Origin of the sequence: Enterobacter sp. V89_11, from assembly GCF_029967775.1 — a bacterium.
In the GTDB taxonomy this organism is placed as follows: domain Bacteria; phylum Pseudomonadota; class Gammaproteobacteria; order Enterobacterales; family Enterobacteriaceae; genus Enterobacter; species Enterobacter ludwigii.
The window spans coordinates 57672-112536 of record NZ_JASCAN010000011.1 but is presented as its reverse complement, the minus strand read 5'-3'; the positions used below and the strand labels follow the sequence as shown (position 1 = coordinate 112536).

Below are 54865 nucleotides of genomic sequence, written 5' to 3'. Positions count from 1 at the left end.
TATACACACTTTCCAGGCGTGCTCCTTCAGCCACTCGGACACCTCACCATATTGTCATCCCGTTGTTGCCGGGACGGGCGCTAATGTAAGGAAAAGCCGAACTGGCGTCAACTCACTTTTTCAGTAAATCAGTGCATTTAGACAAACTTCAGTCAACATGGCTTTTAAATGTGCTGAAAGCGCCTTTTTTATCAACAACGCGGTGGCGGGAAAAATTTGTTATGCTGGCAATCCAGTTGAAAATGAACACAAAACAGCGCAATAAAAGGCAGGAATGACTATGGATATAATCTTCTATCACCCCACTTTTGATACTGCTTACTGGATTAAGGCACTTTCGGCGGCATTGCCCGGGGCGCGCGTGCGTGAGTGGAAACGTGGTGATAACGAACATGCTGACTACGCGCTGGTCTGGCATCCGCCGGTAGAAATGCTCCAGGGCCGTAAACTGAAGGCCGTTTTTGCGCTGGGCGCCGGCGTGGATTCGATTCTGAGCAAACTGAAAGCACACCCTGAAATGCTGCCGGAAGAGATCCCTCTTTTCCGTCTGGAAGATACCGGCATGGGACAGCAAATGCAGGAGTATGCCGTCAGCCAGGTGCTGCACTGGTTCCGCCGCTTCGACGACTATCAGGCACTAAAACAGCAATCCCACTGGGAGCCGCTGCCGGATTATCAGCGCGAAGATTTTACCATTGGTATCCTCGGGGCTGGCGTGCTCGGCTCAAAAGTCGCTGAAGCACTTGCCCCGTGGGGCTTCCCACTGCGCAGCTGGAGCCGTAGCCGCAAGGATTATCCGGGCGTAGAAAGTTTTGCCGGCGCTGATGAGCTTCCTGCGTTCCTGAACGGTACGCGCGTGCTCATCAACCTGCTGCCAAATACGGCCGAAACGGTGGGGATTATTAATGGTGCACTGCTTAATCAACTGGCTGACCAGAGTTACGTAATGAACCTGGCGCGCGGGGTACACCTTGTTGAGTCCGATCTGCTGCAGGCGCTGAACAGCGGAAAACTGAAAGGGGCGATGCTGGATGTGTACAGCCGCGAGCCGTTACCGGCCGAAAGCCCGCTGTGGGCACATCCGCGTGTGGCGATGACGCCGCACATTGCAGCGGTCACGCGTCCGGCGGAAGCTGTGGCCTATATTACCCACACCATCAGTGAGATGGAGCAGGGCCATCCGGTAACCGGACAGGTCGACAGACAGCGCGGCTACTGAGTGAAACCCGGCGTTAGCCGGGTTTTTGCTAATATTCGCTGCAGATAACTGCTATCCTTTGGAAAAACCGCAGAGGAGAGAAAGATGTATCCCGTTGACCTGCATATGCACACCGTCGCCAGTACCCACGCGTATAGCAACCTCCATGATTATATCGCGCAAGCGAAACGCAAGGGCATTACGCTTTTTGCGATTACCGATCACGGCCCGGACATGGCAGATGCGCCGCACTACTGGCATTTTGTGAATATGCGGATCTGGCCACGTCTGGTGGACGGTATTGGGATACTGCGCGGTATCGAGGCAAACATTAAAAATACAGACGGTGAAATCGACTGTACCGGACCGATGCTGACCTCTCTGGATCTGATCCTTGCCGGTTTCCACGAGCCGGTTTTCGCGCCGCAGGATAAAGAGACGAACACCCGAGCGATGATTGCTGCTATAGCCAGCGGCAACGTGCACATTATTTCTCATCCGGGTAATCCTAAATACCCGATTGATATCGAGGCTGTTGCCCAGGCGGCAGCGAAACACCGCGTGGCGCTGGAGATCAATAACTCTTCTTTTGTTCACTCGCGCAAGGGCAGTGAAGCAAACTGTCGCGCCGTGGCAGCTGCAGTACGGGATGCCGGCGGCATGGTGGCGCTGGGTTCCGATTCCCATACCGCGTTTACGCTGGGTGATTTTAGTGAATGCCTGAAAATACTGAATGACGTGGATTTCCCGGAAGACAGGATCCTTAACGTTACCCCACGCCGCATGCTTGATTTCCTCGAGTCACGCGGAATGGATCCGATTGATGAATTTGCCGATCTTTAATTGTGTAATGGAATAAAAAAATGAATGAGTTTTCCATCCTTTGCCGCGTGCTGGGTACGCTGTTCTATCGTCAGCCGCAAGACCCGCTGCTGGTTCCACTCTTTACCCTGATTCGTGAAGGGAAACTGGCGCAAAACTGGCCACTGGAACAGGATGAGTTGCTGGAGCGTCTGCAAAAAAGTTGCGATATGCAGCAGATTTCAACGGATTACAACGCACTGTTTATTGGCGACGAATGCCGCGTTTCGCCGTACCGTTCAGCCTGGCAGGAAGGGGCGACGGAAGCGGAAGTGCGCGCCTTTCTCTCTGAACGCGGAATGCCGCTGACGGATACCCCTGCGGACCATATCGGAACGCTGTTGCTGGCTGCGTCCTGGATTGAAGATCACGCCGCTGATGATGAGAACGAGGCTATCGAAACGCTCTTCGAAGCGTATCTGCTGCCGTGGTGTGGTACTTTCCTCGGCAAAGTTGAAGCACATGCGACCTCACCGTTCTGGAGAACGCTGGCTCCGCTGACCCGCGACGCCATCGCGGCAATGTGGGATGAGCTGGAAGAAGAGGATGAAGAGTGATTTAGGTCACATAAATTCTGCAACCATACATTTCATCTTGCACGTAATGTGCATCTGATCTCATTTCCATGGCGCGCTTCTGCTAAGATGCGCGCCATGAACATATTACTGTGTATCGCATTCACGACAGGCATTCTTTCCGGACTATGGGGATGGGTGGCGGTCTCTCTCGGGTTGCTCAGCTGGGCCGGGTTTCTGGGCTGTACGGCCTACTTTGCCTGCCCGCAGGGCGGCGTAAAAGGGCTTTTTATCTCTGGCTGTACCCTGATGAGCGGTGTTATCTGGGCACTCGTGATTATGAAGGGCAGCGCGCTGGCCCCGCATCTGGAGATGCTGGGCTATATCATGACCGGCGTAGTCGCGTTTTTGATGTGTATCCAGGCAAAGCATATGCTGCTGTCGTTTGTACCCGGTACCTTTATGGGCGCATGCGCGACGTTTGCAGGGCAGGGGGACTGGGCGCTGGTGCTTCCCTCGCTAATGCTGGGGTTGGTGTTTGGCTATGCTATGAAGAACAGCGGCCTCTGGCTGGCCGCCAGACGGGATAAAGCGCAAAACATCAGTGCGGTAAGCGAATAAAAAAAGGCGAGATGATGATCTCGCCTTTTTTATGCGCTTCCTGTCAGGATTCCGGAGGCACCGACATATCGCGGTATTTAACCAGTATCGGGTTTTGCGCCTCTGCTTTGTTCTGCAGGTCCCACAATCCACGATCGATACCATCATTAATCAGGAAGATTACCCCGGTTTCTATGGCTGACATCAGACACATCATGACCGGTTCGTTAGAGGTATACCCGATTTCACCCTCCAGCAAACGCTGGTAATCGATGAAGCGGAAAACCCCGGCCTGCACTTCATAAGAAAGAATGGTTTTGCTGGTCGTTACCGAAGAGAGCACTTCGCCCGTGCTGACGTTGACCACACGCAGGTTTACGGCGATTTGGTCGAGCTGATATTGCGTATCAGCACCGATACCAAAGTAACGCGCGCCCACACCACCCGATTTAACGTTGCTTTCATAACCAATAATCGATCCCTCGATCATGACGTTCGCCGCGGCCAGTGATTCCAGCGGCATGCGGTTATTATTCGCGACGGTGCCATTTTCCTGCGCAGCGCGAATAATTTTCCGTTCATTTAACAGGTTCTGGAGACCCTGACGTTCCAGAGGAATAAACCAGTGCGAATCCTTCAGGGCGGTCACCAGCATGGCGGTGGCGCTCTGTGGCACTGCCGTAGAGAAGTTACTTGCCGGATAAGGTTTAAATTGTCCCGTTTCATCCTGAATGTTGTAAACCGAGACAAATATTTTACCGGTCGGCGCAGGTAAATGTGTTAAATCACGATAGCTTTGAGCCCGAGGCATTAATGTTGGTTTTGCAGCTTCTTTAGGTGGAGCAGTTAAACAACCGCTCAATAAGCACACTGCAACAAATATCAGGAAGCGCTGCATGATCGTTGTCCTTATTTCGTTGTTGTTTAAAAGTTCGTTGAATCACTTTGTAGACCGGAAACCTGAATGGTGGAGGTTTTCCCGGTTTTTCGATCGGTAACGTTCAACTGGAGTTGTCCGTCCTTGTTGGCGATGTCGACAATGAAGTCGTTGGTCACCATTCGGCCGGGTTTGCCGGTATTAATGTTGGTCAGCAACCCTCCCAAAATCTGCGACTGGATAGCCTGCGTGAAGTTGTCCAGTGCCGATGGGGTATCGACGCTAAAATCCTTAAAGCTGGGATCCTTATAGGAGTTTTGCGCCTGGGCTTCGTTCAACAGAAACGCCCCATTATTGGGATTACCGCCAAAGTTAGGGTTACGGAACTGGAACGTCATATTTCCGGCCCAGCTTATAGGGGTTATTAGCATTATCGAAACAACTGCATATGCAATACGCATGACAGCCTCCGGATATAGGTTCGCTAGAATTCGTCTTTTGCTAAATCGCTGGTGCTTAATAGCGCTTTATCAATTTGCAGGCGATTAATAGCATCTTCTGATTGAGCCAGTGCTAAGGCTACGTTTTTATCGAAGTCTATTTTCGTGGGGAATAAAAATGTTTGATAAATAACGTCCTGATTAGCCGTTATTGTTATCCAACTTCCCCATCGTGCACTGGGCCGCTCGTTGATTGTTATATTTCCAGTAAATGTACTGTCCCATTTGTCACTGAATGCACGATAAAAATTGTGCCCGACCGAGGAGACAGTGTGGTCTGTTAACAATCCGGGAACTTCGACCTCGACGGCCCGTACGTTCCCGGCAGCGAGCATGAAACTCGCTGCGGCGATCCAACTCAACGTGCGTTTCATTTGATTAACGCCTGAGGTTATCGTTTGCCCATGAAACAGCCTGAGTTCGGTTCTTAACAGCTATCTTCTTGAAAAGATTATAAAGGTGCGTCTTTACCGTATTTTCGCTGATAAATAACGAACGGGCGATTTCAATATTTGAAGCACCAATGCGCAATTTGTTCAGGATCTCTTTCTCACGGTGCGTTAGCAGCGCTGACTCTGAACTGTTATAGCGGTAATTTCCGGAGTGCGTGATGAGGTAGCTGGCAAGTTTTTGCGAAAAATAACACTCGCCACGCAATATACCCTGCAGACCTTCGACCAGCCGATCTTCTTCTTCCGTGATATAGAACACACCATTGATATGCGGCCAGCTTTCAATATCTCTGAAGGGATACTCATCAGGGGTATTCAATAATAACACGCGGATATTATTGTTTTTCCTGCTTAAATTATCTTGCCAGTAATGGATAAGCTTTTTATCCGCTTCCATCATATCAATCAGAATGATACTGCCAGGTGCAATATCATCAAAAGAACGTTGAATATTATGTAATTTCCCGTGCAGAGACAGCGATTGCTTTAAATGTTGTAATAAAGCGGTCGCTTGCAACGAAGGTTTTGTGATCAACAGTAACGTATGACCATGTAAACTTTGGACTTCATTATACATGATGAAACCCCACTTTTTTATGACACCTGACAGCGGTCCTCCAGATAAAAAAGAGGACCCCAGAAGTACTGACAGATGTTGCACTGCTGTGTGAAGAAAAAAACCATAACCTCCAGCAGGAGGTAAATATAAAACAAATTTCGTACATCTGATTTCAATCTAGCTATTACTAACTTTAAAGCAAGTGTTAAACGTGTAACAGGATGTAAAAATCAATATTAATTTGTGAAAATGGACTCTTTTAAATGTTGTGGAATGATAAGAAAGTTGTACATGTAAATAACCCTGCACAGATTTTAAAAATCATACAAATATTTATAATTGTTTGATTTTTATTAATATTAATTATTTATTTCTTCCCGTAAAGAGGTATGAGTGACAGAGATTTTCTAAGTCCTGGAATGAACGATGCTGCGTCTTAAGAAAACAGGTCTCGTGTCACGTGTTGTGTAAAATGTCCTCCTGGCGTTTCGTTTAGCGTCCGTTGCATGGGGGCTTTACCCCTCTCGTCCCGCTGCACAATCGATTATTAAGAAAGGCTTAATAGAAAAATAAGAACCCCGGTCTATAACGTTTTTTTGCATGGAATTACTACTTTGAGGTGACGTGATAAATAAAAATAAGCCACGCGGGTGAGATATTTAAAATGTTTCGGCAGACATACTCATCACCGTAACGACGCGTTAACAAATTACGAGTCGTTCTAACACGAAGTCACAGTAACAAGGTTATGGCGTTATCAAATAGCCAGGTCCAGGGTGACAACATGAAAAATACATCGTTATTTATGATGTTTACATTACTGGGTGCGCCTGGATTTGTAATCGCGGCTGATTCAGATTTGGCTAACGCTGAATATAACTTCACGGTTAATGAATTAAGTCGTTCATCATTAAATCAGGCAGCCATTATTGGTCAGCAGGGCATGTTAAATGATGCTCAGGTTCGCCAGGACGGATCAAAATTATTGTCCATTGTTTCTCAGGATGGAGCAGGCAACAGAGCGAGAGTTGATCAATCAGGGACTTATAATATTGCCTGGATCGATCAGAGCGGTAGCGCGAATGATGCAGGTATTACGCAAGATGGATATGGTAATAGTGCGAAAATTATCCAAAAAGGGTCGGGTAATAGAGCAAATATTACGCAGTACGGTACGCAGAAAACCGCAGTTGTAGTGCAGAGACAGTCGCAAATGGCGATTCGCGTTATTCAGCGTTAGTTATTTAGCGGCGACTTTAATCAATCCGATGGGGGTTTACCATGAAATTTATCAAAGTGGCAGCAATTGCAGCAATCGTAGTTTCTGGTAGTGCTATGGCCGGTAGTATTAATCAAGGCGGTTGGGGTAACGGGCATGGCCACGGTGGTCATGACAGTGGTCCAAATTCAACGCTGAGCATTTACCAGTACGGTGGCGGTAACTCGGCTCTCGCTTTGCAAACCAGTGCGAGAAATTCCACACTGACCATTAATCAGAGTGGCGGCGGTAACGGTGCTGACGTTGGCCAGGGCTCTGATGACAGCTCAATTAGTCTGACTCAGAATGGTTTCGGTAACAGCGCAACGCTTGACCAGTGGAATGGTAACCACTCGGTGATGAACGTTAGCCAGTACGGTGGTGGCAACGGTGCTGCTGTTGATCAAACCGCATCCGGATCCACTGTGACTGTTCAGCAGGTTGGTTTTGGCAACCACGCGACTGCACATCAGTATTAATTTCCAGTCTGTGCTACAAAAAACAGGGCATTTGCCCTGTTTTTTTCGGGAGTTCATCATGAATACCTTAATTCTCCTCGCGGCGCTTTCCAGTCAGATCACGTTTAAAACGTCGCAACAGGGAAATATGACCACCATTATTCCGCAGGTTATTCTGACGGAACCGTGTGAATGTCAGGTGCAGATTGTCTCTTTGCGACAGGGACAGGGGGGACAAAGTTCTTCACGGCAACAAAACACACTTTTTATTCCCGCTAATCAGACGATTGATTTAATGCGGCTGAGTTTAAATATAGATTCCGGAGACAAGGTGAACATTACTGTCACTGTCTCTGACGGGAAATCGCTTCATTTATCACAGCAATGGTCCCCGGCGGGAAGTGCGCTCTAATGATTATGAAATCAAGACGTTGTGGATATGGCGGGCGTGCGCGGTTGAGCTATGCTGTTATCAGGAACTGTGCAGTGCTGTTCCATAACGTGATGCTTCGTTTGCCCTAGCGGAGCGCGTTTACCCCTCAAGGACGACTTTCATTGAGGAGTACATATAGTGACCAAATATTTAGCCCGACGGGTTTATGGTTTAGGTTTGATCCTCTCTGCATTTATTACTCCCGCTTTTTCAGCCACGATTGTCGACGGTGGTGTGATTCATTTTCGCGGCGCTATTGTCGCAGACCCCTGCGTGGTCACACCGCATCATGACGCGTTTGCAATGACATGCCCGGATAATAATCGGATGCAAACGCGCAGAGTCAGCTATGAAGATGTACTTAACGGTCAGGTCAACGATTCCAGCCTCGCAACTCTCAGCATGAAGTACCTTAATCCCGAAAAAACGCTCGCGGTTGTTCAAATTCAGTATCGTTAATTCTCGCTCTTCCGCTCCCCGGCGGAAGAGGTTTTTCCCCGATAGTTTTTTATCCATACCTCCTCTGCGATACACTTAAGAAAAAGGCGGGTAGCAGAGGGTACGTATGAAACCGCAAATTGAAGTCATTCATGGCGATATTACGACGATGCACGTCGACGTGATCGTTAATGCGGCCAATCCATCACTGATGGGCGGGGGCGGTGTTGACGGCGCAATCCACCGGGCTGCAGGACCGCAGCTCCTTGAGGCCTGTAAAGCTGTGCGTCAGCAGCAGGGTGAATGTCCTCCGGGTCACGCGGTGATTACCCTCGCGGGAGATCTTCCTGCCAAAGCGGTGATTCACGCTGTGGGGCCTGTATGGCATGGCGGCGATCGGCATGAGGCGAGTATTCTGGAGGAGGCGTACCGCAACTGCCTGCGCCTGGCCGCGGATAACGGCTATAAGACGATGGCTTTTCCGGCTATCAGCACTGGGGTATACGGATATCCAAAACCTGCCGCTGCCACGATCGCGGTAGAGACCGTTTACCGATACCTCTCCCTCAAGCCGATGCCTGAGAAGGTGATTTTTGTCTGTTTCGACGAAGAAACCACGCACCTTTATCAGCGGCTTCTCACGCAGCGTGGACAGGACGTAGAGAGCTAAAACAAACGCGGCGCACTGAGTGCGCCGCGTTTGTTTATGAGGCTTTAGCCTGCGGTTTTCCTGAAAAGAGGAAACGCAGGAGCGGGATCCGCAGATGGATTTCATAGAGCACGATGGCAATCCCAATCACAAAGACCAGTCCGGTAAAGAAACCCAGCGTGTTGGATGCAATATGTGGCGTGATATAAGCGCCGAAGAACAGCGTCAGCGGGTGGTGCACCAGGTAAATAAACAGTGAAGCATTGACGAAGTAGGTCACGCGGCTGGACTTAAAGTTCAGCAAGCGGTGTCCCAGCGCGAAGACCACATTCACCATCCACAGGCCCAGCAGCATGGTGATCACGCTTTCTGTTTCATACATCCAGCCATCGCCGCTGCCATAGCGCTGATTTAACAGATAGGCCGCAAACGCGATAGCGGCACCCAGAGCGCACCATGGCGACGGGGTGGTAAACAGCGATTTAAGCTTGGGATGAATAAATGCCAGCGCACCGGCTAAAAAGAAGGGGATGTAAAACAGCGACTGCATCACGACGAAATTGAACAGTCCGTCACTCAGTATCGGCGGATACACGATAAACAGCGTGCGTCTCACGGCCGCATAGGCGATACCCAGCAGCAAAAAGAGCAGAGACAGTTTACCCAGCGTAATATTGGCGAAGAAGGTATCGGCCTGGGTACTCAGGCGATGGCGCAGGCGGCTGAAAATGACCAGGCTGACCGTGGTGAGCACCACCAGGACCAGCAGGAACCACAGGTGAGACACCAGTTCCCAGACCAGGGTATTGTACTTTTCATACAGCGTCAGATTTGGCCAGTTCTCCGCCTTGCCTTTGACGTACTGCAACATAATAAACTGCGGCAACGTCAGCAGGGGAATGGCAGTCAACATCGGAATGCCCACACGCTCCACGCGCACTTTCCACCAGCGTTTTACCGGGTAGCGTAAGAACAGCATGTAGGAGAAATAGCCGGATATGACAAAAAACACCTGCATACGGAAGGCATGGATAAAGTCATTAAACAGCGTGAGCCACCAGGAGGGCATCTGGCTATTCACATGCCAGGTGTGGCTGGAGTAAATCAGTGAAATGTGAAAGGGGATCCCCAACAGCATCAGCCATGCCCGGATCGAGTCGAGGAAATATTCACGTTCTACAGGTGTTGAGCTCATATAACTTTGTGCATTCTCAGACTTTTCGCCTTATCCCTAAGACTCATAATGGTTACATTCGAAGCCAACCCTACACCAAGACCGACACCCTGTCTCCAGGATAAGCACGCAAAGTGAAAAGCGGGTTCTTTCATTTGCTTAATCCATGAGCCAGCGAGCTGAACAAAGCAGTGATAATGTTGTCGGATTGCCTGAGTTTCCATTAAAATGGATCGGATCGATATAAGCACACAAAGGGGGAAGTGCTTACTTATTATGAAACATAAACCACAGATGATGAAAATGCGTTGGTTGGGTGCTGCAGTGGTGTTATCTCTGTATACCTCATCGGCACTGGCCTTTAACATCGACGATGTCGCAAAACAGGCAAAATCGATGGCAGGCAAGAGCTACGAAGCGCCAAAAAGTAACTTGCCCTCCGTTTTCCGCGACATGAAGTATGCGGACTATCAGCAGATCCAGTTCAACCATGACAAAGCGTACTGGAACAACATTAAAACCCCGTTCAAGCTTGAGTTTTATCATCAGGGAATGTACTTCGACACGCCTGTTGCCATTAATGAAGTGACGGCGACCGCGGTACGTAAAATCAAGTACAGCCCGGATTACTTCAATTTTGGCAATGTTCAGCACGATAAAGATACGGTTAAAGACCTGGGCTTCGCTGGCTTCAAGGTGCTTTACCCGATCAACAGCAAAGATAAAAACGACGAAATCGTCAGCATGCTCGGTGCCAGCTACTTCCGCGTGATCGGGGCAGGGCAGGTGTACGGGCTTTCTGCGCGTGGCCTCGCCATTGATACCGCGCTGCCATCAGGTGAAGAGTTCCCGCGTTTCCGCGAGTTCTGGATTGAACGTCCAAAACCAACCGACAAACGCCTGACTATTTATGCACTGCTGGATTCCCCGCGTGCGACCGGTGCTTATCGCTTTGTGATTATGCCTGGCCGTGACACGGTCGTTGACGTGCAGTCCAAAGTTTACCTGCGCGATAAAGTCGGCAAACTGGGCGTTGCACCGCTGACCAGTATGTTCCTGTTTGGGCCGAATCAGCCGTCACCGGCGACGAACTTCCGCCCGGAACTGCACGATTCCAACGGTCTTTCTATTCATGCAGGTAATGGTGAGTGGATCTGGCGTCCGCTGAATAACCCGAAACATCTGGCTGTTAGCAGTTTTGCGATGGAAAACCCGCAAGGTTTCGGCCTCCTGCAGCGTGGCCGTCAGTTCTCCCGATTTGAAGATCTGGATGACCGCTATGACCTGCGCCCAAGCGCCTGGGTCACGCCGAAAGGTGACTGGGGTAAAGGTAAGGTTGAGCTGGTTGAAATTCCAACCAATGACGAAACCAACGATAACATCGTTGCTTACTGGACGCCGGATCAGCTGCCGGAAGCCGGTAAAGAGATGAACTTCAAATACACCATTACCTTTAGCCGCGACGAAGACAAACTGCATGCGCCGGATAACGCGTACGTCATGCAGACTCGCCGTTCTACGGGGGATGTGAAGCAGTCTAACCTGATCCGTCAGCCTGATGGCACCGTGGCCTTTGTTGTGGACTTCGCGGGCCAGGATATGAAAAAACTGTCCCCGGATACTGCCGTTGCGGCTCAGGCCAGCATCGGTGATAACGGTGAAATCGTTGAGAACACCGTACGCTATAACCCGGTAACGAAAGGCTGGCGTCTGACGCTGCGCGTGAAAGTGAAAGATCCGAAACAGACCACTGAAATGCGTGCTGCGCTGGTCAGTAACGATCTGCCGCTGAGTGAAACCTGGAGCTATCAGCTACCTGCCAATGAATAATACATCTGAATATATTGATGCCATGCCGCTGACGGACATTGAAAAAGCGGCGCTGCCTAAAAGCGACATCCGCGCGGTGCATACCGCGCTGGATGGCGAACACCGTCCGTTTTCCCGTGACGATGATACGCCGCTGGGGTCAGTAAAGGCGCGTCTGGCGCAGGCATGGCCAGACTCGCTGGCAGAAGGGCAGTTGATTAAAGACGACGAAGGACGCGATCAGCTTCAGGCAATGCCGAAAGCCACGCGTTCTTCAATGTTCCCTGACCCGTGGCGCACCAACCCGGTTGGACGCTTCTGGGATCGCCTGCGTGGGCGTGATGTTACGCCGCGCTATCTGTCGCGCCTGACGAAAGAAGAGCAGGCCTCCGAACAGAAATGGCGTACCGTGGGGACCATTCGTCGCTACATTCTGCTGTTACTGACGCTGGCGCAGACCGTGGTCGCTACCTGGTACATGAAAACCATTCTGCCTTACCAGGGCTGGGCGCTTATCAACCCTGCAGACATGATGGGCCAGGATATCTGGGTCTCCTTCATGCAGCTGCTGCCGTATATCCTGCAGAGCGGCATTCTTCTGCTGTTTGCCGTTCTCTTCTGCTGGGTGTCAGCCGGTTTCTGGACCGCGCTGATGGGCTTCCTGCAGCTGCTGATGGGGCGGGACAAATACAGCATTTCAGCCTCAACGGTCGGGGATGAACCCCTTAATCCTGAGCACCGTACGGCGCTGATCATGCCTATCTGTAACGAAGACGTTGACCGCGTATTTGCGGGTCTGCGTGCGACCTGGGAGTCCGTAAAGGCAACCGGTAACGCGGCGCATTTTGACGTCTATATTCTGAGTGACAGCTACAACCCGGACATTTGCGTTGCCGAGCAAAAAGCCTGGATGGAACTGATCGCGGAAGTGCAGGGTGAAGGCCAGATCTTCTACCGCCGTCGTCGTCGTCGCGTGAAGCGTAAAAGCGGAAACATCGATGACTTCTGCCGTCGCTGGGGGAATCAGTACAGTTACATGGTGGTGCTCGATGCTGACTCCGTAATGAGCGGCGACTGCCTGAGCGGTCTGGTGCGTCTGATGGAAGCCAACCCGAACGCGGGGATCATCCAGTCTTCGCCAAAAGCGTCCGGTATGGACACGCTTTATGCGCGCTGCCAGCAGTTTGCAACCCGCGTCTATGGGCCGCTCTTTACTGCCGGTCTGCACTTCTGGCAACTGGGTGAGTCTCACTACTGGGGTCACAACGCCATTATCCGTGTGAAGCCTTTCATTGAGCACTGTGCGCTGGCTCCGCTGCCGGGTGAAGGTTCGTTTGCGGGGTCTATTCTGTCGCACGACTTCGTGGAAGCGGCGTTGATGCGTCGTGCTGGCTGGGGCGTCTGGATTGCCTACGACCTGCCGGGATCTTACGAAGAGCTGCCGCCGAACCTGCTGGATGAGCTCAAGCGTGACCGCCGCTGGTGTCACGGTAACCTGATGAACTTCCGCCTGTTCCTCGTAAAAGGGATGCACCCGGTTCACCGTGCTGTGTTCCTGACTGGCGTAATGTCTTATCTCTCCGCACCGCTGTGGTTTATGTTCCTTGCGCTCTCTACTGCGCTACAGGTGGTGCATGCTCTGACGGAACCGCAATACTTCCTGCAACCGCGCCAGTTGTTCCCGGTGTGGCCGCAGTGGCGTCCGGAGCTGGCGATTGCGCTGTTTGCCTCCACCATGGTACTGCTGTTCCTGCCTAAGCTGCTCAGTATCATTCTGATCTGGTGCAAAGGCTCGAAAGAGTACGGTGGTTTCTGCCGCGTGACGCTCTCGCTTCTGCTGGAAGTGCTGTTCTCGGTGCTGCTGGCGCCGGTGCGTATGCTGTTCCATACCGTGTTTGTGGTCAGCGCGTTCCTCGGCTGGGAAGTGGTCTGGAATTCACCGCAGCGTGATGATGACTCCACGCCGTGGGGGGAAGCCTTCATGCGTCATGGCTCGCAGCTGCTGCTGGGTCTGGTATGGGCGGCAGGTATGGCCTGGCTGGATCTGCGCTTCCTGTTCTGGCTGGCGCCGATTGTCTTCTCGCTGATCCTGTCACCGTTTGTGTCAGTGATTTCGAGCCGTTCAACGGTGGGGCTGCGTACCAAACGCTGGAAACTGTTCCTGATCCCGGAAGAGTATTCGCCGCCACAGGTGCTGGTGGATACCGACACGTATCTGGAGCAGAACCGCAAACGCTCGCTGGAAGATGGTTTTATGCACGCGGTGTTTAACCCGTCATTTAACGCTCTGGCGACGGCCATGGCGACAGCGCGTCACCGTGCAAGCCAGGTACTGGAGATTGCCCGCGATCGTCACGTTGAGCAGGCGCTGAACGATACGCCGGAAAAACTCAACCGCGACCGTCGTCTGGTGCTGTTGAGCGATCCGGTTACGATGGCACGCCTTCACTACCGTGTGTGGTCTGCGCCGGAAAAATACTCTTCGTGGGTCAGCCACTATAAAGAGATTAAAATTAATCCACTCGCGCTGAAGGCGAAGTAAGCCTTCTGTGCCCGGCGGCGTTATGCTACCCGGCAAATAAAAATACCGGCTGAAAAGCCGGTATTTTTTTAGAGGTCATTGATGAAAATAATCCTCGCCGTGATGATGGCGTGTTTACTCAGCGGCTGTGGCAGCATCATCAGCCGCACCATTCCAGGGCAAGGCCACGGTAATCAGTACTACCCCGGGGTAAAATGGGATGTACGTGACTCAGCGTGGCGCTATCTCACCGTGCTCGATTTACCGTTTTCACTGGTATTCGATACGCTATTGCTGCCGATCGACGCTCAGCACGGCCCTTATGAATAGGGGAAATTAACGCTCATCCCACTCATCGGCTGCGGTCTGTCCTTCTTCCGTATCCAGCGGCGGCTCGAGCTGAAATTCGCCCTCATCCCACTCGTGCAGGGTGTTTTCTTCAAGCCATTCCTGCCGTAGTTCGATTTCGTCATAGTCGCCATCAAAGACGGCCTGCGCACCTTCTCCGCTCAGGACCGGCAAACATTCTCCTTCCTCGCCATCATCAGCAAAGAATTCGGCCTGCCACATAATATCCCCGTCCTGCAGAACGTATTTCTGGATATTAAGTTGTTGCACGTCAGCATTTTCTTCCTCAACGCCGGGATTATCGGCGAGGAACTCTTCACGAGCGGCATCAATAGCTTCTTCCAGTGTGGCGTACATGGTCATTGGTGTCTCCCTGTTTTCCTGAAGGTTTCAGGGAAAGAATAGCTGAATATCGGGTTCTGCAAGTATGAATGCAAAAATAAGCTGTCACGCGTTCGTCTTATTAACGACCGGTCGTAAAGCCCTCGATAAACTGAACCACGAATAAATCGCATTGAACAGCACCACGCCCGCGGTGACGATAAACACGGCGCGGAAACCAAAACTGGCGGAAATCCCGGCACCGACCAGCGGTCCGGTGACGTTGCCGATATCGCGAAATGACTGGTTATAGCTAAAAATGCGGCCGGCTATCTGGTTCGTTGAGTTGTAAACCAGCAGGGTCTGAACCGCAGGCAGTAACGCGCCGTCTGCCGCTCCCAGTAAGAAGCGCAGCAGGCCAAGCTGCCATGGTGCTTGTACCATCGACATCGGAATGAGGAGCAGAACGGAAATCACCAGGGCGCATATCAGGATTTTTTCCGGGCCCACGCGGTCCCCCAGTTTTCCCAGCCTCGGGGCGCTGAGCAGCGCCGCCACGCCGGGCACCGACGCGATAAGCCCGCTGATAAACGCAATATTACTGACGTCACCGGCCAGATCGCGAACGTAGAGCGTCAGAATAGGGGCAATCGACCCGGTTGCTACCTGAATAATCAGGGTCGTGACGAACAGGCTTAGCACCAGCCTGGGATTTTTAAGCGAGGTTAGCACATCCCGTGCGTGGAGCATCTCTTTTCGGGGAACCGGGGTGAAACGTTCACGGATACAGAGCAGCGTGACGATAAAGCAGAGAAATAGGACGCTGGCAGTAATGAAAAAGACCGGACGCAGGCCGTAGTTATCCGCCAGCAGTCCGCCTGCCAGCGGTCCCAGCAATGCGCCGCTCACGCCACCGGTGGAGAGCGTTCCGAGCGCCCAGCCGCTTTTGTGTCGCGGAATTTGGGTGGCGATGAGCGCATTTGCGTTGGGAATAAAGCCCCCCAGCAGACCCAGTAACGCGCGCAAAATCAGAAATTGCCAGACGTTCTGCGCAAGGCCCATCAGCGCCATGATGATGGCCATCCCCAGTGCCGAACGCAGCAGCATGATCTTTCGTCCTTTGCGATCGGCAAGGCCACCCCAGAAAGGCGAAGCAATCGCGGAAAAGAGAAAGGTGATACTGAAGACCAGGCCAGACCACATATTGAGCGCACTGTGACCGGTGACGCCAAGTTGTTCAACGTAAAGCGGCAGGAAGGGCATCACCAGGCTAAACGCCGCACCGGTGAGAAAACAGCCAAGCCACGCAACCGTGAGGTTACGCTTCCAGTTTATGGGGGCATCTGAGGGTGACATAACAATCCGCATAATGAGGTGCAGAGCACCATAGGCCTGAAGTAATAAGCCTGCTAAGTATGCGCCTGGGTTATGATCGCTGCAATGCGGAGGCGCTTTTAAAGCTAAATGAGCGTGCGGCCCTGATGGCCGCACGGAAAATTAATAGCGCGACGGCATACCCTCTGGCCGCGTTTTGAAGCGACGATGGAGCCACATATACTGCTCCGGCGCGAGCATGATGCATTTCTCAACCACTCTGTTCATCCAGCGAGCGGTCGTTTCCGCATCGTCCAGCGGCGGCGCGAGTTCCGGCTCGAGCATCATTAACTCGTAGCCTGAGCCATCCGGCTTGCGACGCGGGACAAACGGGACGATTGCGGCTTTGGACATTTTCGCCAGCATCCAGGTACCGGTGGTTGTGGCCGCCTCTTCAACGGCGAAGAACGGGACAAATACGCTGGATTGTGGGCCATAATCGTGGTCAGGGGCATACCAGATCACTTCACCTGATTTCAGCGCGCGGATCATCCCCTTCAGGTCTTTACGGTCGATCATACTTTTGTTGGAGCGCATACGGCCGTTGGTCTGGATTAAATCGATCACCGGGTTATCGTTAGGGCGATAAACACCAATACCGGGTGCCTGCATGCCAAACATACGCGCACCGATCTCCAGCGTCAGAAAATGCACGCCAATCAGCAGTACGCCTGTCTTATTGGCCTGAAGCGTATGCACAGGCTCCATACCCGTCCCAGTGACTTCACTCCAGCGGGCCATCCGTTTGTCTGGCCAGAACCACGCCATACCGGTTTCCATCAGCCCCATGCCAACGGATTCGAAATTCCTGGTAACCATCTCATGACGTTCCGCCTCGCTCATCTGCGGGAAGCACAGCTCAAGGTTGCGGTAGGCAATCCTGGCGCGGCGTTTCATGAATTTTTGACCAATACGGCCCACACATTTGCCCACACGGAAAATCACAGGGTAAGGGAGTTGGACCATCAGCCATAAAAAACCAATGCCAAGCCAGGTCAACCAATAGCGGGGATGCAAAAGGGCGACAGTAAATTTCGGTAACTGGGTCATGTCTTTCCTGTGTTCTAACGTCCTGTTTAGCTATTGTCTCATTTTTTGAGGCGTAGCCAAAATGTCTGTCTTCGAAACGTGTACGAATGCAGCAATTGTTAAGTCTGACTAACTAGGGTGTGTGAAATGTAGCGTAAATTGTGTGGATGTAAATTGTCATTGTTTGCTATATGATGCCGACCGATTTTTCATTCTCTCTAACGATTGCAGGACTTGTACACCATGCCAGTGTTACACAACCGCGTTTCGAATGAGATGTTAAAGGCGCGTATGTTGGCTGAAACCGAACCGCGCACGACAATCTCATTCTACAAATACTTCACCATCAACGATCCACAAGCGACCCGCGATGCGCTTTATCAGGCCTTCACGACGCTGAATGTTTTCGGGCGCGTCTATCTTGCCCGTGAAGGCATCAATGCTCAGATCAGCGTACCGGAAAGCAAAGTAAACGCCTTCCGCGACCTGCTTTACGGGTTCGATCCGGCTCTCAACGGTGTACGCCTGAACATTGCCCTGGATGATGACGGTAAATCATTCTGGGTACTGCGCATGAAAGTGCGTGAACGCATTGTCGCGGACGGTATTGACGATCCGGCGTTTAACGCCGCTGATGTTGGGGAATACCTGAAAGCGGCGGAAGTGAATGCGATGCTGGACGATCCGGATGCGGTGTTCATCGATATGCGTAACCACTATGAGTATGAAGTGGGGCATTTCGAAAACGCGATGGAAATTCCGGCTGATACCTTCCGCGAGCAACTGCCAAAAGCGGTTGAGATGATGCAGGAACATAAAGATAAAAAAATCGTGATGTACTGCACCGGCGGGATCCGCTGTGAGAAGGCCAGTGCCTGGATGAAGCACAACGGGTTTAATAAGGTCTGGCACATTGAAGGCGGCATTATTGAGTACGCCCGCCGTGCCCGTGAGCAGGGTTTACCGGTGCGTTTTATCGGTAAAAACTTTGTCTTTGACGAACGAATGGGCGAGCGTATTTCAGAGGATGTGATTGCCCACTGTCACCAGTGCGGTACGCCGTGTGATACCCATACCAACTGCAAAAATGACGGATGTCATTTGCTGTTTATTCAGTGTCCGGCCTGCGCCGAGAAATTTAACGGATGCTGCAGCGAACTGTGCAGTGAAGAGAGTATGCTGCCGGAAGAGGAACAGCGCCGTCGTCGTGCAGGACGGGAAAACGGTAACAAGATTTTTAATAAATCCCGTGGCCGTCTGAACACCAAACTGGGTATTCCCGACCCTGAATAAGGCTGATGCCCGGCAGTGTGAAAGCCTGCCGGGCGTCGTTATTAAGACTTCTGCTGAACGCCTTCAACGGAAATAATCAGTTCGACATCCTGAGAAGCCGGGCCCAAATCGGTAGTAATATTAAAGTCTTTCAGGTGAATTTTACCTGCGGCTTCAAATCCGGCACGTTTACCCCCCCACGGATCGTCACCCTGGCCCATTAATTTTGCATTCAGCGTAACCGGTTTTGTCACGCCGTTGAGCGTCAGGTTGCCGGTAATATCCAGCTTATCGCCATCTTTTTTCACTTCCGTGGAGGTGAAGGTGGCCTGTGGGAATTTAGACACGTTCAGGAATTCCGCACTGCGCAAATGTTTATCGCGTTCTGCATGATTGGTGTCGACGCTGTTGGTATTAATGGTCACGTTGACTTTATCGGCGGCAGGATTTTTTTCGTCAAAGCTGAATGTGCCGTCAAAATCATTAAAGGTGCCATACAGCCAGCTATACCCGAGATGCTGAATACGGAAATTGACGAAAGCATGTTGGCCCTCTTTATCAATTTTATAGTCAGCAGCAACGGCTGAGCCGGTGGTAAATAACAGAGAACCCAGTGCGATACCCAGCAGGTGTTTTTTCATTTTAAGCTCCAGAGTCAACTGACGAGCGGCCAAGCATGCGCTTTAGCGTATCGTCTTTATCGATGAAATGATGTTTAAGGGCGGCAAGCCCGTGCAGCACGGACAGGATAACCACGCTCCATGCCAGCCAGAGGTGAATTACCCCGGCAATATCGGCCTGTGATCCTGCATCGGCAAGCGTTGCCGGGACATCAAAAATGCCAAAAAAGCTTATTGGCTTACCCTCTGCTGTCGAGATGAGATAGCCGCTGATCAGAAGCGCGAAGAGCAGCGCATAAAGCGTAATATGCGCGGCAACAGCGCTGATACGGGTAAATTTACTGTGGGTCTTTGGCGCGGCAGGCGGGGGTGAAATGTGTCGCCAGATCACGCGAATAACCAGCCCCATCATCAGCAGTACGCCGATGCTCTTATGCAGCTCCGGGGCCTGGTGATACCAGCCATCGTAATAGCTGAGCGTCACCATCCAGAGGCCAAGTCCGAACATGGCATAGACCGCAATAGCAAATATCCAGTGCAAGCTTATGGATATTATTCCATAGCGCCGGGAGGTGTTACGCAATTGCATCAGGATTACCATTATCAAATAAACAGAGCAGTAAAAATGAACGGGAAGGAATGATATTGCAACTGAAATAAGTCGATATTGATTTTTATTTTATTTATTTCAGCGGTTTTGAAAATGATCCGCAAAGGTAATTCAATGTCTTCGTGCAAGACTTAACAAAGGGCTAATTGAGGAATTGTTCTAACTTAAGTAAATATAAAGTAATGTCAATAAATGTCAGGCAGACTTTCAGTAAAATACAATGTAAATAAAATCAATGATGGCCAGCAGCGCCCACAATAAGATATAGAGCATCAAATGCTCACGAATATTATTGATGAGAAAACCCACAACTTTGCGCATAGCGCCCCGCAAACCGTAACAAGAGAACGGGCTCCGGAACGTCCGAAGCCCGTGGTGGATTATCCGTTAAAACGTGAAAGAGAGAAGGGCGTCAGATCAAACTGCGGTGTAATACCCTGGGCAAACTGCGCGGCAATTTCACCCAGCACCGACGCGAACTTAAAGCCGTGACCGCTCAGACCGGTGATGAGCAATGTGTTCTCATGCCCGGGCAGCGTATCGATAATAAAGTCTTCATCCGGCGTGTTGTCGTAGGTACATGCCGCGCCATAGAGTAAGCCACCGACGCCCGGCAAAATATTTCGCAGGAACGAGAAGGCTTCAGAGCCATCCTGTGGGTAGGCGCCAAACGGTTTACGTTCTTCAGGAGAGGAGATAATTTGTCCCCCATTGTGTTTCCCGATTTTGAGCGCGTCTTTATCCGAAGGGAAGCCGTAGAACTGATCGCCGTTGGGTAACTCGCCGGTGAACGCCGGGAATTTATTCTGCGTACTGTAACGGCCATCAGACTGGAACCAGGAGAAGACCTTGCGCACCGGCTGTACGGGCAGGTCTGGCAGCAGACGGGTTACCCAGGTACCTGCACTGATGAGCAATCGGGAGGCCGTGTACTCTCCGTCCAGGGTTGTCACCGTGACGCCGTCAGCGTCATGTTTAATGGCCTCGACCGGGCAATTGAAAAGCTGGGCGCAGCCTGCTTTCGCGGCCAGCGCTATCCAGGTTTTTATTGCTGTTTCGCAATGCAACACCCCAGAATGGGCTTCAAAGAGACCAACATAATCGTCCGGGACGGTGATTTCCGGCCAGCGTGACATGATCCCCGCCGCGTCGAGCTTCTCAACGTCCAGGTTGAATGTCTTCGCGCTGCGTTCGACGCTGGCGAGAAAATCAGAGTGGGCAGGACCAAGGTTAATGATACCCGTGCGTTCGAAAATGCGTTCCTCAGTCTGTTTAGCCAGTTCGTCCCAGAGCGCTTGCGCGCGAAGTACCAGCGGGACATAGCGCTCGCCTTCACCATAGGCGTGACGAATGAGGCGAGTATCGCCATGATGGCTTCCCTCTGAATGAGGGGGAAGATGGGCATCTATCATCAGAACCTTGAGGCCAGCCTGGGTGGCATAATATCCGGCGGCAGAACCAACGGAGCCGCTACCAATAATAATCAGATCATATTTCATGGGCATCTCTTAAACTAACGCTTTGTTAGCAGAGTAATTAACATCGGGGGCTTATACAAGGGAGAAATAAATAAGGCACCCCGAGGGTGCCTGTAGAGTGAAAAGTGGGCTAAACGCTAATGCCGTTTATACTCATTTTCCTGGTAGTCGCCAGATTCTATTTTTGCGATGCCTGCTTCCAAAATAGAAATAAACTGACGGGCGACGTCTGTCGTAAGCCACAGCGTCTGTCCAACTTCCGCTTCTTCACGGTTCAGCTGATTTGGGGTCTGGTAGTGCAAACGCAGCATCAGTGCATCGTAGCTGTCTACGGTACTGATATCCCAGCCAACGAGTGGGTGGGTCTGGATGACTTCGCTATTCTTTTCCATTATAACCCCCATAATGCGTGTTAGAAGACAACGACTTCGAGGTTCAATGCATGTTTTTCTGAAGCAACTTCAGTATACAAGTAATAAGGGTTCCTAAGGGAAAAATAAACAGCTAGCAACACATTTTTCTGCTTTTTAGGATTGTTCGAACAATAAAACACCATGTTGTTCACGATTTTTAAAGAAGTTGCCGAATTAATTTGAACTTTCTGGATTTTCAGGCGAAAAAAAGCCGGGGCGACCCGGCAAAAAAACACAATGAGGGAGCAGTGTTAATCTGTGATGAACCAGTCGTCGGCGCTTTCCCACGTTTCCTGCAGGATTTCGGTGATACGCGCTTTATCTTCTTTCGCGCCGCCAATGACGGAGAGGTTGTTTGCGGCCGCGTAACGCACCGTTACGGCACCGTCGTTTTCGGGAAAGGTGTTGTTAATACGACGGGATAATTCGCCTGCAAGCGCATCAAGCGCGCCAGCAGGCAGAACGGTAGTTTTGGCTATGGTGACTTCAATACGCATAAATGCCCCCTGTGTAATATACTGTTTATTTATACAGGTATATTATCGGTTTGACAACAAGGGGCACTGATTTTTTAGCGTTTTACCGTCCAGCGAACGGTTTCACCTGCCAGGAATGGGATCAGCGTGTCATCGGTCAGTGGAATGGCTTCCTCAACCTGGCTCTCTTTACGTTCCAGCTCAATGAAGGTCTCATTGACCGGCAGCCCATAAAAACGGGGGCCATTGAGTGAGCAGAACGCCTCGAAATGCGGCAGGGCATTCATCTCTTCAAACACGGTTGCATAGCTGGCGAGAGCGGTTGGGGCATTAAAGCAGCCCGCACAGCCGCAGCTTGCTTCTTTGCGATGACGCGCATGAGGTGCGGAATCCGTGCCCAGAAACGCACGGGAGAAACCGCTGGCAACCAGTTCGCGCAGCGCCTGCTGGTGAATGTTACGCTTGAGGATCGGCAGGCAGTACAGATGCGGACGTATACCGCCAACCAGCATGTGGTTACGGTTAAACATCAAATGCTGTGGCGTGATGGTGGCGGCGATAAGCTCGTTACCGTCGCGTACATACTCAGCGGCATCTTTGGTGGTGATGTGCTCGAAGACCACTTTGAGCGCGGGAAGGCGCTGACGCAGGGGCTCCATCACGGTGTCGATAAAACGGGCTTCACGGTCAAAGATGTCGATCTCGGCATGCGTGACTTCACCGTGAACCAGCAGCGGCATACCCAGTTTCTGCATGCGCTCCAGCACCGGCATGATGGCATCAATGCTGGTAACGCCGTGGCTGGAGTTGGTGGTGGCATTGGCCGGGTAAAGTTTCGCAGCGGTGAATACGCCTTCGTTAAACCCGCGCTCCACTTCGTTTGGATCCAGGGAATCGGTCAGGTAGCAGGTCATCAGCGGGGTGAAATCATGGCCCGCCGGAACGGCATTTAAAATGCGCTGGCGATACGCCATTGCGGCATCGACGGTGGTGACTGGTGGCACCAGGTTAGGCATGACAATCGCGCGGCCATAAATTTCGCTGGTATAAGGCACGACGGTTTTGAGCATATCGCCATCGCGCAGATGAATATGCCAGTCGTCAGGGCGGCGGATTTTAAGAACCTGGGGTTGTGCAGTCATGGAAGCTCCGGCTTGTCAGGAATCAGTCATTCGGATGGCTGTTTTTGCCGGACACAAATCATAAGCGGAAACGTTTTCGTTTGCACACTTTTCCGTAAAAAAAAGGGCGCCTCGGCGCCCTACGGATTAATCAGTGAAGGGAATAATGATTTCTCCCGGTTTCACCTCTATCCCTTTAGCATACTTTTTCGCAAGCGCTTCACCCTTGCTCTTGTCTTCACTTAAGACATAGGCTGGCTGCTGATTAAAATAGTTACGCAGCGACTGATTCAGATAAGGCATCAGGGTTTGCAGCACAGATTTCATCTTGTCCGGCGTGACTTCCGCATCGACAACTTCCATCTCCTGCAGGTAAATAGCCCCTTTCTCTTTGTTAAAGACCGGCAGCGCTTTCAGCTTCAGCTTGATATTGGCTTTCTGGTTGCCGAAGAGGGAGGTCATATCGAGGTTTGCATCCCCGTTCAGCGTCACTTTGTTTGGCTCTTCACGTCCTATCTGGCTGGTCAGGTTACTGAGGACGATATGCGCATCTGCAAGCCCGGGCACGCCGATGTCTTTTGAAAAGTTGTTATGTTTTTCCAGCGCCTGATTAATTTCCTGTTCACTGACGGTGTATTGCGTAAGCTGGTTACAGCCCACCAGCAGACCGCTGACAATGAATGCAGCGGCAATGACAATTTTCTTCATAGTGTTCCTCAACGAAAAATCGGCGCTTCTGTCCTGTTACGTCAGTATGTCAGTGTGAAATGGCAGAAACCAGCAGAAAAAACTGAGAAGTGAGGCGGGAGGGACCTCCCGCCAGAGGGAAGGGCTACGCGCCCGGTTCGAGCATGCCGCTTGCGCTGCGCTTCTGGCTGAACTGCCACCAGAGGGCCAGCAGCGTCATAAAGCCCACCGCGCCGAGCATCATCCACGGCAGTTCCGGTTGATTCAGCGCTTTGCCTGCATCAAACAGCCAGCCGCCGCCGGCGTAACCCAAAGCCCCACCAAAGGCCAGACCGAGTCGGCTGAACCCCATATAGCTGCCGCGGGCACGCGCATCTGCAAGCGAGGCGCTCAGCGTCTCACGAGCCGGCTCGGCGATGATAGAGCCGATATAGAAGGTGCAAATCAGCGTAAACAGCTGCTGGAGAGAATTCACCAGACCGATGGGCATCATGCTCAGTGTCATTAAAAACAGCCCGGCCATCAGACGATGCTCCAGGCGAAAACGCCGTTCGCTCCAGCGGGCAATCGGATAGAGCAGCGTCAGCGAAAGCGCGGCTTCGATGGCGTACATCCATTTCACGGCGGCCGGGGTTCCTGCAATATCATTCACCATGATAGGCAGCATCAGCATCACCTGCACGGCAAGCATGTAGTAACCCGTCAGGGTCAATACGTAGGTGACAAAACGTTTGTCGTGCAGGACGCGGCCCAGCCCTTCGCGTACCGGCGCTTTCACCGTCGACAATTTCCATGCTGGCAGATACAGGCCATTAAAGAGGGCGCACAGAATAAAGAGCACCGCGCCAGCCGCGCAGACCAGACGGAAATCGTACTGCAGCAACCAGCTCCCCAGAAGCGCGCCAATTACCGCGCCCGCGCTGTCCTGCATCATCAAAATCGAGAAGAAACGTCCGCGGTGCTGCGGGCGAATTAACTTCACCACCAGCGCGGTACGCGGCGGGTCAAACAGGGTTCCGCCGATCCCGGAGAGAAAGCAGGAGAACCACAGAAGCCAGGGCTCATGGGCAACCGCCATGGTGGCAAAGCCTGCCGCACGCAGCAGCATACCGGTCACAATCATCGGTTTCGCGCCAAAGCGGTCAGCAATGGCACCGCCAAACACCCCAAGGCCTTGCTGGACAAACTGGCGTAAACCCAGCGCGATGCCAACCATCAGCGCCGCCCAGCCCATCTGATCGACAAAGCGGATCGAGATAAGAGGAAACACGACAAAAAAGCCGAGCACGACCAGCATGTTATCGACTAGCAGGAAATATTTACCCAGGCTCCTCGCCTGTGATACGCGGGACATTTTCCCTCCAGGGAAAACAGGATGGTGAGCACGCTAACATTCTGCGGGGTTACTGCGCGTTTTCCCACCCCTGGGCGTGACAATATTTTTTTATCAAAAGAGCGCTTTGATAGAGAGTTCTCATCGAAAAATGTGAAAAGAGGTCAAAATGGTATGTCACTGTTTTCACAGACGGCGCAGGCACAGGTATAGTAAAGCTAATGGGTCAGCAGAAGTGACGGGAAGGAGTGGTATCGATGTTTGGCTATCGCAGTAATGTGCCAAAAGTGCGTCTGACAACGGACAGGCTGGTCGTTCGTCTGGTGCATGAGCGTGATGCCTGGCGTCTGGCGGATTATTACGCCGAGAATCGCCAGTTTTTAAAACCCTGGGAACCCGTTCGGGATGAGAGCCATTGTTACCCATCCGGCTGGCAGGCGCGCCTCAGTATGATTGCGGAATTTCATAAGCAGGGAAGTGCGTTTTATTTTGCGCTGCTGGATCCCGAAGAAAAAGAGATCATTGGCATCGCCAATTTTTCAAACGTCGTGCGCGGATCGTTTCACGCCTGCTACCTCGGCTACTCCATCGGTCAGAAATGGCAGGGGCAGGGGCTGATGTATGAAGCATTAACGGTGGCGATCCGTTATATGCAACGCACGCAACATATCCATCGTATTATGGCTAACTATATGCCGCATAATCAGCGCAGCGGTAATTTGCTGGCGCGTTTAGGGTTTGAGAAAGAGGGTTACGCCAAAGACTATCTGCTGATCGATGGAGAATGGCGCGACCATGTCCTCACGGCATTAACCACCCGGGACTGGACAGCGGGTCGCTAAGGAGAAGAGATGAAATATCAGTTAAGCGGTGCAGAAGCGCGCGTCGTCGGATGCCTGCTGGAAAAACAGGTCACGACGCCGGAGCAATATCCGCTCTCTGTCAACGCCGTCATGATGGCCTGCAACCAAAAGACCAACCGCGAGCCGGTAATGAACCTCAGCGAGCATGACGTTCAGGATGTGCTGGATGAACTGGTGAAACGCCATTATCTGCGCACCGTCAGCGGCTTCGGAAACCGCGTCACCAAGTACGAACAACGTTTTTGTAATTCCGAATTCGGCGACCTGAAGTTGAGCGCCGCGGAAGTGGCGGTGATCACGACCCTTTTACTGCGCGGGGCACAAACTCCCGGCGAGCTGCGCACGCGGGCTTCCCGTATGCATGAGTTTGCGGATATGCAGGAAGTGGAACAAACCCTGGAAGGGCTTGCAACCCGCGAGGATGGCCCTTACGTGGTGCGTCTGGCACGCGAACCGGGCAAGCGTGAGAGCCGCTATATGCATCTCTTCAGTGGCGAGGTGGATACCGCGACGCTGGCAACGGAACAAGAGTCCACTGTTGTCAGCGGCAGCCTGACGGCGCGCGTGGACGCGCTGGAAGAGGAGGTCGCTGGGCTGAAGCAGCGCCTGGACGCACTGCTGGCACATTTGGGAGATTAACAGTGAAAAAATTACGTGTAGGCGTGGTGGGGCTTGGCGGTATTGCGCAGAAAGCCTGGTTACCGGTATTAGGCGCGGCAACGGACTGGACGCTTCAGGGCGCGTGGTCACCTACCCGCGAGAAGGCTGAACGCATCTGCGCAACCTGGCGGATACCATACGCCGCTTCGCTGTCGGATCTTGCCCGCGAGTGCGACGCGGTATTTGTGCATACCTCAACGGCAACGCACTATCAGGTGGTCAGCGAACTGCTGAATGCCGGTGTTCACGTCTGTGTGGATAAGCCCCTGGCGGAGAACGTTCAGGATGCCGAGCGACTGATAGAGCTGGCGGCACGCAAGAACCTGACGCTGATGGTGGGCTTTAACCGCCGCTTCGCTCCGCTTTATCAGCAGCTGAAGTCACAGCCGGGCGCGCTGGCCTCCCTGAGGATGGATAAACACCGTACCGACAGCGTCGGGCCAAACGATCTGCGCTTTACGCTTCTCGATGATTATCTGCACGTGGTGGACACGGCGCTCTGGCTGACAAACGGCCAGGCTCAGCTGAAAAGCGGGACCCTGATGACCAACGATCTGGGCGAGATGGTCTACGCCGAGCACCACTTTGCGCTGGAACATCTGCAGGTGACCACCAGCATGCATCGTCGTGCGGGCAGTCAGCGGGAGTTTGTCCAGGCCGTCACTGACGGTGCGCTGTATGACATCACCGACATGCGGGAGTGGCGTGAAGAGAAAGGCAACGGTGTGGTCACGCTTCCGGCGCCGGGCTGGCAGAGCACTCTGGAGCAACGCGGCTTCGCGGGATGCGCCCGTCACTTCATTAGCTGCGTGCAAAATCAGACGGTTCCGGAAACCGCCGGTGAACAGGCCATCATGGCGCAACGCATCGTGGAACGGCTCTGGCGAGAGGCCATGAGTGAATAACCCTCTGTAACATCTGCCGATAGTAATTCCCTTAAATCCGGGTAGACTAAGCGCCGATTGTTGGTTTCGCCGGGAGGCTTTTCGCCTACCCGGCCTGCAAATCCGAAGGCCTGCGCAAGCGCAACGCCGTCGGGCATTCATTACGCCTGCTCTGCAGGCGTTTTGCCGTATGGTTGTGGAAATTCACATTAATGAACTTATTAAAATCGCTGGCAGCCGTCAGCTCGATGACCATGTTTTCTCGCGTACTGGGTTTTGCGCGCGATGCCATTGTGGCAAGGGTTTTTGGTGCTGGGATGGCAACGGACGCCTTTTTCGTCGCGTTCAAACTGCCGAATTTATTGCGCCGTATTTTTGCTGAGGGGGCTTTCTCGCAGGCCTTCGTTCCAATTCTGGCGGAATATAAAAGCAAGCAGGGCGAAGATGCTACGCGGGTGTTTGTCGCCTACGTCTCCGGGCTGCTGACGCTGGCGCTGGCTATTGTGACAGTTCTGGGGATGCTGGCTGCGCCCTGGGTGATTATGGTGACCGCGCCGGGGTTTGCCGACACCGCTGATAAATTTGCGCTCACCACCCAGCTGCTGCGCATTACCTTTCCTTATATCCTGTTGATCTCACTGGCCTCGCTGGTGGGGGCAATCCTCAATACCTGGAACCGCTTCTCCGTTCCGGCGTTTGCGCCGACGTTTTTGAATGTCAGCATGATTGGCTTTGCCCTGTTTGCCGCACCGCATTTCAACCCGCCGGTACTGGCGCTGGCCTGGGCGGTGACCGTGGGTGGCGTCCTGCAGCTGGCATATCAGCTGCCGCATCTGAAGAAAATTGGCATGCTGGTTCTGCCGCGCATTAATTTCCGTGATGCCGGCGCAATGCGCGTCATGAAGCAGATGGGACCTGCAATCCTCGGGGTTTCTGTCAGCCAGATCTCACTTATCATCAATACCATCTTTGCCTCTTTCCTGGTGTCCGGTTCGGTCTCCTGGATGTACTACGCTGATCGTCTGATGGAGTTTCCTTCTGGCGTACTGGGCGTCGCGCTGGGGACGATTCTGCTGCCGTCGCTCTCTAAAAGCTTTGCCAGCGGCAACCATGATGAGTATTGCCGCCTGATGGACTGGGGCTTACGCCTCTGTTTCCTGCTGGCACTGCCAAGCGCGGTGGCGCTGGGGATCCTCGCGAAACCGCTGACCGTCTCGCTGTTCCAGTACGGTAAATTTTCAGCCCATGATGCGTCCATGACTCAGCAGGCGCTGGTGGCGTACTCGGTGGGATTGATGGGGCTGATTGTTGTTAAAGTGCTGGCGCCAGGGTTCTACTCCCGTCAGAACATTAAAACCCCGGTGAAGATTGCCCTGGTGACGCTGGTGATGACCCAGTTGATGAACCTGGCGTTTATTGGCCCGCTGAAGCACGCGGGTCTGGCTCTGTCTATTGGTCTGGCGGCCTGTCTGAATGCCGGGCTGTTGTACTGGCAGCTGCGTAAGCAGGATATCTTCACGCCGCAGCCGGGCTGGGCGAGTTTCCTTGTGCGACTGGTTATCGCGGTGCTGGTGATGGCAGCGGCGTTGCTCGGCATGCTGCACGTGATGCCGGAGTGGTCGCTCGGCACCATGCCTTATCGTCTGCTGCGACTGATGGCCGTGGTGGGTGTTGGGGTTGTGGCTTACTTTGCCACCCTCGCCGTGTTGGGTTTCAAAGTGAAAGAGTTTGCCCGCCGTACGGCATAAACGCCAAAAGGGGAGTTCACCTTATGGTGCTCCCCACTGCTTGATTTGTCGCTTATGCTTCAAATCGAAATCTTTTTCCCGCCCGTAATACGTGCCGTTGCTGTCTGACCATCCGCACCGTACAGCCCGGTTTCTTTATGCGGTTTTAACACCTCAAGCGCTTGCTGATTACGCTCTATCTGACCTTCAAGCAGCCAGCCGTTATGCTGGTTAAGATCGCGAAGATGCTGGGTTTTTTCTGTAATAGTCTGCCAGCGCTCAACGATATCGTCGTTAGCACTGCGCTTAGGATCCTGCTCAGCGCGACGTTGCTGCTCAAGGTAATCCAGCGTCGCCAGAAGCGAGCTTTTGTCTTCAGTAATACGCTGCAACGCGCTGCCGTTGATGTGACCGGAAGAGAGGTGCTGTTGCTCAGCGTCCATTACCGTTTTCAGGTCGTTCAGGACAACCGTCATTTGATCCAGTATTTCTGACAGTCGACTCATACGGTTAGTTACTCTGTAAGAAACTCTGCGCTTCCTGAATCAGGGCGTCAGCAATTTTGCTGGTGTCCATTTTCAGCTCGCCGTTACGAATAGCCGTTTTCAGCGCTTCAACACGTTCCATGTTGATATCGTTGCCGCCTGGCTGCATCAGTTTTGCCTGGGCATCGCTCAGGGTTACGCTGGTGCTGTTAGACGTTGACGGTTTTTCCAGACGCGTTTTCTGCGGCGTAGCGTCATTCGTTTCGCGAGGTTGTACAGCGCTTACCGGCTTCAGGGCTGATGTACGATCAATGCTCATAGTGTTGTCCTCATCGAGGGTTCGCGGCGTTGGCGCCTGACATCATCAATAGTTGAATATTTATCGGCAGCTGCAGCGAAATCTTTAAAAAGATTATAGGTTAATCAGAATATTCCCATCAGAATCGACGGTTCCGCTAACCACCTGCCCTGAAGACATTCTGACGCGGGCATTTTGCGCCACCGCGGCATTGTTTAACGCTTTCCCTTCACTGTTGATACTGAAGCCATCTCCATTGGCCACCACCATCACCTGTTGACCCGCCTTGACGCGCCACGCCTGGCGCAGCATAGACAGCTGTATCGGCTGGCCCGGTGCGACATCACGCAGGCTGACGGCGTCCTGCGCCTGGTTAATTTCAAGCATTGTCCGTGGCGGCAGCTGATCCAGACGGCCGCGTTTCAACGTCACGCTGTTGGCCTGCAGTGCGGTACCCCGGGCAATGGGGACAGCGGCGACAACATAATTGCCTGTCGCCTGGACTGCAACCTGTAAATACCGTTTTTCGTTGGCGCAGCGTGCCAGCACGTTCACGTTCCCCCACAGTCTGGTGGTGCCGGTCACGGTAAATGACGGCTGCTCACAGGAGGGATACAGATTTGGTGGCGTGCGTACCGTGACGACAACTTCATCGCTAAAGCCCGCCAGCTTCTGGGCAAAAAAGGTGTTTAGCTGATCCTGTAAACCATCCGCCTGCACCAGGGGGCTAAAAAGCAAGAAAGTTGCCATCAGGCCACGTTTTAACGTTTGCATCGCAAGTTCCACCGTTTCCAGAATTGAGTGAATTCTACCTGCAGTGGTTTTTCATCAACGCAATAAATAGCGACGCATTTTGCGCTTATTCCGTCGATAAGGCGGATGGGTTGAGATTTAAGCTGTGAACTGAAATTTTGCCATCAGCGGAGGAGACATGCTCGATAAACTCGACGCCGCGTTACGTTTTCAGCAGGAAGCGCTCAATTTAAGTGCCCAGCGGCAGGAAATTTTAGCCGCCAATATCGCTAACGCCGATACGCCAGGGTATCAGGCGCGCGATATTGATTTTTCCAGTGAGCTTAAAAAAGTGATGGAGCGTGGACGCGCAGAAGGGAGCGGTGTCGCGCTCGCGCTGACCTCCTCACGTCATATTCCCGCTCAGACGATGACTGCACCAACGACCGATTTGCTTTATCGCATTCCCGACCAGCCTTCACTCGACGGTAACACCGTGGACATGGACCGGGAGCGTACACAGTTTGCCGATAACAGCCTGAAATACCAGACAGGCCTGACCGTTCTCGGCGGACAAATCAAAGGCATGATGAACGTCCTGCAGGGGGGCAACTGATAAATGGCCTTGCTGAATATTTTTGATATCGCCGGCTCGGCGCTTACCGCGCAGTCCAAACGTCTGAACGTAGCCGCCAGTAACCTGGCGAACGCCGACAGCGTGACCGGACCAGACGGTCAGCCTTATCGTGCGAAACAGGTCGTCTTTCAGGTCGATGCGGCGCCAGGCGCGGCCACCGGCGGTGTGAAAGTCTCTGATGTGGTTGAGAGCCAGGCACCGGACAAGCTGGTGTATGAGCCTGGCAACCCGCTGGCGGATGCGAACGGTTACGTAAAAATGCCTAACGTGGATGTGGTGGGTGAGATGGTGAACTCCATGTCGGCGTCACGCAGTTACCAGGCAAACGTCGAAGTGCTTAATACCGTGAAGAGCATGATGCTCAAAACACTCACTCTCGGCCAGTAAAGGAGACATGCATGTCCATCGCCGTAAATGTGAATGATCCCACGAACTCAGGTGTTAATGGCGCCAAAAGTTCGACGGGTTCCAACGCCCTGACGGGCAGTAACGCGTCCGATCTGCAGAGCAGCTTTCTGACGCTGCTGGTGGCGCAGCTGAAGAACCAGGATCCCACCAATCCGATGCAGAACAACGAGCTGACCACGCAACTGGCGCAGATCAGTACCGTCAGCGGCATTGAAAAACTCAACACCACCCTTGGCTCCGTTTCCGGTCAGATTGACAACAGCCAGTCTCTGCAGGCTGCGAATCTGATTGGTCATGGGGTGATGATCCCGGGGACCACGATCCTTGCCGGCACCAGCACTACCGAGGGGACGTCAACCACGACCACCACGCCGTTTGGCGTTGAGCTGCAGCAGCCGGCTGACAAAGTGACTGCGACGATCAGCGATGCGAGCGGGGCAGTGGTTCGCACCATTGACATTGGTGAGCTTAAGGCAGGCGTACACACCTTTACCTGGGACGGCAGCCTGACCGACGGCACGAAAGCACCAAACGGTTCTTACAAAGTGGCGATCAGCGCCAGCAACGGAACCACCCAACTGGTGGCGCAGCCACTGCAGTTCGCGCTGGTTCAGGGCGTGATTAAAGGCGCCGGCGGTAACAAACTGGATTTGGGTACCTCGGGTACCACCACGCTCGACGAAGTTCGGCAGATTATCTAAGCCTTAACACTTATCAGGAGTAAGTCATGGCCTTTTCTCAAGCGGTCAGCGGCCTGAATGCTGCGGCCACCAACCTGGATGTCATTGGCAACAACATCGCCAACTCCGCGACCTATGGTTTTAAATCCGGTTCTGCCTCATTTGCAGATATGTTTGCCGGTTCCAAAGTGGGTCTGGGCGTGAAAGTTGCGGGCATCACTCAGGACTTTACCGACGGTACGACGACCAACACCGGTCGTGGTCTGGACGTCGCCATCAGCCAGAACGGTTTCTTCCGTATGGTCGATTCCAACGGCTCTGTGTTCTACAGCCGTAACGGTCAGTTCAAACTGGACGAAAACCGTAACCTGGTGAACATGCAGGGTCTGCAATTAACCGGTTATCCTGTTGCGGGTACCCCACCAACGGTTCAGACCGGCGCTAACCCGCAGGCGATCAATATCCCAACGACCTTGATGGCGGCGAAATCCACCACCACCGCGTCCCAGCAGATCAACCTGAACTCTACTGACACCGCGCCAACCACGGCCTTTGATCCGACCAACCCTGACAGCTACAACAAAAAAGGGACGGTGACGGTCTTTGACAGCCAGGGTAATGCGCACAACATGAACCTGTTTTACGTTAAAGACGCGACTCCGGCAAACTCCTGGAAAGTCTATGCCCAGGACGGCAGCGTTGCAGGAAGCACGCCATCCCTGGCGACCACGCTGACCTTCAACACCAGCGGCGTACTGACCGGCGGCGGCAGCATCAATATCACTACCGGCACCGTTCCAGGTGCAACGCCAGCCACGTTTGCGATGAGCTTCGCCAATTCCATGCAGCAGAACACCGGCGCCAATAACATCGTGGCAACCAACCAGAACGGTTACAAACCGGGTGACCTGGTGAGCTACCAGATCAACGACGACGGCACCGTGGTGGGTAACTACTCCAACGAACAGACCCAGGCCCTGGGCCAGATCGTGCTGGCTAACTTCGCCAACAACGAAGGTCTGAAGTCTGAAGGCGATAACGTCTGGTCTGCCACCCAGTCTTCCGGCGTGGCGCTGCTGGGTACCGCGGGCTCCGGTAACTTCGGTACGCTGACCAACGGTGCGCTGGAGGCGTCTAACGTGGATCTGAGTAAAGAACTGGTGAACATGATCGTCGCGCAACGTAACTATCAGTCGAACGCGCAGACCATCAAAACCCAGGATCAGATCCTCAACACGCTGGTTAACCTGCGTTAAGCGGCTGACAGGAAAGCGCAATGGATCACGCAATATATACCGCGATGGGCGCGGCAAGCCAGACGCTCAATCAGCAGGCTGTTACTGCCAGCAACCTGGCAAACGCCTCTACACCGGGCTTTCGTGCGCAGCTTAATGCGCTGCGTGCGGTCCCGGTGGAAGGGCTCTCCCTGCCGACGCGTACGCTGGTCACGGCCTCTACGCCGGGTGCGGATATGACGCCAGGCCAGATGGATTACACCTCACGCCCGCTGGACGTTGCCCTGCAACAGGACGGCTGGCTGGCGGTGCAGACCGCTGACGGCGGTGAAGGATATACCCGTAACGGTAACATCCAGGTGAGTGCCACGGGCCAGTTGACGATTCAGGGTCATCCGGTAATGGGTGAAGCGGGTCCGCTGACGGTGCCGGAAGGGTCTGAGCTGACTATCGCGGCCGACGGGACCATTTCGGCATTGAACCCGGGCGATCCGGCCAATACCGTTGCGCCCGTAGGGCGTCTGAAGCTGGTGAAGGCGGAAGGCAAAGAGGTGCAGCGTGGCGATGACGGGATGTTCCGTCTGACCCAGGCGACCCAGGCCACTCGGGGGGCCACGTTACAGGCCGATCCGAGCATCCGCGTGATGTCCGGCGTTCTGGAAGGCAGTAACGTCAAGCCGGTCGAAGCGATGACCGACATGATCGCCAGTGCCCGTCGTTTTGAAATGCAGATGAAGATTATCAGCAGCGTTGATGAGAACGCGGGCAAGGCTAACCAACTTCTGGCTATGAGTTAACAGGACTCCTTATGATCAGTTCTTTATGGATCGCGAAAACTGGCCTGGACGCGCAGCAAACCAACATGGATGTGATTGCCAACAACCTGGCAAACGTCAGCACCAATGGTTTCAAGCGTCAGCGTGCCGTTTTCGAAGATTTGCTTTATCAAACCATCCGCCAGCCGGGAGCGCAGTCTTCTGAACAAACGACGCTGCCATCCGGTCTGCAGATTGGTACCGGTGTTCGTCCGGTAGCCACCGAGCGTCTGCATAGCCAGGGCAACCTGTCTCAGACCAACAACAGCAAAGACGTGGCAATCAAAGGCCAGGGGTTCTTCCAGGTGCAACTGCCTGACGGAACTTCTGCCTATACCCGCGACGGATCGTTCCAGGTCGATCAGAATGGTCAGCTGGTGACGGCGGGTGGTTTCCAGGTTCAGCCTGCGATTACCATCCCGGCGAATGCCCTGAGTATTACTATCGGGCGTGACGGCGTGGTGAGTGTGACGCAGCAGGGGCAGGCCGCACCTGTTCAGGTTGGACAACTAAACCTGACCACCTTCATGAACGACACCGGTCTGGAAAGCATTGGTGAGAACCTCTACACCGAAACGCAATCTTCCGGTACGCCAAATGAAAGCACCCCGGGCCTCAACGGTGCGGGTCTGTTGTATCAGGGTTATGTGGAAACCTCGAACGTGAACGTTGCGGAAGAGCTGGTGAATATGATCCAGGTCCAGCGCGCGTATGAAATTAACAGTAAAGCAGTGTCGACGACCGACCAGATGCTGCAGAAACTGACGCAACTCTAAGGTGTAGCCCGGTGCGGTCAACGCCGCGCCGGCTCCCTGTTTTCGAAGATGAAGGCAATGCAAAAAAACGCGGCGTTTCGTTATCCGATACTGACTGTTCTGGCTGTCACCCTCAGCGGGTGTGCCTTGATCCCGTCTAAACCTTTAGTGCAGGGTGCGACTACCGCCCAACCCGTTCCTGGCCCGGCGCCAGTGGTGAACGGCTCCATTTTCCAGACCGCGCAGCCAATCAATTATGGCTATCAACCGCTGTTTGAAGATCGCCGCCCGCGTAATGTCGGCGATACGTTGACCATTGTGCTGCAGGAAAACGTCAGCGCGAGCAAGAGCTCGTCGGCGAATGCCAGCCGCGATGGCAAAACCAATTTCGGTTTCGATACCGTTCCACGCTATCTGCAGGGCCTGTTCGGCAATGCGCGTGCTGATGTCGAGGCCTCTGGCGGCAATACCTTTAACGGTAAAGGTGGCGCGAATGCCAGCAATACCTTTAGCGGCACGCTGACGGTGACGGTTGACCAGGTGCTGGTTAACGGCAATTTACACGTTGTGGGTGAAAAACAGATCGCCATCAATCAGGGCACTGAGTTCATTCGTTTCTCGGGCGTGGTTAATCCTCGCACCATCAGCGGCACCAACACCGTTCCGTCCACCCAGGTGGCGGATGCGCGCATCGAGTACGTCGGTAACGGCTACATCAATGAAGCGCAAAATATGGGTTGGCTGCAGCGTTTCTTCCTTAACTTATCGCCGATGTAAGCGAGGTGACCCATGTTTAAATCGATCTTCGCCGTGGCGCTGGCGCTGGTGGCAACGTTTGCCCAGGCTGACCGTATTCGCGATCTCACCAGCGTTCAGGGCGTACGCGAAAACTCGCTGATTGGCTATGGCCTGGTGGTGGGTCTGGACGGAACGGGCGACCAGACCACCCAAACGCCATTCACGACTCAAAGTTTGAACAACATGCTTTCCCAGCTCGGTATTACCGTCCCGGCGGGAACCAACATGCAGCTGAAAAACGTGGCCGCGGTCATGGTCACCGCCTCCTATCCGGCGTTCGCGCGCCAGGGGCAGACGATTGATGTCGTGGTCTCGTCAATGGGTAACGCCAAAAGCCTGCGTGGTGGCACGCTGCTGATGACTCCGCTGAAAGGGGTCGACAGCCAGGTTTATGCGCTGGCGCAGGGGAACATTCTGGTCGGCGGTGCCGGCGCGTCTGCGGGCGGCAGCAGTGTGCAGGTGAACCAGCTGAACGGCGGGCGTATCACCAATGGTGCGATCATTGAGCGTGAACTGCCGACCCAGTTTGGCGCAGGCAACACCATTAACCTGCAACTGAATAATGAAGACTTCACGATGGCGCAGCAGATTGCCGACACCATCAACCGTAGCCGCGGCTACGGCAGCGCCACGGCACTGGATGCCCGTACCGTGCAGATCCGCACCTCTACCGGCAGCAGCAACCAGGTCCGTATGCTGGCTGATATCCAGAATATGGAAGTGAATGTTCCGGTTCAGGATGCCAAAGTGATTATCAACTCGCGCACCGGTTCGGTCGTAATGAACCGCGAAGTGTCGCTCGACAGCTGTGCCGTGGCGCAGGGTAACCTCTCCGTGACGGTTAACCGTTCCGCCAACGTCAGTCAGCCTGATACCCCGTTCGGGGGTGGCCAGACCGTGGTGACGCCACAAACGCAGATTGATTTGCGCCAGAGCGGTGGATCGCTGCAGAGCGTACGCTCCAGCGCGAACCTCAATAGCGTGGTTCGGGCCCTGAATGCCCTGGGGGCGACGCCGATGGATCTGATGTCGATTCTGCAATCCATGCAAAGCGCGGGCTGTCTGCGCGCCAAACTGGAAATCATCTGATGCTGACCGATAGCAAGCTGTTGACCGGTGCTGCCTGGGATGCCCAGTCGCTCAACGAACTGAAAACCAAAGCAGGTAAGGATCCGGCGGCGAATATCCGCCCGGTCGCCCGCCAGGTGGAAGGGATGTTTGTACAGATGATGCTGAAAAGCATGCGTGAAACCCTGCCGAAAGACGGGATGTTCAGCAGTGATTCAACCCGTCTTTACACCAGCATGTATGACCAGCAGATTGCGCAGCAGATGACCGCCGGGAAAGGCCTCGGTCTGGCTGATATGATTGTCAAACAGACCGAAGCCGCGCAGGGCATCCAGCCGGATGATAAGCCACAGCAGGTGCCGATGAAGTTCGACCTGCAAACGGTGACCAGTTATCAGAATCAGGCCCTGACGCAGATGGTGCGCAAAGCCATACCGAAGGCCACGAGTACCAGCGATGAGCCACTTTCTGGCGACAGCAAAGACTTCCTGGCGCAGCTCTCGCTGCCGGCACGTCTTGCCAGTGAACAGAGCGGTGTGCCTCACCACCTGATCCTCGCGCAGGCGGCGCTGGAGTCCGGCTGGGGTCAGCGGCAGATCCGTAAAGAAAACGGCGATCCGAGCTTTAACATCTTCGGCGTGAAGGCCACGTCGAGCTGGAAGGGGCCGACCACCGAGATCACCACCACTGAATACGAAAACGGTGCGGCGGTGAAGGTTAAAGCCAAATTCCGCGTCTATAGCTCCTATCTGGAAGCCTTATCCGACTATGTGGGCCTGTTGAGCCGAAATCCGCGTTACACCGCCGTTACACAGGCGGCAACCGCGGAGCAGGGCGCTCAGGCACTGCAGAACGCGGGCTACGCCACCGATCCGAACTATGCGCGTAAGCTCACCAGCATGATTCAGCAGCTGAAATCGATGGGCGAGAAGGTCAGTAAAGCCTATAGCACAGATATCGAAAATCTGTTCTGAAAGTTCTCAAGTCCCGGTGGAGGCTGCCGATAACCTTCATCAGGACTCGTGTCTGAACGTATAAAAGGAACCCCCATGTCCAGTTTGATTAACAGTGCCATGAGTGGCCTCAGTGCTGCGCAGTCGGCACTCAATACCGTCAGTAATAATATTTCAAGCTATAACGTGGCAGGTTATACCCGCCAGACGACAGTGCTGGGCGCGTCGAACAGCACGCTGACCGGCGGTGGCTGGGTAGGTAACGGGGTTTATGTCTCCGGTGTCCAGCGTGAGTATGATGCATTCATTACCAACCAGCTGCGCGCCGCGCAGACCCAGAGCAGCGGCCTGACTACGCGCTATCAGCAGATGTCAAAAATCGACGATGTGCTCTCGGATACCACCAACTCGCTCTCTACCACGCTGCAGGACTTCTTCAAAAGTCTGCAGACGCTGGTGAGCAACGCAGAAGATCCGGCTGCGCGCCAGACGGTGCTGGGCAAAGCGGATGGCCTGGTCAATCAGTTTAAAACCAACGATCAGTATCTTCGCGATCAGGATTCTCAGGTGAATACCGCGATTTCTGCCAGCGTCGATCAAATTAATAACTACGCCAAACAGATTGCGAACCTGAACGATCAGATTTCCCGTCTGACCGGCGTGGGTGCTGGCTCATCACCAAATGACCTGCTCGATCAACGCGATCAGCTGGTGAGCGAACTGAATAAAATTGTCGGTGTTGAAGTTTCTGTGCAGGATGGCGGCACGTATAACGTCTCATTTGGCACCGGTTACAGCCTGGTACAGGGGAGCAAAGCGAACCAGCTGGCTGCGGTGAATTCCAGCGCAGACCCAACCCGTACAACGCTGGCCTATACCGATGATGTTTCCGGCAATATCGAAATTCCTGAGAAGCTGATTACCACCGGCACCCTTGGCGGTTTACTCACCTTCCGCTCTGAAGATCTGGATAAAGCGCGTAATAGCCTTAACCAGATGGCGCTGGCCTTTGCTGACGCGATGAACAAGCAGCATGAAGCGGGTTTTGATGCTAACGGCGATGCTGGCGGCAAGCTCTTTGACTTTGGCTCGCCTGCGGTTGTGTCCAACAGCAAGAATTCAGGTACCGCCGCGCTGACAGCCTCCGTGGCTGACAGTACTAAAGTCCAGGCAACGGATTATAAGCTGCAGTTCAACGGAACCGACTGGACCATTACGCGTACGTCGGATAAGACCAGTTTCACGATGAGTCCGGATGCGAGCGGCAATCTGTCTTTCGACGGCCTGAATGTCAACGTGAGCGGTACCGCGAATAACAAAGACAGTTTTGTTGTGAAGCCCGTTTCTGATGTCATCGTAAACATGGAACTCAAGTTTAATGATGAGTCCAAACTGGCGATGGCATCGACAAGCGCCGGTGGCGAAAGTGACAACCGCAACGGTCAAAAATTGCTGGATCTGCAAAATAGCAAGCTTGTCGGCGGGAATAAGTCTTTCAATGATGCTTATGCTTCCCTCGTCAGTACCGTTGGTAGCTCAACAGCGGCACTGAAAACCAGCAGCGAAACGAAAGCGAATGTGGCGACGCAGTTAACCAAACAGCAGCAGTCGATCTCAGGGGTAAACCTTGACGAAGAGTACGGCAATTTGCAGCGCTATCAGCAGTATTACCTCGCTAATGCGCAGGTTCTACAAACTGCCAGCTCGCTCTTTGATGCAATCATTAATATTCGCTAAGGCTGAGGTGAAACATGCGTATTAGCACCCAGATGATGTACGACCAAAACATGCGCGGGATCACCGATTCCCAGAGCAAGTGGTTGAGTTATGGTGAACAAATGTCCACCGGCAAGCGCGTCAATCGCCCGTCGGACGATCCTATCGCGGCGTCGCAGGCTATTGTTCTGTCACAATCACAGTCACAAAATAGCCAGTTTGCGTTGGCAAGATCGTTCGCATCACAAAAAGTTTCTCTCGAAGATAATGTGCTTAACCAGGTTACTGCCGCTATCACCAGTGCTAAAGAGAAATTAGTCTATGCCGGAAACGCAACCTTAAGTGATGACGATCGCCTGTCGCTGGCGAGCGATTTGCAAGGTATTCGCGACCAATTGATGAACCTTGCAAACACCGCGGATGGTAATGGTCGGTTTATTTTTGCCGGCTTTAAGACTGAAGTGCCACCGTTTGATTCCGTTACCGGTGACTACAAAGGCGGTACTGAGGCTATTTCGCAGCAGGTTGATACCGCGCGTAATATGGTCATTAGCCACACGGGTCAGCAGATCTTCGAAAGCATCACCAGTAACGCCAAAGAACTGCCAGGTGGCGGATATGGCGAGACGAACATGTTCAAGATCCTCGATACGGCGATTACCGCGCTTAAGGTTCCCGTCGATACCGACTCTGCTGCAGCTGAAGCACAGGGGAAAATCATTTCTGATGCTCAAACCGGCATCACAAATACCCAGAACAACATTCTTACTGTCGCTGCTGATGTAGGTACCAAGATGAACGAGCTTGAAAAGCTGGATAACCTTGGTGACGATCGTGCACTGGGCCAGACTAAGCAGATGAGCGACCTGGTTGATGTGGACTGGAACGCAGCGATCTCTTCTTACACCATGCAGCAGGCCGCGCTGCAGGCATCTTATAAAGCGTTTAGCGATATGCAGGGCATGTCCCTGTTCCAGCTGAACAGATAACATCTTGACCTCTTGGAACATGTCTTGAAACTGGGCATGTTTTACTGCCCAATCCGTGTGGATTGGGCATTTTTTTTACGCAATTTCTGCCGGTGCGGAGGCGACGCGTGCACTTTCAATCAGACGTATTGCCAGCGCAATGATACCGCATACCGTTGCCAGGGCAACCACGCCCGTCCAGCCAGCCAGCGTGTAGATTTTACTCCCCGCAGCCGAACCCAGCGCCATGCCGATAAAGACCACCGTAAAGAGCAGGGCGTTAAGACGCCCCCTGGCCTGAGGCTCAAGGCTATAGACCAGATTCTGGTGCGCCACCAGACTGGACTGCAGCCCCAGATCAAACCCGATGGCTGAGACAGCAATCAGAATCAGTTGTCCATGAAGACCCAGCGCGGGCATCAGGAACATCAGGGCAAACGAGACGGTAACCAGTGCTGCGCCAAGCTGCGTGACTTTTCCGGCGCCCAGCTTGTCCGCCAGACCTCCCGCCAGCGGGGCGGCTAAGGCCCCCGCGGCCCCGGCAATACCAAAACCACCCGCGACGGCGCTCCCCAGGTGATAGCGCTCCAGCAGCATGACCGCCAGCGTTGACCAGAAGGCGCTAAAGGCAATCGACAAAAAACCCTGTGCCAGTGCTGCACGACGCAGAGCCGGATAACGACGCCACAGATGTTCCATTGAGCGCATCAGGGCGGGATAGCTCAGCGTGGAGTGAATGGCAAAACGCGGGAGTACCCGCCACATCACCGCCCCAATAAATGCGATGCTTACAGCGGCCAGCTGATACATGACGCGCCAGCCAAAAGCTTCACCCACCACACCGCTGACGGTTCGCGACAGCAAGATGCCCATCAGCAACCCTGTCATCACGGTTCCCACGGTTTTTCCCTGCTTCCCTTCGGGGGCGAGGATAGCCGCTGCGGGAACGATATCCTGTGCCATGGTCGCGGCCATGCCAATCAGCAGGCTTGCCAGCAGCAGTGAGTGCTGCTGCCCGGTCAGGCTGCAGCCCAGCAGAAACAGTGCCAGGGCGGCGCTTTTTATCAGGATTAACATCCTGCGGTCGTGACGATCGCCAAGTGGCAACAGAAAAAGAATACCGAGCGCGTAGCCTGCCTGGGTCAGCGTCGGGACCAGCCCCATCCCTTCAATACTAAGATGAAGGTCGGCGCCTATCAGCGGCAGCAGCGGTTGCGCGTAGTAAATGGATGCGACGCTAAAGCCAGCCCCCAGAGCCAGCATAAAAATCACCCAGCGACTGGCGGCATGGGGAGCAGTTGTTGTGTTCATAAGACGTTCCTCACTCATAGTGTGCCGCTATTTTTTATCACTATGCCTTGCGACGGTAGAGGGCCTGGTGGTAAAACGCTTATACGTTTGGCGTATAGCAGGAAAAATTATGAAGCGAGTTGAGCGTATAGACAGGGTGGAACTCATGCGCACATTTGTTCGTATTGTGGAAAGCGGATCGCTATCCGGGGCGGCAAGACTGCTTGCGACGAGCCAGGCCACGGTGAGCCGCCGCCTTCAGTCTCTGGAAACGCTGCTGGGGGTACGGCTTTTATTGCGAACCACCCATGCAACAAAACTTACCGATGACGGCGAGCGCTGCTATCAACATGCCCGGCGGGTCATTGATAGCTGGCTGGCACTGGAAGATGAAATCGGCCAGACGGAGGACGAGCCGGTCGGCGTGTTACGGGTACGCGCACCGCACGCCTTTGGGCAGGATCAGCTCCTGAGACCGTTAACGGAGTTTTTGCAGCGTTATCCTCAGCTGTCGGTGGAGTGGATGCTCAACGATAAGTCGGTGGATTTTCTGAGCGACAATCTGGATTGTGCTATTCGAGTTGGCGCAGAGGTGGATCCGGCAACCGTCTCCGTGCTGTTGGCGGAAGTGCCACGCTGTGTGGTGGCTTCGCCTGCGCTGCTGGACCAGTTTGCGCCGGTTCACACACCGGAGGATCTGCAGGCGCTGCCCTGGATTGCCATCAGCACGTTCTATCAGCGACATGTGGAGTTGTGGGATGATCTTTCGCAGGTAAAACGTATCTCCATTGCGCCACGACTAAGCACGGATAGCCTGCATGTTGCGCGCAATACCGCCCTGACAGGGTTAGGGGTGGCGATGGTTTCAAGCTGGACGGTCAAGCAGGATATCCAGGAAGGGCGCTTAGTGCATTTGCTTCCACAGTGGCAGCCCGCCGCGCTCCCGGTTCATCTGGTTTATCCGTGGTCGCGTTATTATCCGGCGCGTTTACGCCGTTTTCTGGAGATGATGAAGAGGGTGATGCCGGACATTGCGGGTATGAGAAAGCCGGCACGCGAGCAATAAAAAAGCCGACCCGAAGGTCGGCTTTTTACGCTATGTGTCGTTACTCAACAGACTGCGGACGGGTAGCCGGTGCCGTCGCCTGATGCGTTGCACTGTGGCCACCGGCAGAGCCTTTACCGTCAAAGTTGAACGCAGGGCGGACCCAGTCACTGTGACGCGGCGCTTCCGGCACATATTCCGGCGCTGGTGCGCGAGTCATCGGGGCTGTCGCAACGTGAGCAGGGGCCGGCGCTGTGATTACCGGCTCGGCTTTCACTTCTGGCTCTTCTGCTTTCGCGGCTTCACGCACCGGTTCGACGTCAATTTCAACGTCCTGAACCACGTCTTCAGTCACGGTTTCAACAACCACGTCCGGGGTCTCTTCTACCGCTGCTGCTGGCTGAACCTCAGCAACAACGTCTTCAGCGACCACGGTGTCTTCTTCAGCAATAAGCTGCGGTGCGGCGTCAACCGGCGCGGCAATCACTTCAGGGTGCGTGGTTTCAACGTCTACTATATGAGGCGCTTCTGACTCAACGGCCTGTGGCTCAACCACGATAGCGGCTTCACTTACCGCTTCTTCAGTTGCGGCTACCGGGGCAATCACCTCTTCGGTGACAGCCTGTTCTTCCACAACCTGCTCCTGACGAGCAACCGGGTAGCGGATCCAGACTTTACCGGAAGCCATTTCAGGAGACGCGCACGCCACGGTTAATGGCATTGGCGACTGTGTCGGATAACGCTCGTCGCGATAACGACGACGACGTTGACCGCTGACGCGCAGGTGACGCGGAGAGCGGCGTGAACGACGTGGCATACCCGCGTTATCACGGCCTTCACCGTTATCGTCTTGCTCAGCGTTGTTTTCGACGACGGCCGGCAGATCCACTTTCGCCAGTTGAGTGCCTGGTGCAGTGTCACTTGCTTCTGCAGGGACGATGACGGTCTCTTCCACCGGCAGGGCACCTACACGCACTTTCTGTGACAGCTGGCGCTGCTTACGACGCGGCATAACCTGAGTACGTTCTTCCTGCTCGCTTTCCTGCTGTTCAACAGGCTCTTCGCGGTTCAGGTTTTTGACTTCCTGCTGCGCCTGGCGCTTCTCGTCGTTACGACGACGGCTACGCTCACGGCGTGGCTGCTGCTCGTCGCGCTGTTTGCTCTTCTCAGACTCATCGCCCGCCTGCTGGCGAATTTCACGATCTTCAACATTCTGCGGTTGCTTCTCGCGACGGTTGCGACGGTTGTCTTCGCGTTGCTCACGACCCTCATTATTGTCCGAACGGTTGTCACGGCGTTCGTTACGGTCATTACGATCGTTACGGTCACGGCGGTTGTTCTGACGTTTACGACGGTCCTGCTGACGTTCAGGTTTCGCTTCTTTCGGTGCTTCTTTCGGTTGCTCAGGCTGCTGGACTTCTTCGCCTGCAAACATCTTCTTCAGCGCACCGAAGAGGCGGCTCAGCAGACCCGGTTGTTCTGGCTGGGCTTTGACCGCAACGGCTTCTGGTTTTTGCGCAACCGGTTTGGTCACGGGTTTTTCCAGTGCCGTTTCTGGCGGAGCTTCAGGCATGATGAAGGTCGCTAAGGCTGGCTGCTCTGGCAGTTTGCGCTCGGCAGGTTCTTCATCGGAAGGCAGCGCCATCTCTTCTTCATGCAGCTTAGGCAGCAGATAGCTGAGCGTGCTGGTCTCTTCACCTTTACGGACACGCAGCACGTGGTAGTGCGGGGTTTCCATCTGATCGTTAGGTACGATGATGCAGCGAACATCGCCCTGGCGTGATTCAATTGCGCTGACGGCCGCACGTTTTTCGTTCAGCAGGTAGGACGCAATTGGCACGGGAACAATGGCATGAACCTCTTTGGTGTTCTCTTTCAGCGCTTCTTCTTCAATCAGACGCAGAATAGAGAGGGACAGAGATTCGTTATCACGAACGGTACCGGTACCGGAGCAGCGCGGACAGACGTGATGGCTGGATTCACCGAGTGAAGGGCTCAGACGCTGACGGGACATCTCCAGCAAGCCGAAGCGTGAGATATGGCTAATCTGGATACGAGCACGATCCTGACGTACCGCTTCGCGCAGACGGTTTTCAACCGCACGCTGGTGGCGAACAGGGGTCATGTCGATAAAGTCGATAACAATCAGACCACCCAGGTCGCGCAGGCGGAGCTGGCGGGCGATTTCATCAGCGGCTTCAAGGTTGGTGTTGAAGGCGGTCTCTTCGATATCACCGCCGCGCGTAGCACGTGCGGAGTTGATGTCGATGGCGGTCAGTGCTTCGGTCGTATCAATAACGATAGAACCACCGGATGGCAGACGCACTTCACGCTGGAAAGCGGATTCAATCTGCGATTCGATCTGATAATGGCTGAACAGCGGGATTTCACCGGTGTACAGTTTGATTTTGCTGGTGAAATCCGGACGACCCAGCGCAGCAATGTGCTGGCGCGCCAGCTCAAGCACTTTCGGGTTATCGATCAGAATCTCACCGATGTCCTGACGCAGGTAGTCACGGAAGGCACGCACAATCACGTTGCTTTCCTGGTGAATCAGGAACGGCGCTGCGCGGCTTTCTGCTGCTTTCTGGATTGCTTCCCAGTGCTTCAGACGGAAGCTTAAATCCCACTGCAGCGCTTCGGCAGATTTGCCGACGCCTGCGGTACGCACGATAAGCCCCATGCCGTCAGGCAGCTCAAGACTTGCCAGCGCTTCTTTCAGCTCGGTACGGTCATCACCTTCAATGCGGCGAGAGATACCACCGGCACGCGGGTTGTTTGGCATCAGAACCAGATAACTTCCCGCAAGACTGATAAAGGTGGTCAGTGCGGCACCTTTGTTGCCACGCTCTTCTTTATCAATCTGAACAATGACTTCCTGACCTTCACGCAGCACATCTTTGATGTTTGGGCGGCCATGGGAGTTATAGTTTGCAGGGAAATATTCGCGGGCGATTTCTTTCAGAGGGAGGAAACCGTGACGCTCAGCACCGTAATCGACAAATGCAGCTTCAAGGCTTGGTTCAATGCGGGTGATTTTACCTTTGTAAATGTTCGCTTTTTTCTGTTCGTGTCCAGGACTTTCGATATCCAGATCGTACAGGCGCTGCCCATCCACAAGGGCGACACGCAACTCTTCTTGCTGAGTTGCGTTGATTAACATTCTTTTCATCGTAACTTACTCGTTATTCTTACATTGACGACAAAGCTGCGGGCAAGGTGACGCTTTCCGGGGTATGAACCGATGGCCTCGTGTCTATTCACGTCGCCAACCTCACGGTTGTCGCTCGCTTAAGAGGCGCAGAGTGTCGGTTGCCTGTATTTCATACGGAAACACAGCGCAATTATCAGGGGAATTGCCTGGGTAGAACTCTCCAGAGAACAATCCTTATACCGGGAAGTACTGCAACCCGCAGCCCGCTAACTGCCTGAAAGATCAATACGTCTTACGCCATTGCTGCGTGGATGATCGGTCAGACAAAATTGGTCATTCCGTCGAGATCCTTACTTAACCAGGATTTAACACGGAAAACGAGTTCATTATTCCACTGCTCGCCGGGTTATAGCAAGATGACTTTTACCAATTATCACCCGGTTACTCACAGTTTCTTCACTTCAAGGCGGTGATTGGTTTAATAACCACCAAATCGATTGCGTGAAACAGGGGACAGGCCGGATAAAAGTAAATATAAGCATAGAAAAATGAGTGGCGCTAATGGCTGACGATATTTAGAATCGCCAACCATGAAAACAGAGACTCCAGCCGTAAAAATGGTTGCCATCGCGGAAGACGACGCGGGGCAACGTATCGATAACTTTTTGCGCACCCAACTCAAAGGCGTGCCAAAGAGCATGATTTACCGCATCCTGCGCAAGGGTGAAGTGCGGGTTAACAAAAAACGCGTGAAGCCTGAGTACAAACTCGAAGCCGGTGATGAAGTGCGTATCCCGCCGGTCCGTGTTGCGGAACGCGAAGAAGAGGTCGTTTCACCCAGGTTGCAGAAAGTGGCCGCCCTGAGTGACGTTATCCTTTATGAGGATGATCATATCCTGGTGCTGAATAAACCGTCAGGTACCGCTGTCCATGGCGGGAGTGGTCTCAGCTTTGGCGTGATAGAAGGCCTGCGTGCGCTGCGCCCTGAAGCCCGTTTCCTCGAACTGGTTCACCGTCTCGATCGCGATACCTCCGGCGTGTTGCTGGTCGCAAAAAAACGTTCTGCGTTGCGTTCCCTGCATGAGCAACTGCGTGAAAAAGGGATGCAGAAGGATTATCTGGCGCTGGTTCGCGGCCACTGGCAGTCCCACGTTAAGGCAGTGCAGGCACCTTTGCTGAAGAATATTTTGCAAAGCGGTGAGCGCATTGTACGTGTGAATCAGGAAGGGAAGCCGTCTGAGACGCGTTTCAAAGTGGAAGAGCGCTATGCGTTCGCCACGCTGGTGCGCTGCAGCCCGGTAACCGGCCGTACCCACCAGATCCGCGTACATACGCAGTATGCCGGTCATCCGATCGCATTTGATGACCGCTATGGCGACAGGGAGTTTGATAAGCAACTGGCGGGCACCGGGTTGTCACGCCTGTTCCTGCATGCGGCGGCACTGACGTTCACTCACCCGAATACCGGCGAAACAATTCGCATTGAAGCCCCCCTTGATGAGCAGTTAAAACGCTGCCTGAAGGTGCTGCGCGGCTGATTTGGCTGACACTTACCGACCTGAGGTCTCTCAGGCCGGTGAGTGATGCATCAATCGTAATACTCACATCTTCAGCGGATTACACTCCTCGCGTCTGAGCATCTGGCACAATGCTATCAACGGCAACCCAACCAGCGTGTTTGGGTCACGTCCGTCCAGCTTGTCGAACAGGGCAATCCCCAGACCTTCACTTTTGAAGCTTCCGGCGCAATTGAGCGGTCGCTCCCGACGCACATAGTCGGCGATTTCCTGCTCACTAAGATGGCGAAAATGGACGTCGAAAGGTTCGCATTCGGTTTGCAGGTGACCCGAGGCGGAGTTGTAGAGTGCCAGACCCGTATAAAAGGTGACGATATTGCCTCGCGCTTGCATAAGCTGCTGACAGGCATTCGCTTCAGTGTGCGGCTTTCCGGTGATAACACCGTCCAGCACACAAACCTGATCGGAGCCTATAATCAAATGCGAAGGGTAGCGTGCGGCAAGTGATTGCGCTTTCTCCTTCGCAAGACGGGTGACCAGGTGACGCGGTGATTCGCCCGGCTGCGGCGTCTCGTCAACTTCCGGCGCCGCGCATTCAAACGGGATCCCGAGCTTTTCCAGCAACATTCGGCGGTAGGGTGAGGTGGAGGCAAGAACGAGATTTGGCATATTTTTATCACCAGATATAGCGTATCGATGCCAGCCATTTTAAACTACAGGCCGCAATGTGTGCGAATAATTGGCAAAAGGCAGCTGTGGTTGCCTTTTTCTTTGACTATATGACGTTACAAAGTTAATATGCGCGCCCTATGCAAAAGGTAAAATTACCCCTGACTCTTGATCCGGTTCGCACGGCTCAAAAACGCCTCGATTACGAAGGTATTTATACTTCCGATCAGGCTGAGCGTGTCGCCGAATCCGTAGTCAGTGTGGACAGTGATGTAGAATGCTCCATGTCGTTCGCTATCGATAACCAGCGTCTCGCCGTTTTAACCGGCGATGCAAAGGTGACGGTAACCCTCGAATGTCAGCGTTGCGGGAAACCGTTTGTACAGCATGTTCACACAACGTATTGTTTCAGTCCGGTCCGTTCTGACGAACAGGCTGAAGCACTCCCGGAAGCGTATGAACCGATTGAAGTTAATGAATTCGGTGAAATCGATCTTCTGGCTCTGGTTGAAGATGAAATCATCCTCTCCTTGCCAGTCGTTCCGGTGCATGAATCTGAACACTGTGAAGTGTCCGAGGCGGACATGGTCTTTGGGGAACTGCCTGATGAAGCGCAAAAACCAAACCCATTTGCCGTATTAGCCAGCTTAAAGCGTAAGTAATTGAGGAGTAAGGTCCATGGCCGTACAACAGAATAAACCAACCCGTTCCAAACGTGGCATGCGTCGTTCCCATGACGCGCTGACTGCAGTTACCAGCCTGTCTGTAGACAAGACTTCTGGTGAGAAACACCTGCGTCACCACATCACCGCTGACGGTTTCTACCGCGGCCGCAAGGTTATCACTAAGTAATCACGCGTCAGCGTGATTAGGCTTAGTGAGGATTTCCCCGTGCAAACGGGGAATTTACCGAACCAGGCTGTGACGATACCTTGACACGTCTAACCCTGGCGTTAGATGTCATGGGAGGGGATTTTGGCCCTTCCGTGACAGTGCCTGCAGCTTTGCAGGCACTGAATTCTAATTCGCAACTCACACTTCTTTTAGTCGGCAATCCCGACACAATCACGCCATTACTTGCAAAAGCTGACTTCGAACAACGTTCGCGTCTGCAGATTATTCCTGCGCAGTCAGTTATTGCCAGTGATGCACGTCCATCGCAGGCGATTCGCAATAGCCGGGGCAGTTCTATGCGAATGGCGCTGGAGCTGGTGAAGGAAGGACGCGCGGAGGCTTGCGTCAGTGCGGGAAATACCGGCGCGCTGATGGGGCTGTCGAAATTGTTGCTCAAACCTATTGAAGGTATTGAGCGTCCGGCGCTGGTGACGGTATTACCGCATCAGCAGAAGGGCAAGACCGTGGTGCTCGATTTGGGTGCTAACGTCGATTGTGATAGTACAATGCTGGCTCAGTTTGCCGTGATGGGGTCGGTGCTGGCAGAAGAAGTGGTCGGGATAAACAATCCCCGTGTTGCGTTATTGAACATCGGTGAAGAAGAGACCAAAGGCCTGGACAGCATTCGCGAAGCTGCCGAATTGCTCAAACAGGTTCCCTCCATCAACTATATTGGTTATCTCGAAGCCAATGAGTTGCTGACGGGGAAAACGGATGTTCTGGTGTGTGATGGCTTCACCGGAAACGTAACGTTGAAGACCATGGAAGGGGTCGTGCGAATGTTTCTCTCACTGCTTAAATCGCAGGGAGAAGGCAAAAAAAGCGCCTGGTGGTTGATTTTATTAAAGCGTTGGTTACAAAAAAGCCTGACGCGGCGATTCAGTCACCTCAACCCCGACCAGTATAATGGCGCCTGTCTGTTAGGATTGCGCGGCATCGTGATTAAGAGTCATGGTGCCGCCAATCAGCGAGCATTTACTGTCGCCATTGAACAGGCAGTGCAGGCGGTGCAGCGACAAGTCCCTCAGCGGATTGCCGCTCGCCTGGAATCTGTATTAGCTAAAAGTGACTGAGCGTACATGTATACGAAGATTTTAGGTACCGGCAGCTACCTGCCAAAACACGTGCGTACCAACGCCGATCTTGAAAAAATGGTAGATACGTCTGACGAGTGGATTGTCACGCGCACAGGTATCCGTGAACGTCGTATTGCCGCGCCAGACGAAACCGTTTCGACCATGGGTTACGAAGCCGCGCAGCGTGCTATCGAAATGGCGGGCATTGATAAAGATCAGATTGGCTTGATCGTGGTTGCCACGACCTCTGCCACGCATGCCTTCCCAAGCGCAGCGTGCCAGGTGCAAAACATGCTCGGCATTAAAGGCTGCCCGGCATTTGACGTTGCCGCAGCGTGCGCAGGGTTCACTTATGCGCTGAGCGTTGCCGATCAGTATGTTAAATCCGGTGCCGTGAAATATGCGCTGGTCATCGGTGCTGACGTGCTGGCACGTACCTGCGATCCAACCGATCGTGGGACGATCATTATTTTTGGTGATGGTGCGGGCGCGGTACTGCTCGGTCAGTCCGAAGAGCCGGGCATCATCTCTACGCATCTGCATGCCGATGGCAGCTATGGCGAATTACTGACCCTGCCTAACGCCGATCGCGTTAATCCGGATAACGCTATTTACCTGACGATGGCGGGTAATGAGGTGTTCAAGGTGGCGGTGACTGAGCTTGCGCACATTGTCGATGAAACGCTGGAAGCGAATAACCTTGACCGCTCCGCACTCGACTGGCTGGTGCCACATCAGGCAAACCTGCGTATCATCAGCGCGACCGCTAAAAAGCTGGGCATGTCGATGGATAACGTTGTGGTGACGCTGGATCGTCACGGCAATACCTCTGCGGCGTCAGTACCGTGCGCATTTGATGAAGCGGTACGTGACGGACGAATCAAACGGGGCCAGTTGGTCTTGCTTGAAGCCTTTGGTGGCGGGTTCACCTGGGGTTCCGCGCTGGTTCGTTTCTAGTATAAGGATTAAATAATGACGCAATTTGCTTTTGTGTTCCCGGGCCAGGGTTCTCAGGCCGTTGGGATGTTGTCTGAAATGGCAGCAAAGTATCCGGTTATCGAAGAGACTTTCCGTGAAGCTTCCGCTGCGCTGGGTTATGATTTGTGGGCGCTGACCCAACAGGGACCAGCCGAAGAGCTGAACAAAACCTGGCAGACTCAGCCAGCGCTGTTGACGGCATCCGTTGCGCTGTGGCGTGTCTGGCAGCAGCAGGGCGGTAAAGCGCCAGCGCTGCTCGCGGGCCATAGCCTGGGTGAATACTCTGCGCTGGTGTGTGCCGGTGTTATCGCGTTTGCTGACGCGGTGCGTCTGGTTGAACTGCGCGGTAAGTTCATGCAGGAAGCAGTACCTGAAGGCACTGGTGGCATGTCTGCTATCATCGGCCTTGATGATGCTGCGATTGCAAAAGCGTGTGAAGAATCCGCTGAAGGTCAGGTGGTGTCTCCCGTTAACTTCAACTCGCCAGGCCAGGTGGTTATCGCCGGTCATAAAGACGCGGTTGAACGTGCTGGTGCAGCCTGTAAAGCTGCAGGGGCGAAACGCGCTCTGCCGCTGCCCGTCAGCGTACCGTCCCACTGCGCACTGATGAAACCTGCTGCCGATAAACTGGCCGTTGAGCTTGAAAAAATTACTTTTAACACACCGACAATTTCCGTTGTGAACAACGTCGATGTGAAATGCGAAACCTCGCCGGACGCTATCCGTGATGCGCTGGTTCGCCAGCTCTACAGCCCGGTACAGTGGACCAAAACCGTTGAGTTTATGGCCTCTCAGGGCATTGAGCATCTGTATGAAGTCGGCCCAGGTAAAGTCCTCACCGGTCTGACAAAACGTATTGTTGACACCCTGACTGCTTCGGCAATTAACGAGCCGGACGCGATGTCAGCGGCACTCTCGCAATAAAAGAGGAATACCATGAGTTTTGAAGGAAAAATTGCCCTGGTCACTGGCGCAAGCCGCGGTATCGGGCGTGCAATTGCTGAAACACTGGTTGCGCGCGGCGCGAAAGTGATTGGTACAGCAACCAGCGAGAATGGCGCTAAGGCCATCAGCGAGTATCTGGGTGCGAACGGTAAAGGTCTGGTTCTGAATGTGACCGAACCTGCATCTATCGAATCTGTTCTGGAAAATATTCGCGCAGAATTTGGCGAAGTGGATATTCTGGTAAATAATGCCGGGATCACTCGTGATAACCTGTTAATGCGAATGAAAGACGACGAGTGGAACGATATCATCGAAACCAACCTGTCATCTGTATTCCGTCTGTCAAAAGCGGTAATGCGCGCTATGATGAAAAAGCGTCATGGTCGTATTATCACTGTCGGTTCTGTGGTTGGTACCATGGGAAATGCTGGTCAGGCTAACTACGCTGCGGCGAAAGCAGGTCTGATCGGTTTCAGTAAGTCGCTGGCACGTGAAGTTGCGTCCCGCGGTATTACTGTAAACGTTGTTGCTCCGGGCTTTATTGAAACGGACATGACGCGTGCGCTAACTGATGAGCAGCGTGCGGGTACGCTGGCAGCTGTTCCAGCGGGCCGCTTAGGCGACCCTAAAGAAATTGCCAGCGCGGTTGCATTTTTAGCCTCTGACGAAGCGGGTTACATCACTGGTGAGACCCTCCACGTCAACGGCGGGATGTACATGGTTTAATCACGATGAAAAATATTTGCGTTATTAGGGCGAATGGCCTCAAAATAACGTAAAATCGTGGTAAGAACTGCCGGGATTTAGTTGCAAATTTTTCAACATTTTATACACTACGAAAACCATCGCGAAAGCGAGTTTTGATAGGAAATTTAAGAGTATGAGCACTATCGAAGAACGCGTTAAGAAAATTATCGGCGAACAGCTGGGCGTTAAGCAGGAAGAAGTTGTGAACTCCGCTTCCTTCGTTGAAGACCTGGGCGCAGATTCTCTTGACACCGTTGAGCTGGTAATGGCTCTGGAAGAAGAGTTTGATACTGAGATTCCGGACGAAGAAGCTGAGAAGATCACCACCGTTCAGGCTGCCATTGATTACATCAACGGTCACCAGGCGTAAGTGAACATCTCCAGGCGGTCATTCGACCGCCTGAGTTTTATCTTTTTTGTCCCACGAATCCCTTTTTTATCCCTCCCTGGAGGACAAACGTGTCTAAGCGTCGTGTAGTTGTGACCGGACTTGGCATGTTGTCTCCTGTCGGCAATACCGTAGAGTCCACCTGGAAAGCTCTCCTTGCCGGTCAGAGCGGCATCAGCCTAATCGACCATTTCGATACTAGCGCCTATGCAACGAAATTTGCTGGCTTAGTAAAGGATTTTAACTGTGAAGAGATCATCTCGCGCAAAGAACAGCGCAAGATGGATGCCTTCATTCAATATGGAATTGTCGCTGGCGTTCAGGCCATGCAGGATTCTGGCCTTGAGATTACGGAAGAGAACGCAACCCGTATCGGTGCCGCTATCGGTTCCGGGATTGGCGGTCTGGGTCTGATCGAGGAAAACCATACATCTCTGATGAATGGCGGCCCGCGTAAAATCAGCCCGTTCTTCGTTCCGTCCACGATTGTTAATATGGTGGCAGGTCATCTGACCATCATGTTCGGCCTGCGTGGGCCAAGCATTTCTATCGCTACCGCATGTACCTCTGGCGTGCATAACATCGGCCAGGCCGCGCGCATGATTGCGTACGGCGATGCAGATGCTATGGTTGCGGGCGGTGCGGAAAAAGCCAGTACTCCGCTGGGAGTGGGTGGCTTTGGTGCAGCGCGTGCGCTGTCTACCCGCAACGATAACCCGCAGGCAGCAAGCCGTCCGTGGGACAAAGACCGTGACGGTTTCGTGCTGGGTGACGGTGCGGGTATGATCGTACTTGAAGAGTACGAACATGCTAAAAAACGTGGCGCGAAGATTTATGCTGAAGTTGTCGGCTTCGGGATGAGCAGCGATGCATACCACATGACGTCACCACCAGAAAATGGTGCGGGCGCCGCGCAGGCAATGGCCAACGCGATTCGCGACGCGGGTCTTACCCCGGAGCACATTGGTTACGTTAACGCGCACGGTACTTCTACGCCTGCAGGCGATAAAGCAGAAGCTCAGGCTGTTAAGTCTATCTTCGGCGAATACGCCAGCCGCGTGCTGGTGAGCTCCACGAAATCCATGACCGGTCACCT

61 protein-coding genes (1 of these 61 running past the window's edge) are annotated in these 54865 nt (G+C 53.5%); 38 read left to right on the top strand and 23 right to left on the bottom strand.

The genetic code is table 11. The features are described from left to right. Window positions 1–280: 280 nt before the first annotated feature. The 4 genes from ghrA to QLG09_RS10915 all read left to right on the top strand — a co-directional run bounded on the left by ghrA (window position 281) and on the right by QLG09_RS10915 (window position 3195). Window positions 281–1219 (top strand): glyoxylate/hydroxypyruvate reductase GhrA, encoded by a 939-nt coding sequence (ghrA, locus tag QLG09_RS10930; RefSeq protein WP_049023528.1) that lies wholly within the window; start codon window positions 281–283, stop codon window positions 1217–1219. 84 nt (window positions 1220–1303) lie between these two features. Next, the gene (locus tag QLG09_RS10925; RefSeq protein WP_014169516.1) at window positions 1304–2041 is read left to right on the top strand and encodes a phosphatase; all 738 of its coding nucleotides are present in this window, start codon (window positions 1304–1306) and stop codon (window positions 2039–2041) included. Window positions 2042–2061: 20 nt separating this feature from the next. Then, on the top strand, window positions 2062–2616 hold the full coding sequence (locus QLG09_RS10920) for a molecular chaperone (RefSeq protein WP_020884703.1): 555 nt from the start codon (window positions 2062–2064) through the stop codon (window positions 2614–2616). 96 nt (window positions 2617–2712) lie between these two features. Continuing rightward, window positions 2713–3195, top strand: a complete 483-nt coding sequence (locus QLG09_RS10915) for a DUF1097 domain-containing protein (protein ID WP_074164916.1) — start codon at window positions 2713–2715, stop codon at window positions 3193–3195. A 43-nt stretch (window positions 3196–3238) separates the two neighbouring features. On the opposite strand, the gene csgG is transcribed toward QLG09_RS10915, so the two are convergent. From csgG to csgD, 4 genes are read right to left on the bottom strand one after another with little or no spacing between them, the layout of a single operon-like run. Next, complete coding sequence (gene csgG / locus QLG09_RS10910) at window positions 3239–4072, bottom strand: curli production assembly/transport protein CsgG (protein WP_014169519.1); 834 nt, start codon at window positions 4070–4072, stop codon at window positions 3239–3241. A gap of 26 nt (window positions 4073–4098) precedes the next feature. Beyond that, on the bottom strand, window positions 4099–4512 hold the full coding sequence (gene csgF / locus QLG09_RS10905; protein ID WP_020884701.1) for a curli production assembly/transport protein CsgF: 414 nt from the start codon (window positions 4510–4512) through the stop codon (window positions 4099–4101). 23 nt (window positions 4513–4535) lie between these two features. Continuing rightward, a complete protein-coding gene (gene csgE, locus QLG09_RS10900; RefSeq protein WP_020884700.1) occupies window positions 4536–4925 on the bottom strand; it encodes a curli production assembly/transport protein CsgE in 390 nt (129 codons plus the stop codon). Between the two features lie 4 nt (window positions 4926–4929). Beyond that, window positions 4930–5580: a biofilm master transcriptional regulator CsgD gene (csgD, locus tag QLG09_RS10895; RefSeq protein WP_020884699.1), complete on the bottom strand. Its 651-nt coding sequence runs from the start codon at window positions 5578–5580 to the stop codon at window positions 4930–4932. Window positions 5581–6346: 766 nt separating this feature from the next. Here csgD and csgB point away from each other — a divergent pair. The 5 genes from csgB (at window position 6347) to ymdB (ending at window position 8819) form a co-directional block, all read left to right on the top strand. Next, window positions 6347–6802, top strand: a complete 456-nt coding sequence (gene csgB, locus QLG09_RS10890) for a curli minor subunit CsgB (RefSeq protein ID WP_020884698.1) — start codon at window positions 6347–6349, stop codon at window positions 6800–6802. A 41-nt stretch (window positions 6803–6843) separates the two neighbouring features. Next, window positions 6844–7299, top strand: coding sequence for a curli major subunit CsgA (gene csgA / locus QLG09_RS10885; RefSeq protein WP_014169524.1), 456 nt, complete (start codon window positions 6844–6846; stop codon window positions 7297–7299). 58 nt (window positions 7300–7357) lie between these two features. Beyond that, entirely contained in the window at window positions 7358–7690 is a 333-nt protein-coding gene (csgC, locus tag QLG09_RS10880) for a curli assembly chaperone CsgC (RefSeq protein ID WP_014169525.1), read from the top strand. Between the two features lie 159 nt (window positions 7691–7849). Then, complete coding sequence (locus QLG09_RS10875) at window positions 7850–8170, top strand: hypothetical protein (protein WP_014169526.1); 321 nt, start codon at window positions 7850–7852, stop codon at window positions 8168–8170. Window positions 8171–8276: 106 nt separating this feature from the next. Then, a complete protein-coding gene (gene ymdB, locus QLG09_RS10870; RefSeq protein ID WP_014169527.1) occupies window positions 8277–8819 on the top strand; it encodes an O-acetyl-ADP-ribose deacetylase in 543 nt (180 codons plus the stop codon). Between the two features lie 34 nt (window positions 8820–8853). Here the strand turns inward: ymdB and mdoC are convergent, their stop codons facing one another. After that, window positions 8854–9993: a glucans biosynthesis protein MdoC gene (gene mdoC / locus QLG09_RS10865; RefSeq protein WP_014169528.1), complete on the bottom strand. Its 1140-nt coding sequence runs from the start codon at window positions 9991–9993 to the stop codon at window positions 8854–8856. A 255-nt stretch (window positions 9994–10248) separates the two neighbouring features. On the opposite strand from mdoC, the gene mdoG reads away from it, so the two are divergent. The 3 genes from mdoG (at window position 10249) to QLG09_RS10850 (ending at window position 14632) form a co-directional block, all read left to right on the top strand. Next, window positions 10249–11802: a glucans biosynthesis protein MdoG gene (gene mdoG, locus QLG09_RS10860; protein ID WP_282488902.1), complete on the top strand. Its 1554-nt coding sequence runs from the start codon at window positions 10249–10251 to the stop codon at window positions 11800–11802. Further along, window positions 11795–14323 (top strand): glucans biosynthesis glucosyltransferase MdoH, encoded by a 2529-nt coding sequence (gene mdoH, locus QLG09_RS10855; RefSeq protein ID WP_020884696.1) that lies wholly within the window; start codon window positions 11795–11797, stop codon window positions 14321–14323. The genes mdoG and mdoH overlap by 8 nt, the downstream gene beginning before the upstream one ends. An 81-nt stretch (window positions 14324–14404) precedes the next feature. Continuing rightward, window positions 14405–14632, top strand: coding sequence for a YceK/YidQ family lipoprotein (locus QLG09_RS10850; protein ID WP_020884695.1), 228 nt, complete (start codon window positions 14405–14407; stop codon window positions 14630–14632). Between the two features lie 6 nt (window positions 14633–14638). Here the strand turns inward: QLG09_RS10850 and QLG09_RS10845 are convergent, their stop codons facing one another. The 3 genes from QLG09_RS10845 to QLG09_RS10835 form a co-directional block, all read right to left on the bottom strand. Next, window positions 14639–15013, bottom strand: a complete 375-nt coding sequence (locus QLG09_RS10845; RefSeq protein ID WP_020884694.1) for a MysB family protein — start codon at window positions 15011–15013, stop codon at window positions 14639–14641. A gap of 84 nt (window positions 15014–15097) precedes the next feature. After that, window positions 15098–16327 carry a multidrug efflux MFS transporter MdtG gene (mdtG, locus tag QLG09_RS10840; RefSeq protein WP_032681267.1) on the bottom strand — a complete coding sequence of 410 codons (1230 nt, stop codon included), beginning with the start codon at window positions 16325–16327 and terminating at the stop codon, window positions 15098–15100. Between the two features lie 141 nt (window positions 16328–16468). After that, window positions 16469–17395: a Kdo(2)-lipid IV(A) acyltransferase gene (locus tag QLG09_RS10835; RefSeq protein ID WP_014169534.1), complete on the bottom strand. Its 927-nt coding sequence runs from the start codon at window positions 17393–17395 to the stop codon at window positions 16469–16471. Window positions 17396–17617: 222 nt separating this feature from the next. On the opposite strand from QLG09_RS10835, the gene QLG09_RS10830 reads away from it, so the two are divergent. Next, on the top strand, window positions 17618–18667 hold the full coding sequence (locus tag QLG09_RS10830; protein ID WP_020884692.1) for a rhodanese-related sulfurtransferase: 1050 nt from the start codon (window positions 17618–17620) through the stop codon (window positions 18665–18667). A gap of 41 nt (window positions 18668–18708) precedes the next feature. On the opposite strand, the gene QLG09_RS10825 is transcribed toward QLG09_RS10830, so the two are convergent. The 9 genes from QLG09_RS10825 to mdtH all read right to left on the bottom strand — a co-directional run bounded on the left by QLG09_RS10825 (window position 18709) and on the right by mdtH (window position 25405). Continuing rightward, window positions 18709–19287: a YceI family protein gene (locus QLG09_RS10825; protein ID WP_020884691.1), complete on the bottom strand. Its 579-nt coding sequence runs from the start codon at window positions 19285–19287 to the stop codon at window positions 18709–18711. Between the two features lies 1 nt (window position 19288). Next, on the bottom strand, window positions 19289–19855 hold the full coding sequence (locus QLG09_RS10820) for a cytochrome b (RefSeq protein ID WP_044867769.1): 567 nt from the start codon (window positions 19853–19855) through the stop codon (window positions 19289–19291). Window positions 19856–20083: 228 nt separating this feature from the next. Continuing rightward, complete coding sequence (locus tag QLG09_RS10815) at window positions 20084–20197, bottom strand: DUF2770 family protein (RefSeq protein ID WP_032670549.1); 114 nt, start codon at window positions 20195–20197, stop codon at window positions 20084–20086. 59 nt (window positions 20198–20256) lie between these two features. Further along, complete coding sequence (gene solA, locus QLG09_RS10810; RefSeq protein ID WP_049022472.1) at window positions 20257–21375, bottom strand: N-methyl-L-tryptophan oxidase; 1119 nt, start codon at window positions 21373–21375, stop codon at window positions 20257–20259. A 116-nt stretch (window positions 21376–21491) separates the two neighbouring features. Beyond that, window positions 21492–21746 (bottom strand): biofilm formation regulator BssS, encoded by a 255-nt coding sequence (gene bssS, locus QLG09_RS10805; protein ID WP_008500827.1) that lies wholly within the window; start codon window positions 21744–21746, stop codon window positions 21492–21494. A gap of 272 nt (window positions 21747–22018) precedes the next feature. Beyond that, the gene (dinI, locus tag QLG09_RS10800) at window positions 22019–22264 is read right to left on the bottom strand and encodes a DNA damage-inducible protein I (RefSeq protein ID WP_020884687.1); all 246 of its coding nucleotides are present in this window, start codon (window positions 22262–22264) and stop codon (window positions 22019–22021) included. A gap of 74 nt (window positions 22265–22338) precedes the next feature. Then, window positions 22339–23385, bottom strand: coding sequence for a dihydroorotase (pyrC, locus tag QLG09_RS10795; protein WP_049022473.1), 1047 nt, complete (start codon window positions 23383–23385; stop codon window positions 22339–22341). A gap of 126 nt (window positions 23386–23511) precedes the next feature. Then, window positions 23512–24072: a lipoprotein gene (locus tag QLG09_RS10790; RefSeq protein WP_020884685.1), complete on the bottom strand. Its 561-nt coding sequence runs from the start codon at window positions 24070–24072 to the stop codon at window positions 23512–23514. Between the two features lie 124 nt (window positions 24073–24196). Next, complete coding sequence (gene mdtH, locus QLG09_RS10785) at window positions 24197–25405, bottom strand: multidrug efflux MFS transporter MdtH (RefSeq protein WP_014169547.1); 1209 nt, start codon at window positions 25403–25405, stop codon at window positions 24197–24199. Between the two features lie 236 nt (window positions 25406–25641). Here mdtH and rimJ point away from each other — a divergent pair, with 236 nt between their 5' ends. From rimJ to murJ, 4 genes are all read left to right on the top strand, one after another. Next, on the top strand, window positions 25642–26226 hold the full coding sequence (gene rimJ, locus QLG09_RS10780; RefSeq protein WP_013097146.1) for a ribosomal protein S5-alanine N-acetyltransferase: 585 nt from the start codon (window positions 25642–25644) through the stop codon (window positions 26224–26226). 9 nt (window positions 26227–26235) lie between these two features. Then, on the top strand, window positions 26236–26886 hold the full coding sequence (locus QLG09_RS10775) for a YceH family protein (protein WP_020884684.1): 651 nt from the start codon (window positions 26236–26238) through the stop codon (window positions 26884–26886). A 2-nt stretch (window positions 26887–26888) separates the two neighbouring features. After that, the gene (locus tag QLG09_RS10770) at window positions 26889–27812 is read left to right on the top strand and encodes a Gfo/Idh/MocA family oxidoreductase (RefSeq protein WP_020884683.1); all 924 of its coding nucleotides are present in this window, start codon (window positions 26889–26891) and stop codon (window positions 27810–27812) included. Window positions 27813–28003: 191 nt separating this feature from the next. After that, window positions 28004–29539 (top strand): murein biosynthesis integral membrane protein MurJ, encoded by a 1536-nt coding sequence (murJ, locus tag QLG09_RS10765; RefSeq protein ID WP_049022475.1) that lies wholly within the window; start codon window positions 28004–28006, stop codon window positions 29537–29539. 59 nt (window positions 29540–29598) lie between these two features. On the opposite strand, the gene flgN is transcribed toward murJ, so the two are convergent. The 3 genes from flgN to flgA all read right to left on the bottom strand — a co-directional run bounded on the left by flgN (window position 29599) and on the right by flgA (window position 31075). Then, on the bottom strand, window positions 29599–30024 hold the full coding sequence (gene flgN / locus QLG09_RS10760) for a flagella biosynthesis chaperone FlgN (RefSeq protein ID WP_025204463.1): 426 nt from the start codon (window positions 30022–30024) through the stop codon (window positions 29599–29601). Between the two features lie 4 nt (window positions 30025–30028). Then, on the bottom strand, window positions 30029–30322 hold the full coding sequence (flgM, locus tag QLG09_RS10755) for a flagellar biosynthesis anti-sigma factor FlgM (protein ID WP_014169554.1): 294 nt from the start codon (window positions 30320–30322) through the stop codon (window positions 30029–30031). A 93-nt stretch (window positions 30323–30415) separates the two neighbouring features. Further along, the gene (flgA, locus tag QLG09_RS10750; RefSeq protein WP_020884679.1) at window positions 30416–31075 is read right to left on the bottom strand and encodes a flagellar basal body P-ring formation chaperone FlgA; all 660 of its coding nucleotides are present in this window, start codon (window positions 31073–31075) and stop codon (window positions 30416–30418) included. A gap of 157 nt (window positions 31076–31232) precedes the next feature. Between flgA and flgB the strand changes: the two genes are divergently transcribed. From flgB to flgL, 11 genes are all read left to right on the top strand, one after another. Then, entirely contained in the window at window positions 31233–31649 is a 417-nt protein-coding gene (gene flgB / locus QLG09_RS10745) for a flagellar basal body rod protein FlgB (RefSeq protein ID WP_282488901.1), read from the top strand. Window positions 31650–31652: 3 nt separating this feature from the next. Next, complete coding sequence (gene flgC / locus QLG09_RS10740) at window positions 31653–32057, top strand: flagellar basal body rod protein FlgC (RefSeq protein ID WP_013097138.1); 405 nt, start codon at window positions 31653–31655, stop codon at window positions 32055–32057. A gap of 11 nt (window positions 32058–32068) precedes the next feature. Then, window positions 32069–32779, top strand: a complete 711-nt coding sequence (gene flgD, locus QLG09_RS10735) for a flagellar hook assembly protein FlgD (protein WP_020884678.1) — start codon at window positions 32069–32071, stop codon at window positions 32777–32779. A 26-nt stretch (window positions 32780–32805) separates the two neighbouring features. Continuing rightward, window positions 32806–34014, top strand: a complete 1209-nt coding sequence (gene flgE / locus QLG09_RS10730; protein WP_014169558.1) for a flagellar hook protein FlgE — start codon at window positions 32806–32808, stop codon at window positions 34012–34014. Between the two features lie 20 nt (window positions 34015–34034). Continuing rightward, the gene (locus QLG09_RS10725) at window positions 34035–34790 is read left to right on the top strand and encodes a flagellar basal body rod protein FlgF (protein ID WP_014169559.1); all 756 of its coding nucleotides are present in this window, start codon (window positions 34035–34037) and stop codon (window positions 34788–34790) included. 11 nt (window positions 34791–34801) lie between these two features. Continuing rightward, window positions 34802–35584, top strand: coding sequence for a flagellar basal-body rod protein FlgG (gene flgG / locus QLG09_RS10720; RefSeq protein WP_008500810.1), 783 nt, complete (start codon window positions 34802–34804; stop codon window positions 35582–35584). Window positions 35585–35641: 57 nt separating this feature from the next. After that, window positions 35642–36340: a flagellar basal body L-ring protein FlgH gene (flgH, locus tag QLG09_RS10715; RefSeq protein WP_023311139.1), complete on the top strand. Its 699-nt coding sequence runs from the start codon at window positions 35642–35644 to the stop codon at window positions 36338–36340. 12 nt (window positions 36341–36352) lie between these two features. Further along, on the top strand, window positions 36353–37450 hold the full coding sequence (locus QLG09_RS10710) for a flagellar basal body P-ring protein FlgI (protein WP_014169561.1): 1098 nt from the start codon (window positions 36353–36355) through the stop codon (window positions 37448–37450). Further along, on the top strand, window positions 37450–38403 hold the full coding sequence (gene flgJ / locus QLG09_RS10705; RefSeq protein ID WP_063214591.1) for a flagellar assembly peptidoglycan hydrolase FlgJ: 954 nt from the start codon (window positions 37450–37452) through the stop codon (window positions 38401–38403). Before QLG09_RS10710 ends, flgJ begins: the two co-directional genes overlap by 1 nt. 75 nt (window positions 38404–38478) lie before the next feature. Then, on the top strand, window positions 38479–40119 hold the full coding sequence (flgK, locus tag QLG09_RS10700) for a flagellar hook-associated protein FlgK (protein ID WP_020884676.1): 1641 nt from the start codon (window positions 38479–38481) through the stop codon (window positions 40117–40119). Window positions 40120–40133: 14 nt separating this feature from the next. Then, entirely contained in the window at window positions 40134–41087 is a 954-nt protein-coding gene (gene flgL, locus QLG09_RS10695; protein ID WP_014169564.1) for a flagellar hook-associated protein FlgL, read from the top strand. A 75-nt stretch (window positions 41088–41162) separates the two neighbouring features. Here the strand turns inward: flgL and QLG09_RS10690 are convergent, their stop codons facing one another. After that, window positions 41163–42377, bottom strand: a complete 1215-nt coding sequence (locus tag QLG09_RS10690) for an MFS transporter (RefSeq protein WP_282488900.1) — start codon at window positions 42375–42377, stop codon at window positions 41163–41165. A gap of 109 nt (window positions 42378–42486) precedes the next feature. On the opposite strand from QLG09_RS10690, the gene QLG09_RS10685 reads away from it, so the two are divergent. Next, the gene (locus QLG09_RS10685; RefSeq protein WP_049022668.1) at window positions 42487–43422 is read left to right on the top strand and encodes a LysR family transcriptional regulator; all 936 of its coding nucleotides are present in this window, start codon (window positions 42487–42489) and stop codon (window positions 43420–43422) included. Window positions 43423–43462: 40 nt separating this feature from the next. Here QLG09_RS10685 and rne read toward each other — a convergent pair whose 3' ends face one another. Beyond that, entirely contained in the window at window positions 43463–46573 is a 3111-nt protein-coding gene (rne, locus tag QLG09_RS10680) for a ribonuclease E (protein WP_049022667.1), read from the bottom strand. Between the two features lie 572 nt (window positions 46574–47145). Here rne and rluC point away from each other — a divergent pair. Continuing rightward, window positions 47146–48093 (top strand): 23S rRNA pseudouridine(955/2504/2580) synthase RluC, encoded by a 948-nt coding sequence (gene rluC, locus QLG09_RS10675; protein WP_014169568.1) that lies wholly within the window; start codon window positions 47146–47148, stop codon window positions 48091–48093. Between the two features lie 63 nt (window positions 48094–48156). Here the strand turns inward: rluC and QLG09_RS10670 are convergent, their stop codons facing one another. Then, window positions 48157–48741, bottom strand: a complete 585-nt coding sequence (locus QLG09_RS10670; RefSeq protein ID WP_032677877.1) for a nucleoside triphosphate pyrophosphatase — start codon at window positions 48739–48741, stop codon at window positions 48157–48159. 140 nt (window positions 48742–48881) lie between these two features. Here QLG09_RS10670 and yceD point away from each other — a divergent pair, with 140 nt between their 5' ends. From yceD to fabF, 8 genes are all read left to right on the top strand, one after another. Continuing rightward, the gene (gene yceD, locus QLG09_RS10665) at window positions 48882–49403 is read left to right on the top strand and encodes a 23S rRNA accumulation protein YceD (protein ID WP_014169570.1); all 522 of its coding nucleotides are present in this window, start codon (window positions 48882–48884) and stop codon (window positions 49401–49403) included. 16 nt (window positions 49404–49419) lie between these two features. After that, window positions 49420–49593: a 50S ribosomal protein L32 gene (gene rpmF / locus QLG09_RS10660; RefSeq protein ID WP_003857964.1), complete on the top strand. Its 174-nt coding sequence runs from the start codon at window positions 49420–49422 to the stop codon at window positions 49591–49593. Between the two features lie 80 nt (window positions 49594–49673). Then, on the top strand, window positions 49674–50708 hold the full coding sequence (plsX, locus tag QLG09_RS10655; RefSeq protein ID WP_014169571.1) for a phosphate acyltransferase PlsX: 1035 nt from the start codon (window positions 49674–49676) through the stop codon (window positions 50706–50708). Between the two features lie 6 nt (window positions 50709–50714). After that, entirely contained in the window at window positions 50715–51668 is a 954-nt protein-coding gene (locus QLG09_RS10650) for a beta-ketoacyl-ACP synthase III (RefSeq protein ID WP_014169572.1), read from the top strand. A 15-nt stretch (window positions 51669–51683) separates the two neighbouring features. Further along, the gene (gene fabD, locus QLG09_RS10645; RefSeq protein ID WP_049022666.1) at window positions 51684–52613 is read left to right on the top strand and encodes an ACP S-malonyltransferase; all 930 of its coding nucleotides are present in this window, start codon (window positions 51684–51686) and stop codon (window positions 52611–52613) included. A gap of 12 nt (window positions 52614–52625) precedes the next feature. Beyond that, entirely contained in the window at window positions 52626–53360 is a 735-nt protein-coding gene (fabG, locus tag QLG09_RS10640; RefSeq protein WP_014169575.1) for a 3-oxoacyl-ACP reductase FabG, read from the top strand. Window positions 53361–53514: 154 nt separating this feature from the next. Further along, window positions 53515–53751 carry an acyl carrier protein gene (acpP, locus tag QLG09_RS10635; RefSeq protein ID WP_003857954.1) on the top strand — a complete coding sequence of 79 codons (237 nt, stop codon included), beginning with the start codon at window positions 53515–53517 and terminating at the stop codon, window positions 53749–53751. Window positions 53752–53840: 89 nt separating this feature from the next. Next, window positions 53841–54865, top strand: the 5' portion of a protein-coding gene (gene fabF, locus QLG09_RS10630) for a beta-ketoacyl-ACP synthase II (protein WP_014169576.1). 217 nt of this gene lie beyond the right edge of the window; 1025 of the gene's 1242 nt are visible here — the first part of the coding sequence; it begins with the start codon at window positions 53841–53843; its stop codon lies beyond the right edge, outside the window.

Excerpts from the sequence above, each read along its gene's own strand:
- ghrA (WP_049023528.1), top strand. The coding sequence starts at position 281 with ATGGATATAATCTTCTATCACCCCACTTTTGATACTGCTTACTGGATT.
- QLG09_RS10925 (WP_014169516.1), top strand. The coding sequence starts at position 1,304 with ATGTATCCCGTTGACCTGCATATGCACACCGTCGCCAGTACCCACGCG.
- QLG09_RS10920 (WP_020884703.1), top strand. The coding sequence starts at position 2,062 with ATGAATGAGTTTTCCATCCTTTGCCGCGTGCTGGGTACGCTGTTCTAT.
- QLG09_RS10915 (WP_074164916.1), top strand. The coding sequence starts at position 2,713 with ATGAACATATTACTGTGTATCGCATTCACGACAGGCATTCTTTCCGGA.
- csgG (WP_014169519.1), bottom strand. The coding sequence starts at position 4,072 with ATGCAGCGCTTCCTGATATTTGTTGCAGTGTGCTTATTGAGCGGTTGT.
- csgF (WP_020884701.1), bottom strand. The coding sequence starts at position 4,512 with ATGCGTATTGCATATGCAGTTGTTTCGATAATGCTAATAACCCCTATA.
- csgE (WP_020884700.1), bottom strand. The coding sequence starts at position 4,925 with ATGAAACGCACGTTGAGTTGGATCGCCGCAGCGAGTTTCATGCTCGCT.
- csgD (WP_020884699.1), bottom strand. The coding sequence starts at position 5,580 with ATGTATAATGAAGTCCAAAGTTTACATGGTCATACGTTACTGTTGATC.
- csgB (WP_020884698.1), top strand. The coding sequence starts at position 6,347 with ATGAAAAATACATCGTTATTTATGATGTTTACATTACTGGGTGCGCCT.
- csgA (WP_014169524.1), top strand. The coding sequence starts at position 6,844 with ATGAAATTTATCAAAGTGGCAGCAATTGCAGCAATCGTAGTTTCTGGT.
- csgC (WP_014169525.1), top strand. The coding sequence starts at position 7,358 with ATGAATACCTTAATTCTCCTCGCGGCGCTTTCCAGTCAGATCACGTTT.
- ymdB (WP_014169527.1), top strand. The coding sequence starts at position 8,277 with ATGAAACCGCAAATTGAAGTCATTCATGGCGATATTACGACGATGCAC.
- mdoC (WP_014169528.1), bottom strand. The coding sequence starts at position 9,993 with ATGAGCTCAACACCTGTAGAACGTGAATATTTCCTCGACTCGATCCGG.
- mdoG (WP_282488902.1), top strand. The coding sequence starts at position 10,249 with ATGAAACATAAACCACAGATGATGAAAATGCGTTGGTTGGGTGCTGCA.
- mdoH (WP_020884696.1), top strand. The coding sequence starts at position 11,795 with ATGAATAATACATCTGAATATATTGATGCCATGCCGCTGACGGACATT.
- QLG09_RS10850 (WP_020884695.1), top strand. The coding sequence starts at position 14,405 with ATGAAAATAATCCTCGCCGTGATGATGGCGTGTTTACTCAGCGGCTGT.
- QLG09_RS10845 (WP_020884694.1), bottom strand. The coding sequence starts at position 15,013 with ATGACCATGTACGCCACACTGGAAGAAGCTATTGATGCCGCTCGTGAA.
- mdtG (WP_032681267.1), bottom strand. The coding sequence starts at position 16,327 with ATGTCACCCTCAGATGCCCCCATAAACTGGAAGCGTAACCTCACGGTT.
- QLG09_RS10835 (WP_014169534.1), bottom strand. The coding sequence starts at position 17,395 with ATGACCCAGTTACCGAAATTTACTGTCGCCCTTTTGCATCCCCGCTAT.
- QLG09_RS10830 (WP_020884692.1), top strand. The coding sequence starts at position 17,618 with ATGCCAGTGTTACACAACCGCGTTTCGAATGAGATGTTAAAGGCGCGT.
- QLG09_RS10825 (WP_020884691.1), bottom strand. The coding sequence starts at position 19,287 with ATGAAAAAACACCTGCTGGGTATCGCACTGGGTTCTCTGTTATTTACC.
- QLG09_RS10820 (WP_044867769.1), bottom strand. The coding sequence starts at position 19,855 with ATGCAATTGCGTAACACCTCCCGGCGCTATGGAATAATATCCATAAGC.
- QLG09_RS10815 (WP_032670549.1), bottom strand. The coding sequence starts at position 20,197 with ATGCGCAAAGTTGTGGGTTTTCTCATCAATAATATTCGTGAGCATTTG.
- solA (WP_049022472.1), bottom strand. The coding sequence starts at position 21,375 with ATGAAATATGATCTGATTATTATTGGTAGCGGCTCCGTTGGTTCTGCC.
- bssS (WP_008500827.1), bottom strand. The coding sequence starts at position 21,746 with ATGGAAAAGAATAGCGAAGTCATCCAGACCCACCCACTCGTTGGCTGG.
- dinI (WP_020884687.1), bottom strand. The coding sequence starts at position 22,264 with ATGCGTATTGAAGTCACCATAGCCAAAACTACCGTTCTGCCTGCTGGC.
- pyrC (WP_049022473.1), bottom strand. The coding sequence starts at position 23,385 with ATGACTGCACAACCCCAGGTTCTTAAAATCCGCCGCCCTGACGACTGG.
- QLG09_RS10790 (WP_020884685.1), bottom strand. The coding sequence starts at position 24,072 with ATGAAGAAAATTGTCATTGCCGCTGCATTCATTGTCAGCGGTCTGCTG.
- mdtH (WP_014169547.1), bottom strand. The coding sequence starts at position 25,405 with ATGTCCCGCGTATCACAGGCGAGGAGCCTGGGTAAATATTTCCTGCTA.
- rimJ (WP_013097146.1), top strand. The coding sequence starts at position 25,642 with ATGTTTGGCTATCGCAGTAATGTGCCAAAAGTGCGTCTGACAACGGAC.
- QLG09_RS10775 (WP_020884684.1), top strand. The coding sequence starts at position 26,236 with ATGAAATATCAGTTAAGCGGTGCAGAAGCGCGCGTCGTCGGATGCCTG.
- murJ (WP_049022475.1), top strand. The coding sequence starts at position 28,004 with ATGAACTTATTAAAATCGCTGGCAGCCGTCAGCTCGATGACCATGTTT.
- flgN (WP_025204463.1), bottom strand. The coding sequence starts at position 30,024 with ATGAGTCGACTGTCAGAAATACTGGATCAAATGACGGTTGTCCTGAAC.
- flgM (WP_014169554.1), bottom strand. The coding sequence starts at position 30,322 with ATGAGCATTGATCGTACATCAGCCCTGAAGCCGGTAAGCGCTGTACAA.
- flgA (WP_020884679.1), bottom strand. The coding sequence starts at position 31,075 with ATGCAAACGTTAAAACGTGGCCTGATGGCAACTTTCTTGCTTTTTAGC.
- flgB (WP_282488901.1), top strand. The coding sequence starts at position 31,233 with ATGCTCGATAAACTCGACGCCGCGTTACGTTTTCAGCAGGAAGCGCTC.
- flgC (WP_013097138.1), top strand. The coding sequence starts at position 31,653 with ATGGCCTTGCTGAATATTTTTGATATCGCCGGCTCGGCGCTTACCGCG.
- flgD (WP_020884678.1), top strand. The coding sequence starts at position 32,069 with ATGTCCATCGCCGTAAATGTGAATGATCCCACGAACTCAGGTGTTAAT.
- flgE (WP_014169558.1), top strand. The coding sequence starts at position 32,806 with ATGGCCTTTTCTCAAGCGGTCAGCGGCCTGAATGCTGCGGCCACCAAC.
- QLG09_RS10725 (WP_014169559.1), top strand. The coding sequence starts at position 34,035 with ATGGATCACGCAATATATACCGCGATGGGCGCGGCAAGCCAGACGCTC.
- flgG (WP_008500810.1), top strand. The coding sequence starts at position 34,802 with ATGATCAGTTCTTTATGGATCGCGAAAACTGGCCTGGACGCGCAGCAA.
- flgH (WP_023311139.1), top strand. The coding sequence starts at position 35,642 with ATGCAAAAAAACGCGGCGTTTCGTTATCCGATACTGACTGTTCTGGCT.
- QLG09_RS10710 (WP_014169561.1), top strand. The coding sequence starts at position 36,353 with ATGTTTAAATCGATCTTCGCCGTGGCGCTGGCGCTGGTGGCAACGTTT.
- flgJ (WP_063214591.1), top strand. The coding sequence starts at position 37,450 with ATGCTGACCGATAGCAAGCTGTTGACCGGTGCTGCCTGGGATGCCCAG.
- flgK (WP_020884676.1), top strand. The coding sequence starts at position 38,479 with ATGTCCAGTTTGATTAACAGTGCCATGAGTGGCCTCAGTGCTGCGCAG.
- flgL (WP_014169564.1), top strand. The coding sequence starts at position 40,134 with ATGCGTATTAGCACCCAGATGATGTACGACCAAAACATGCGCGGGATC.
- QLG09_RS10690 (WP_282488900.1), bottom strand. The coding sequence starts at position 42,377 with ATGAACACAACAACTGCTCCCCATGCCGCCAGTCGCTGGGTGATTTTT.
- QLG09_RS10685 (WP_049022668.1), top strand. The coding sequence starts at position 42,487 with ATGAAGCGAGTTGAGCGTATAGACAGGGTGGAACTCATGCGCACATTT.
- rne (WP_049022667.1), bottom strand. The coding sequence starts at position 46,573 with ATGAAAAGAATGTTAATCAACGCAACTCAGCAAGAAGAGTTGCGTGTC.
- rluC (WP_014169568.1), top strand. The coding sequence starts at position 47,146 with ATGAAAACAGAGACTCCAGCCGTAAAAATGGTTGCCATCGCGGAAGAC.
- QLG09_RS10670 (WP_032677877.1), bottom strand. The coding sequence starts at position 48,741 with ATGCCAAATCTCGTTCTTGCCTCCACCTCACCCTACCGCCGAATGTTG.
- yceD (WP_014169570.1), top strand. The coding sequence starts at position 48,882 with ATGCAAAAGGTAAAATTACCCCTGACTCTTGATCCGGTTCGCACGGCT.
- rpmF (WP_003857964.1), top strand. The coding sequence starts at position 49,420 with ATGGCCGTACAACAGAATAAACCAACCCGTTCCAAACGTGGCATGCGT.
- QLG09_RS10650 (WP_014169572.1), top strand. The coding sequence starts at position 50,715 with ATGTATACGAAGATTTTAGGTACCGGCAGCTACCTGCCAAAACACGTG.
- fabD (WP_049022666.1), top strand. The coding sequence starts at position 51,684 with ATGACGCAATTTGCTTTTGTGTTCCCGGGCCAGGGTTCTCAGGCCGTT.
- fabG (WP_014169575.1), top strand. The coding sequence starts at position 52,626 with ATGAGTTTTGAAGGAAAAATTGCCCTGGTCACTGGCGCAAGCCGCGGT.
- acpP (WP_003857954.1), top strand. The coding sequence starts at position 53,515 with ATGAGCACTATCGAAGAACGCGTTAAGAAAATTATCGGCGAACAGCTG.